Origin of the sequence: Variovorax beijingensis, assembly GCF_007828835.1 — a bacterium.
Classification (GTDB): Bacteria; Pseudomonadota; Gammaproteobacteria; order Burkholderiales; family Burkholderiaceae_C; genus Variovorax; species Variovorax beijingensis_A.
The window spans coordinates 167,787-223,091 of the sequence record NZ_VIVL01000007.1 but is presented as its reverse complement, the minus strand read 5'-3'; the positions used below and the strand labels follow the sequence as shown (position 1 = coordinate 223,091).

General features: G+C 67.7%; 54 protein-coding genes and 1 tRNA gene (2 of these 55 running past the window's edge). 30 read left to right on the top strand and 25 right to left on the bottom strand.

From position 1 onward, the window contains the following. The 8 genes from FB547_RS21005 to FB547_RS20970 all read left to right on the top strand — a co-directional run. On the top strand, positions 1–2,698 hold the 3' portion of the coding sequence (locus FB547_RS21005; RefSeq protein ID WP_145745616.1) for a formate dehydrogenase subunit alpha. It extends 293 nt beyond the left edge of the window; the window shows 2,698 of its 2,991 coding nt (coding positions 294–2,991); its start codon lies beyond the left edge, outside the window; the stop codon is at positions 2,696–2,698. A 9-nt stretch (positions 2,699–2,707) separates the two neighbouring features. Continuing rightward, on the top strand, positions 2,708–3,331 hold the full coding sequence (gene fdh3B / locus FB547_RS21000; RefSeq protein ID WP_015866837.1) for a formate dehydrogenase FDH3 subunit beta: 624 nt from the start codon (positions 2,708–2,710) through the stop codon (positions 3,329–3,331). Then, positions 3,328–3,582, top strand: a complete 255-nt coding sequence (locus FB547_RS20995) for a hypothetical protein (protein WP_145745614.1) — start codon at positions 3,328–3,330, stop codon at positions 3,580–3,582. The genes fdh3B and FB547_RS20995 overlap by 4 nt, the downstream gene beginning before the upstream one ends. 11 nt (positions 3,583–3,593) lie before the next feature. Continuing rightward, positions 3,594–4,799, top strand: coding sequence for a formate dehydrogenase subunit gamma (locus tag FB547_RS20990; protein WP_145745612.1), 1,206 nt, complete (start codon positions 3,594–3,596; stop codon positions 4,797–4,799). Then, complete coding sequence (locus FB547_RS20985; RefSeq protein ID WP_145745610.1) at positions 4,796–5,209, top strand: hypothetical protein; 414 nt, start codon at positions 4,796–4,798, stop codon at positions 5,207–5,209. Before FB547_RS20990 ends, FB547_RS20985 begins: the two co-directional genes overlap by 4 nt. Continuing rightward, entirely contained in the window at positions 5,206–6,078 is an 873-nt protein-coding gene (locus tag FB547_RS20980; RefSeq protein WP_145745608.1) for a formate dehydrogenase accessory sulfurtransferase FdhD, read from the top strand. Before FB547_RS20985 ends, FB547_RS20980 begins: the two co-directional genes overlap by 4 nt. A 70-nt stretch (positions 6,079–6,148) precedes the next feature. After that, positions 6,149–8,665, top strand: a complete 2,517-nt coding sequence (locus tag FB547_RS20975; RefSeq protein ID WP_145745606.1) for an ABC transporter permease — start codon at positions 6,149–6,151, stop codon at positions 8,663–8,665. Positions 8,666–8,754: 89 nt separating this feature from the next. Next, on the top strand, positions 8,755–10,236 hold the full coding sequence (locus tag FB547_RS20970) for an AAA family ATPase (RefSeq protein WP_145745604.1): 1,482 nt from the start codon (positions 8,755–8,757) through the stop codon (positions 10,234–10,236). Here FB547_RS20970 and FB547_RS20965 read toward each other — a convergent pair. Continuing rightward, positions 10,208–11,104: a LysR family transcriptional regulator gene (locus FB547_RS20965; RefSeq protein ID WP_145745602.1), complete on the bottom strand. Its 897-nt coding sequence runs from the start codon at positions 11,102–11,104 to the stop codon at positions 10,208–10,210. The two genes, FB547_RS20970 and FB547_RS20965, sit on opposite strands and share 29 nt — an antisense overlap. Before the next feature lie 109 nt (positions 11,105–11,213). Here FB547_RS20965 and FB547_RS20960 point away from each other — a divergent pair, with 109 nt between their 5' ends. Both FB547_RS20960 and FB547_RS20955 read left to right on the top strand, forming a co-directional pair. After that, a complete protein-coding gene (locus tag FB547_RS20960; protein ID WP_145745600.1) occupies positions 11,214–12,734 on the top strand; it encodes an MFS transporter in 1,521 nt (506 codons plus the stop codon). Between the two features lie 65 nt (positions 12,735–12,799). Continuing rightward, complete coding sequence (locus FB547_RS20955) at positions 12,800–13,024, top strand: SlyX family protein (protein ID WP_145745598.1); 225 nt, start codon at positions 12,800–12,802, stop codon at positions 13,022–13,024. A gap of 315 nt (positions 13,025–13,339) precedes the next feature. Here FB547_RS20955 and trhA read toward each other — a convergent pair whose 3' ends face one another. From trhA to cyoA, 8 genes are read right to left on the bottom strand one after another with little or no spacing between them, the layout of a single operon-like run. Next, positions 13,340–14,002 (bottom strand): PAQR family membrane homeostasis protein TrhA, encoded by a 663-nt coding sequence (gene trhA, locus FB547_RS20950; RefSeq protein ID WP_145745596.1) that lies wholly within the window; start codon positions 14,000–14,002, stop codon positions 13,340–13,342. A gap of 1 nt (position 14,003) precedes the next feature. Further along, positions 14,004–14,552: a response regulator transcription factor gene (locus FB547_RS20945; RefSeq protein ID WP_145745595.1), complete on the bottom strand. Its 549-nt coding sequence runs from the start codon at positions 14,550–14,552 to the stop codon at positions 14,004–14,006. Beyond that, positions 14,549–15,949, bottom strand: coding sequence for an ATP-binding protein (locus FB547_RS20940; protein WP_145745593.1), 1,401 nt, complete (start codon positions 15,947–15,949; stop codon positions 14,549–14,551). The genes FB547_RS20945 and FB547_RS20940 overlap by 4 nt, the downstream gene beginning before the upstream one ends. Next, positions 15,933–16,790, bottom strand: a complete 858-nt coding sequence (locus tag FB547_RS20935) for an SURF1 family protein (protein WP_145745591.1) — start codon at positions 16,788–16,790, stop codon at positions 15,933–15,935. Before FB547_RS20935 ends, FB547_RS20940 begins: the two co-directional genes overlap by 17 nt. After that, a complete protein-coding gene (gene cyoD, locus FB547_RS20930; protein ID WP_145745590.1) occupies positions 16,787–17,200 on the bottom strand; it encodes a cytochrome o ubiquinol oxidase subunit IV in 414 nt (137 codons plus the stop codon). The genes FB547_RS20935 and cyoD overlap by 4 nt, the downstream gene beginning before the upstream one ends. Then, on the bottom strand, positions 17,197–17,862 hold the full coding sequence (cyoC, locus tag FB547_RS20925; RefSeq protein ID WP_145745588.1) for a cytochrome o ubiquinol oxidase subunit III: 666 nt from the start codon (positions 17,860–17,862) through the stop codon (positions 17,197–17,199). The genes cyoD and cyoC overlap by 4 nt, the downstream gene beginning before the upstream one ends. After that, entirely contained in the window at positions 17,855–19,867 is a 2,013-nt protein-coding gene (gene cyoB / locus FB547_RS20920) for a cytochrome o ubiquinol oxidase subunit I (RefSeq protein WP_145745586.1), read from the bottom strand. Before cyoB ends, cyoC begins: the two co-directional genes overlap by 8 nt. Further along, on the bottom strand, positions 19,864–20,892 hold the full coding sequence (gene cyoA / locus FB547_RS20915) for a ubiquinol oxidase subunit II (RefSeq protein WP_145745584.1): 1,029 nt from the start codon (positions 20,890–20,892) through the stop codon (positions 19,864–19,866). Before cyoA ends, cyoB begins: the two co-directional genes overlap by 4 nt. Positions 20,893–21,067: 175 nt before the next feature. Between cyoA and FB547_RS20910 the strand changes: the two genes are divergently transcribed. Together FB547_RS20910 and FB547_RS20905 are read left to right on the top strand one after the other, a co-directional pair. Then, on the top strand, positions 21,068–22,408 hold the full coding sequence (locus FB547_RS20910) for an MFS transporter (RefSeq protein WP_145745582.1): 1,341 nt from the start codon (positions 21,068–21,070) through the stop codon (positions 22,406–22,408). A gap of 83 nt (positions 22,409–22,491) precedes the next feature. Further along, positions 22,492–23,181 carry an HAD family hydrolase gene (locus FB547_RS20905; protein ID WP_145745580.1) on the top strand — a complete coding sequence of 230 codons (690 nt, stop codon included), beginning with the start codon at positions 22,492–22,494 and terminating at the stop codon, positions 23,179–23,181. A gap of 6 nt (positions 23,182–23,187) precedes the next feature. Here FB547_RS20905 and FB547_RS20900 read toward each other — a convergent pair whose 3' ends face one another. The 5 genes from FB547_RS20900 to FB547_RS20880 all read right to left on the bottom strand — a co-directional run bounded on the left by FB547_RS20900 (position 23,188) and on the right by FB547_RS20880 (position 27,298). Further along, entirely contained in the window at positions 23,188–24,192 is a 1,005-nt protein-coding gene (locus tag FB547_RS20900; RefSeq protein ID WP_261380346.1) for an isopenicillin N synthase family dioxygenase, read from the bottom strand. A 16-nt stretch (positions 24,193–24,208) separates the two neighbouring features. Then, positions 24,209–24,952 carry an amino acid ABC transporter ATP-binding protein gene (locus FB547_RS20895; RefSeq protein ID WP_145745576.1) on the bottom strand — a complete coding sequence of 248 codons (744 nt, stop codon included), beginning with the start codon at positions 24,950–24,952 and terminating at the stop codon, positions 24,209–24,211. Continuing rightward, complete coding sequence (locus FB547_RS20890) at positions 24,949–25,671, bottom strand: amino acid ABC transporter permease (protein ID WP_145745574.1); 723 nt, start codon at positions 25,669–25,671, stop codon at positions 24,949–24,951. Before FB547_RS20890 ends, FB547_RS20895 begins: the two co-directional genes overlap by 4 nt. A gap of 13 nt (positions 25,672–25,684) precedes the next feature. Beyond that, positions 25,685–26,380: an amino acid ABC transporter permease gene (locus FB547_RS20885; protein WP_145745572.1), complete on the bottom strand. Its 696-nt coding sequence runs from the start codon at positions 26,378–26,380 to the stop codon at positions 25,685–25,687. Between the two features lie 90 nt (positions 26,381–26,470). Next, positions 26,471–27,298, bottom strand: a complete 828-nt coding sequence (locus FB547_RS20880; protein ID WP_145745570.1) for an ABC transporter substrate-binding protein — start codon at positions 27,296–27,298, stop codon at positions 26,471–26,473. 186 nt (positions 27,299–27,484) lie between these two features. On the opposite strand from FB547_RS20880, the gene fabV reads away from it, so the two are divergent. The 3 genes from fabV to FB547_RS20865 are packed head-to-tail and all read left to right on the top strand — an operon-like array spanning position 27,485 to position 30,387. Beyond that, on the top strand, positions 27,485–28,681 hold the full coding sequence (gene fabV / locus FB547_RS20875) for an enoyl-ACP reductase FabV (protein WP_145745568.1): 1,197 nt from the start codon (positions 27,485–27,487) through the stop codon (positions 28,679–28,681). Positions 28,682–28,707: 26 nt separating this feature from the next. After that, on the top strand, positions 28,708–29,130 hold the full coding sequence (locus tag FB547_RS20870) for a group II truncated hemoglobin (RefSeq protein WP_145745565.1): 423 nt from the start codon (positions 28,708–28,710) through the stop codon (positions 29,128–29,130). Positions 29,131–29,163: 33 nt separating this feature from the next. Next, positions 29,164–30,387 carry an NAD(P)/FAD-dependent oxidoreductase gene (locus FB547_RS20865; protein WP_145745563.1) on the top strand — a complete coding sequence of 408 codons (1,224 nt, stop codon included), beginning with the start codon at positions 29,164–29,166 and terminating at the stop codon, positions 30,385–30,387. Between the two features lie 13 nt (positions 30,388–30,400). Here the strand turns inward: FB547_RS20865 and FB547_RS20860 are convergent, their stop codons facing one another. Together FB547_RS20860 and radC are read right to left on the bottom strand one after the other, a co-directional pair. Next, positions 30,401–31,057 (bottom strand): Smr/MutS family protein, encoded by a 657-nt coding sequence (locus tag FB547_RS20860; RefSeq protein WP_145745561.1) that lies wholly within the window; start codon positions 31,055–31,057, stop codon positions 30,401–30,403. Then, on the bottom strand, positions 31,057–31,734 hold the full coding sequence (radC, locus tag FB547_RS20855; RefSeq protein ID WP_145745559.1) for a RadC family protein: 678 nt from the start codon (positions 31,732–31,734) through the stop codon (positions 31,057–31,059). Before radC ends, FB547_RS20860 begins: the two co-directional genes overlap by 1 nt. 109 nt (positions 31,735–31,843) lie before the next feature. Between radC and FB547_RS20850 the strand changes: the two genes are divergently transcribed. Genes FB547_RS20850 through FB547_RS20840 form a run of 3 tightly spaced genes read left to right on the top strand, consistent with a single transcriptional unit; the run spans position 31,844 to position 34,246 of the window. Then, positions 31,844–32,287: a peptidylprolyl isomerase gene (locus FB547_RS20850; RefSeq protein ID WP_145745557.1), complete on the top strand. Its 444-nt coding sequence runs from the start codon at positions 31,844–31,846 to the stop codon at positions 32,285–32,287. Positions 32,288–32,318: 31 nt separating this feature from the next. After that, positions 32,319–33,287, top strand: coding sequence for a 4-hydroxy-3-methylbut-2-enyl diphosphate reductase (gene ispH / locus FB547_RS20845; protein ID WP_145745555.1), 969 nt, complete (start codon positions 32,319–32,321; stop codon positions 33,285–33,287). After that, positions 33,284–34,246 (top strand): threonine/serine dehydratase, encoded by a 963-nt coding sequence (locus tag FB547_RS20840; RefSeq protein ID WP_145745553.1) that lies wholly within the window; start codon positions 33,284–33,286, stop codon positions 34,244–34,246. Before ispH ends, FB547_RS20840 begins: the two co-directional genes overlap by 4 nt. Before the next feature lie 106 nt (positions 34,247–34,352). Here the strand turns inward: FB547_RS20840 and FB547_RS20835 are convergent, their stop codons facing one another. Then, positions 34,353–34,754 (bottom strand): VOC family protein, encoded by a 402-nt coding sequence (locus FB547_RS20835; RefSeq protein WP_145745552.1) that lies wholly within the window; start codon positions 34,752–34,754, stop codon positions 34,353–34,355. A 61-nt stretch (positions 34,755–34,815) separates the two neighbouring features. On the opposite strand from FB547_RS20835, the gene serS reads away from it, so the two are divergent. The 3 genes from serS to FB547_RS20820 all read left to right on the top strand — a co-directional run bounded on the left by serS (position 34,816) and on the right by FB547_RS20820 (position 37,945). After that, entirely contained in the window at positions 34,816–36,147 is a 1,332-nt protein-coding gene (gene serS / locus FB547_RS20830) for a serine--tRNA ligase (protein WP_145745549.1), read from the top strand. Between the two features lie 58 nt (positions 36,148–36,205). Beyond that, positions 36,206–36,295, top strand: a tRNA-Ser gene (locus tag FB547_RS20825). Positions 36,296–36,529: 234 nt separating this feature from the next. After that, on the top strand, positions 36,530–37,945 hold the full coding sequence (locus FB547_RS20820) for a sensor histidine kinase (RefSeq protein WP_145745547.1): 1,416 nt from the start codon (positions 36,530–36,532) through the stop codon (positions 37,943–37,945). 173 nt (positions 37,946–38,118) lie between these two features. Here FB547_RS20820 and FB547_RS20815 read toward each other — a convergent pair whose 3' ends face one another. From FB547_RS20815 to FB547_RS20785, 7 genes are all read right to left on the bottom strand, one after another. After that, complete coding sequence (locus tag FB547_RS20815) at positions 38,119–38,721, bottom strand: LuxR C-terminal-related transcriptional regulator (RefSeq protein ID WP_145745545.1); 603 nt, start codon at positions 38,719–38,721, stop codon at positions 38,119–38,121. Between the two features lie 73 nt (positions 38,722–38,794). Next, complete coding sequence (locus FB547_RS20810) at positions 38,795–40,126, bottom strand: tryptophan--tRNA ligase (protein ID WP_145745543.1); 1,332 nt, start codon at positions 40,124–40,126, stop codon at positions 38,795–38,797. Positions 40,127–40,138: 12 nt separating this feature from the next. Beyond that, the gene (locus FB547_RS20805; protein ID WP_145745542.1) at positions 40,139–40,810 is read right to left on the bottom strand and encodes a site-2 protease family protein; all 672 of its coding nucleotides are present in this window, start codon (positions 40,808–40,810) and stop codon (positions 40,139–40,141) included. Positions 40,811–40,853: 43 nt separating this feature from the next. Continuing rightward, complete coding sequence (locus tag FB547_RS20800; protein WP_145745539.1) at positions 40,854–41,489, bottom strand: L-threonylcarbamoyladenylate synthase; 636 nt, start codon at positions 41,487–41,489, stop codon at positions 40,854–40,856. 15 nt (positions 41,490–41,504) lie between these two features. After that, positions 41,505–42,482 (bottom strand): DMT family transporter, encoded by a 978-nt coding sequence (locus FB547_RS20795; protein WP_145745537.1) that lies wholly within the window; start codon positions 42,480–42,482, stop codon positions 41,505–41,507. Next, positions 42,479–43,336, bottom strand: coding sequence for a 3',5'-nucleoside bisphosphate phosphatase (locus FB547_RS20790; protein WP_145745535.1), 858 nt, complete (start codon positions 43,334–43,336; stop codon positions 42,479–42,481). The genes FB547_RS20795 and FB547_RS20790 overlap by 4 nt, the downstream gene beginning before the upstream one ends. A gap of 97 nt (positions 43,337–43,433) precedes the next feature. Beyond that, positions 43,434–44,471 (bottom strand): transporter, encoded by a 1,038-nt coding sequence (locus FB547_RS20785; protein WP_145745533.1) that lies wholly within the window; start codon positions 44,469–44,471, stop codon positions 43,434–43,436. 152 nt (positions 44,472–44,623) lie between these two features. Here FB547_RS20785 and ppk2 point away from each other — a divergent pair, with 152 nt between their 5' ends. Both ppk2 and FB547_RS20775 read left to right on the top strand, forming a co-directional pair. Then, positions 44,624–45,541: a polyphosphate kinase 2 gene (gene ppk2, locus FB547_RS20780; RefSeq protein WP_370878890.1), complete on the top strand. Its 918-nt coding sequence runs from the start codon at positions 44,624–44,626 to the stop codon at positions 45,539–45,541. Between the two features lie 45 nt (positions 45,542–45,586). After that, positions 45,587–46,654, top strand: a complete 1,068-nt coding sequence (locus FB547_RS20775) for an alpha/beta hydrolase family esterase (protein ID WP_145745529.1) — start codon at positions 45,587–45,589, stop codon at positions 46,652–46,654. Here the strand turns inward: FB547_RS20775 and FB547_RS20770 are convergent. Beyond that, complete coding sequence (locus FB547_RS20770; RefSeq protein ID WP_145745527.1) at positions 46,651–47,577, bottom strand: AraC family transcriptional regulator; 927 nt, start codon at positions 47,575–47,577, stop codon at positions 46,651–46,653. The two genes, FB547_RS20775 and FB547_RS20770, sit on opposite strands and share 4 nt — an antisense overlap. Before the next feature lie 126 nt (positions 47,578–47,703). Between FB547_RS20770 and FB547_RS20765 the strand changes: the two genes are divergently transcribed. The 7 genes from FB547_RS20765 to urtE all read left to right on the top strand — a co-directional run. Further along, entirely contained in the window at positions 47,704–48,090 is a 387-nt protein-coding gene (locus FB547_RS20765; protein ID WP_145745525.1) for a hypothetical protein, read from the top strand. A gap of 64 nt (positions 48,091–48,154) precedes the next feature. Further along, a complete protein-coding gene (locus tag FB547_RS20760; RefSeq protein WP_145745522.1) occupies positions 48,155–49,615 on the top strand; it encodes an MFS transporter in 1,461 nt (486 codons plus the stop codon). Between the two features lie 147 nt (positions 49,616–49,762). Then, complete coding sequence (urtA, locus tag FB547_RS20755; protein ID WP_145745520.1) at positions 49,763–51,031, top strand: urea ABC transporter substrate-binding protein; 1,269 nt, start codon at positions 49,763–49,765, stop codon at positions 51,029–51,031. Positions 51,032–51,213: 182 nt separating this feature from the next. Continuing rightward, a complete protein-coding gene (urtB, locus tag FB547_RS20750; RefSeq protein WP_145745518.1) occupies positions 51,214–52,761 on the top strand; it encodes an urea ABC transporter permease subunit UrtB in 1,548 nt (515 codons plus the stop codon). Further along, positions 52,758–53,981 (top strand): urea ABC transporter permease subunit UrtC, encoded by a 1,224-nt coding sequence (gene urtC, locus FB547_RS20745; protein ID WP_145745516.1) that lies wholly within the window; start codon positions 52,758–52,760, stop codon positions 53,979–53,981. The genes urtB and urtC overlap by 4 nt, the downstream gene beginning before the upstream one ends. Before the next feature lie 118 nt (positions 53,982–54,099). After that, positions 54,100–54,978 (top strand): urea ABC transporter ATP-binding protein UrtD, encoded by an 879-nt coding sequence (gene urtD / locus FB547_RS20740; RefSeq protein ID WP_145745513.1) that lies wholly within the window; start codon positions 54,100–54,102, stop codon positions 54,976–54,978. Positions 54,979–55,242: 264 nt separating this feature from the next. After that, positions 55,243–55,305: the start of an urea ABC transporter ATP-binding subunit UrtE gene (urtE, locus tag FB547_RS20730; protein ID WP_021008684.1), read on the top strand. Its footprint extends 630 nt past the window's final position; 63 of the gene's 693 nt are visible here — the first part of the coding sequence; the start codon lies at positions 55,243–55,245; its stop codon lies off the right edge, out of view.

The window sequence follows — 55,305 nt, the reverse complement described above, 5'->3', positions numbered from 1 at the left end:
CGCCTCCGATGCGGTGGTCGAGAACGGCGTCTGGGTGCGCCAGGAGCCGGTGTTCGATTCGCCGATCAACCTTGGTGCGCATTGCGCCAAGGGTGCCGCACTGCGCGAGCACGGCCATGGCGAATACCGGCTGCGCTATCCGATGAAGCTGGTCAACGGCAAGTACGAACGCATCAGCTGGGACACCGCGCTCGACGAGATCACCGCCAAGCTGAAGGAACTGCGCCAGGCCAGCGGACCCGATTCGGTCTATTGGATCGGTTCGTCCAAGCACAGCAACGAGCAGTCCTACCTGCTGCGCAAGTTCGTGAGCTTCTGGGGCAGCAACAACTGCGACCACCAGGCGCGCATCTGCCACTCGACCACGGTCGCGGGCGTCGCGAACACATGGGGCTACGGCGCCATGACCAATTCGTACAACGACATGCGCGGCGCCAAGGTGGCGATGTACATCGGCTCCAACGCCGCCGAGGCGCATCCGGTCAGCATGCTGCACATGCTCCATGCCAAGGAGCATGGCTGCAAGATGATCGTGGTCGATCCGCGCTTCACGCGCACCGCGGCCAAGGCCGACGAGTACGTGCGCATCCGCTCGGGCTCCGACATCGCCTTCCTGTTCGGCATCCTGCACCACATCTTCAAGAACGGCTGGGAAGACAAGCAGTACATCAACGACCGCGTCTTCGGCATGGACAAGGTGCGCGAGGAAGTGCTGGCCAAGTGGACGCCCGACAAGGTCGAGGAGGCCTGCGGCGTGAAGGAGGCCCAGGTGCTCAAGGTGGCGACCTGGCTCAACGAGAACCGTCCCGGCACCGTCGTGTGGTGCATGGGCCAGACGCAGCACACCATCGGCAACGCGATCGTGCGGGCCTCGTGCATCCTGCAGCTTGCGCTCGGCAACGTGGGCAAGTCGGGCGGCGGCACCAACATCTTCCGCGGCCACGACAACGTGCAGGGCGCCACCGACGTGGGCCCGAACCCCGATTCGCTGCCCGGCTACTACGGCCTGGTCGAAGGCTCGTGGAAGCACTTTGCCGCCACCTGGGGCGTCGACTACGAATGGATCAAGGGCCGCTTCGCATCGCCCGCGATGATGAGCAAGCCCGGCATCACCGTGTCGCGCTGGATCGACGGCGTGCTCGAGAAGAACGAGCTGATCGACCAGGACTCGAACCTGCGCGGCGTGTTCTATTGGGGCCATGCGCCCAACTCGCAGACGCGCGGCCTCGAGATGAAGCGCGCCATGGACAAGCTCGACCTGCTGGTGGTGGTCGACCCCTATCCTTCGGCCACCGCGGCCATGGCGGCGATGCCCGGCAACCCCGACGACCTCAACAAGAACCGCGCCGTCTACCTGCTGCCCGCATGCACGCAGTTCGAGACCAGCGGCTCGGTCACCGCATCGAACCGTTCGATCCAGTGGCGCGAGAAGGTGATCGAGCCACTGTGGGAAAGCCGCAGCGACCACATGATCATGCAGCAGTTCGCCGACCGCCTGGGCTTCGGCAAGGAACTGAGCAAGAACTTCAAGATGCAGAAGGTCAAGGGCATGGACGAGCCCGTGCCCGACGACATCCTGCGCGAGATCAACAAGACCTGCTGGGCCGTGGGCTACACCGGCCAGAGCCCGGAGCGGCTGCAGGCGCACATGCGCAACATGGGCGCCTTCGACGTGCGCACGCTCAAGGTGAAGGCCGGCGTGAAGGACAAGGTCAACGGCTACGACCTCACGGGCGACTACTTCGGCCTGCCGTGGCCTTGCTACGGTACGCCCGAGCTCAAGCACCCGGGCTCGCCCAACCTCTACGACACCTCCAAGCACGTGATGGAGGGCGGCGGCAATTTCCGCGCGAACTTCGGCGTGGAGCGCGACGGCAAGAACCTGCTGGCCGAGGACGGCTCGCACTCGCTGGGCGCCGACATCACCACCGGCTACCCCGAACTCGACCACGTGCTGCTCAAGAAGCTGGGCTGGTGGGACGAGCTCACCGAGGCCGAGAAGCCGAAGGCCGAAGGCAAGAACTGGAAGACCGACAGCTCGGGCGGCATGATCCGCGTGTTCATGAAGAACCACGGCTGCCATCCCTTCGGCAATGCCAAGGCGCGCGCGGTGGTCTGGAACTTTCCCGACGCGATCCCGCAGCACCGCGAGCCGCTCTACGGCAACCGGCCCGACCTCATGGCCAAGTACCCGACGCACGACGACAAGATGGCGTTCTGGCGCCTGCCCACGCTCTACAAGAGCGTGCAGCAGAAGAACATCGCCGACAAGGTGGCCGAGAAGTTCCCGTACGTGATGACATCGGGCCGCCTCGTCGAATACGAGGGCGGCGGCGAGGAAACCCGCTCGAATCCCTGGCTCGCCGAGCTGCAGCAGGAGATGTTCATCGAGATCAATCCCAAGGTCGCGGCCGAGAAGGGCATCCGCAACGGCGAGCGCGCCTGGGTGCACACGCCCACCGGCGCCAAGCTCAACGTGCAGGCCCTGGTGACCGAGCGCGTGGGCCCGGACACGGTCTTCATGCCGTTCCACTTCTCGGGCCATTGGCAGGGCGCCGACATGCTCGGCTACTACCCCGCAGGTGCCGCCCCCGTGGTGCGCGGCGAGGCCATCAACACCGGCACGACCTACGGTTACGACAGCGTGACCATGATGCAAGAGACCAAGACCACGGTCTGCAACGTGGAAAAGGCATAAGGTAAAGCAATGGCACGAATGAAATTTGTCTGTGACGCCGAGCGTTGCATCGAGTGCAACGGCTGCGTCACGGCCTGCAAGAACGAGAACGAGGTGCCCTGGGGCGTGAACCGCCGCCGCGTGGTCACGCTCAACGACGGGGTGCCGGGCGAGAAGTCGATCTCGGTGGCCTGCATGCACTGCTCCGACGCGCCCTGCATGGCCGTGTGCCCGGTGCAGTGCTTCTACCGTACCGAAGAAGGCGTGGTGCTGCACGACAAGGACGTCTGCATCGGCTGCGGCTACTGTTCGTACGCCTGCCCGTTCGGCGCGCCGCAGTTCCCGTCGCAGGGAACCTTCGGCGTGCGCGGCAAGATGGACAAGTGCACCTTCTGCGCCGGCGGCCCCGAGGCCAACGGCTCCGAAGCCGAGTTCGAGAAGTACGGCCGCAACCGGCTCGCCGAAGGCAAGCTTCCGGCCTGCGCCGAGATGTGCTCGACGAAGGCGCTTCTGGCCGGCGACGGCGACGTGGTGGCCGACATCTTCCGCACCCGCGTGGTCCAGCGCGGCAAGGGCGCCGAAGTCTGGGGCTGGGGCACCGCCTACGGCTCGCAGCAGGCCGGTACCCCGCCGGCCGGCGGAGTGCGCAAATGAAGCGGCCGGGCCTCGTCTTCGCGGGCGCTGCGCTGGCCGCAAGCTGCCTCGCGGCCTGTGGCGAGAAGCCGCAGACCAACGCACAGGGCGTCAAGCACGACGCCGTACCCTGGAGCGGCACGGGTACCCAGGAGAACGCCGGCACGGTGTTCACAGCGCCCGGCTGGAAGGTCGGCGACAAGACCGCCTGGCAGCAGCAGCTCAAGACCCGCGCGCAGAACGGGCAGAACGAATACAACAAAGAGAACTGAACGGAGAGCCCATGAAGCAAGCGCTGACCGCTCTCGTTCTTCTTGCCGCGCTGGGCACGGCCTTCGCGCAGGCGCAGCCGCCGGCCGCCCCTGGAACGACGTCCGCACCCGCCGCGCCGGAACCCGCCGCGGGTGGCATCCGCGGCCAGAACATCTTCGAGGTCAAGCCCGAAGCCAGCGCCGACCCCAACTACGCGAACCAGACCAATGGCGAGCGCATGAAGGTGCAGCCCGGCAACAACGCGCCGATGTGGCGCCAGGTGGGGCAGGGCGTGACCGGCTACAGCAGCCTGCCGAAAAGCCAGGCGCCCGAGGCCGGCAACCTGATCCAGCCTTTCGTGCAGTACCCCGGTTCGCGCCTCACCAATGCCGGTGAAGCCTGGCGCCAGGTGCGCAACGACTGGATCATTCCCTACGGTGCGGCGCTGCTGTTCGTCGTGCTGCTGGCACTGGCCATCTTCTATTTCACGCGCGGCCCCATTCGACTGCACGGCCAGGAGACCGGCCGCAAGATCGAGCGCTTCACCCCGTTCGAGCGCGCCACGCACTGGTCGAACGCCATCGCGTTCGTCACGCTCGCGCTCTCCGGCATCGTGATGGCCTTCGGCAAGTTCTTCCTGATGCCGTGGATGGGTGCCACGCTCTTCGGCTGGATTGCCTACGCGCTCAAGAACGTCCATAACTTCGTCGGGCCGCTGTTCGTGGTGACGACGGTGTTCATGGTCTTCACCTTCATCCGCGACAACCTGCCGCGCGCCAGCGACCTCCAATGGCTCGCGCGCTTCGGCGGCCTGTTCGGCGGCAAGGAAGTGCCGTCGCACCGCTTCAACGCGGGCGAGAAGCTGGTCTTCTGGGGCGGCGTGCTGTTCCTCGGCCTCTTCGTCATCGGCTCGGGGCTTTTCCTGGACAAGCTGCTGCCGGGCTTCGTCTACACGCGCGGCGAGATGCAGGTGGCGCACATGGTCCACGGCATCGCAACCCTGTTGATGATCGCGATGATCATGGGCCACATCTACATCGGCACGCTCGGCATGACAGGCGCCTACAAGGCCATGCGCACCGGCTATGTCGACGAGACCTGGGCCAGGGAACACCACGAACTCTGGTACGACGACATCGCCGCGGGCAAGATCCCGGCGCAGCGCACGCCGTCGGCCGGCTCGGCCGCAGCACCGGCCGCGCGGCCCGTGAGACCCGTTGAAGGAACACCCTCATGAAGCTGCCGTTGAATTTCCCTTGCGCGTCGCTGCTGGTGCTCGCGCTGGCCGCGCCCGTTGCATGGGCCAAGCTGCCGCCGCCGCCCGCCACCCCCGAGGCCAAGGCCAAGGCCGCCGAAGCCGCCGCCAAGACCGCCTGGAGCGGCAAGGTCGATGCCTTCAAGCTCTGCCAGGCGCAGGACCGCGTCGCGGCCAAGTACCGCGCGAGCGCCGCCGCGGCCGGCAAGCCGGTGCCCGCGGCGCCTGCCACGCCGCCCTGCGCCGACCCCGGCCCCTTCGCCTTCACGCCGCCGGCGGAAGCCAAGCCCATCGAGGCCTCGGGCGCGCATTCGCCGGCCACCACGGCTGCATCGCCGCCGAGCACCGCGCAGCCTGCCGCCACCACCAATCCCACGCCGAAGGCGCAGTGACGACGCCGTTGTCGTTGCCGCTCCCGCGTCTCACCCAGGCCCGCGCCGCGCTGACGCGCGAGGTCGAGGTCGTCGACGAGCATGGCGCGCGCGGCACCGTCTCCATTCCCGCCGAGCGCGACCTCACGGTGTACGTGGACCGGCGCGAACTCGTCACGCTGATGACGCTCGGCGCCCAGCCCGAACTGCTGGTGCTGGGCTATCTGCTGAACCAGCGCCTGATCGAAGCGGCCAGCGACGTCGAATCGGTCACGGTCGACTGGGAGGTCGGCGCCGCCGCCGTCAGGACGCACGCGGGCATCGACCGCATCGAGGAGCGCACCGCCAAGAAGGTGGTGACCACCGGCTGCGGCCAGGGCAGCGTGTTCGGCGACCTGATGGCCGACATCGACAAGCTCCAGCTGCCGCCCACGCGCATGACGCAGGCACAGCTCTATGCGCTGGTCAATGCGATCCGGCTCCAGGAGAGCACCTACAAGTCGGCCGGTTCGGTGCACGGCTGCGCGCTGTTCACGCTGGAGCCCGGCGGCACCGAGGCCACGATGCACTGCTTCGTGGAAGACGTGGGCCGCCACAACGCCATCGACACCATCGCGGGCTGGTGCGCCATGCAGCCGCCGGGCGCGCTGGCCGGCGACCGCGTCTTCTACACCACCGGCCGGCTCACGAGCGAGATGGTGATCAAGTCGGCGCAGATGGGCGTGCCCATCGTGGTCTCGCGCAGCGGCATCACGCAGATGGGCCACGAGGTGGCCACGCGCGTGGGCCTGTGCGCCATCGGCCGCGCGACCAACCGGCACTTCGTCTGCTACGCGGGCGTCGACCGGCTGGTGCTGCAGCCGGAACTCGCGCGCCGCAGTCCGGCCTGAGGCCTTCACCCTACTCGCGGTAAGCCCCTGAAAGGCCCCGGCCGCACGCACGTCGGCTATCGTCTCGCCCATGAATGCCTCCTTCCGCCTTGGCTGGCGCACCTTGTGGCGCGACCTGCGCGCCGGCGAACTGCGCCTCTTGATCGTTGCCGTCGTGCTGGCCGTGGCCGCGCTCACGGCGGTCGGCTTCTTTGCCGACCGGCTGAAGGGGGGCCTGCAGCGCGATGCGCGGCAGCTGCTCGGCGGCGACGCGGTGGTCGTGAGCGACAACCCCACGCCTGCGACCTTCATCGCGCAGGCCCGCGCATTCGGGCTCGAGGGCTCCGGCACCTACGGCTTCCCGACCATGGCGCGAGCCGACGACGCCCAGGGCGGCGCGAGCAAGCTGGTGGCCCTGAAGGCCGTGACCGCGGGCTATCCGCTGCGCGGCAACCTGCAGACCGCAAGCGCCCCCGATGCGCCCGGCAGCATCACGCGCGACATTCCGCCGGCGGGCGAGGTCTGGGTCGATGCCTCGCTGCTCGATTCGCTCGCGCTCAAGGTGGGGGACGCGCTTCTTCTTGGCGACAGCAGCTTGCGCATCGGCCGCGTGATCACGCTGGAGCCCGACCGCGGAGCGGGCTTCATGAGCTTTGCGCCGCGCGTGATGATCAACCAGGCCGACGTGCCGCGCACCGGCCTCGTGCAGCCTGCGAGCCGCGTCGGCTACCGCTATGCCGTGGCGGGCGAGAACGCGGCCGTCAAGCGCTTTTCCGACTGGGCCGAGGCCACCATCAAGAAGGGCGAGCTGCGCGGCGTGCGGCTCGACTCCTTCGAAGGCGGCCGCCCCGAGATGCGCCAGACGCTGGACCGCGCCGAGAAATTCCTGAGCCTGGTCGCGCTGCTCGCGGCGCTGCTGTCGGCCGTGGCGGTGGCGCTGGCCGCGCGCGGCTTCGCGGCCAGCCACCTGGACGACTGCGCCATGCTGCGCGTGCTGGGCCAGAGCCAGCGCACCATCGCGCTGGCCTATTCGTTCGAGTTTGCCGTCGTCGGCATCGTGGCCAGCAGCCTCGGCGTGGCGATCGGCTTTGGCGTGCACTACGTGTTCGTGGTGCTGCTCGCGGGGCTGGTGGAAGCGGCGCTGCCCGCGGCCACCTTGTGGCCTGTGGCCTTCGGCCTGGGCATGGGGCTCACGCTGCTGTTCGCCTTTGGCCTGCCGCCGGTGCTGCAGCTGGCCAGGGTGCCGCCGCTGCGCGTGATCCGGCGCGACGTCGGCGGGCTCAAGCCCGCGTCGCTCGCGGTGCTGGGCATTGGCGTGGCCGGCTTTGCGGCCCTGCTGATCGCGGCCAGCAGCGACCTGAAGCTGGGCCTGATCGCCGTCGGCGGCTTCGCGGGCGCGGTGGCCGTGTTCGCACTGCTGAGCTGGCTCGCGGTGAAGGTGCTGCGCCGCAGCGTCAATGAGACCACCGCGCCGCGCTGGCTGGTGCTGGCCACGCGCCAGATCTCCGCGCGGCCGGCCTACGCGGTGGTGCAGGTCAGCGCGCTGGCCGTGGGCCTGCTTGCGCTGGTGCTGCTGGTGCTGCTGCGCACCGACCTGGTCGCGAGCTGGCGCAAGGCCACGCCGCCCGATGCGCCGAACCGCTTCGTGATCAACGTCATGCCCGACCAGAGCACGGCGTTCCAGAAGTCGCTGCGCGATGCCGGCGTGAAGAAGTTCGACTGGTACCCGATGATCCGCGGCCGCCTGGTGGCCGTCAACGACAAGCCGGTGTCGCCCGACGACTACCTGGAAGACCGCGCCAAGCGCCTGGTGGACCGCGAGTTCAACCTCAGCAACAGCGTGGAGGCGCCGCCGCACAACAGCATCGTGGCCGGCGCATGGAAGCCCGATGCGCCCGGCGAAGTGAGCGTCGAGGAAGGCCTGGCCGAGACGCTCGGCCTCAAGCTCGGCGACGTGCTGCGCTTCGACATCGGCGGCATGCAGAACGATGCGCGCATCACCTCGCTGCGCAAGGTCGACTGGGGCTCGATGCATGCGAACTTCTTCGTGATGTACACCGTGGCCGCGCTGCCCGACGTGCCCGTGACCTACATGGGCGCCTTCCGCGCGCCCGAGACCCGCGGCTTCGACAACGCGCTGGTGCGCAGCTACCCCAACGTGACCAACGTCGACATGAGCGCCACCATCAACCAGGTGCAGCGCGTGCTCGACCAGGTGATCCGTGCGGTCGAGTTCCTGTTCGGCTTCACGCTTGCGGCGGGGCTGGTGGTGCTGTTCGCTGCGGTCACGGCCACGCGCGAGGAGCGCGCGCGCGAGTTCGCCGTGATGCGCGCGGTGGGCGCGCGGGCCAGCCTGCTGCGCCAGGTGCAGCGCGCCGAGCTGGCGGGCGTGGGCCTGCTGGCGGGCTTCCTCGCGAGCATCGTGGCGTCGGCCATCGGCTGGGGCCTGGCGCGCTATGTGTTCGACTTCACCTGGACGGCGTCGCCCATCGTGCCGATCGCGGGCGCGCTCGCGGGCGCCGTGCTCGCGCTGGCGGCGGGCTGGTGGGGCCTGCGCGACGTGCTGCGCAGGCCCGTGGTCGACACGCTGCGGCGCGCGGCGGAATAGATTTTTCTTTCCGCGAGGGGCGGGCGGGGCCGGGGAATGCAATACATTCCCCGGCCCTGCATTCATTCATACGAAGAGAACCCCCTTCCATGCGCTTGGCGTCATTCCAGATCACCAACTTTCGCTCGATCAACGACAGCGGCTCCATCGACACCTCGCAGATCACGGCGATCCTCGGCCGAAATGACAGCGGCAAGTCGAACCTGCTGCGCGCGCTGCACAGCCTGAACCCGGCCGAAGGCCTGGCCGAACTCAGCCCGATCAAGGACTTTCCGCGGCATCGCCGCCTCGAGGAATGCCAGGGCGACACGCCGGTCGTTGCGACGCGCTGGGCCCTCGAAGACAGCGAACGAGCCGAACTGGCGCAGATGCTTCCGCGCGCGGCCAACGTGCGCCACGTCACCGCGGGCCGGGGCTACGGCACGGCGCGCTGGAGCGGCCTCGAAGGACTCGGCGACCTCTCGCTCGACGTGTCCGACATCAAGGGCAAGGTGCGCAAGATCGTGCCCGCGGTGAAGGCCGCGGCCGAGAAGCTCGCCGAGGAGGTGCGCGCGACGCTGGAGCAGGCGGCCGACGCCTTCGACGCCGCGATGATCCTGAGCCCCGACTACATCCGATGGTCTGCAGGTGCGGTGGCGGCACTGCAATCGCTGCGCAAGGCACTGGCTGCCGCAGGCGCCGAACTCAGCGACAAGCAGGAGCAGATGCTCGCCGAGCTCGAGGACGTGGCCCGCGCCATCGCCAACGACACGCCGGCGCTCGCGAAGGCGAAGCAGTGGGTGCTCGACAAGCTGCCCCGGTTCATCTACGTGGACGAGTACCCGGCGCTGCCCGGCCGGCAGAACATTGCCGAGCACCTCGCACGCAAGGGCTGGGGGCAGGCCGCGCCCGCGCAGCGCAGCTTCGAGAGGCTCTGCAAGGCCGCGGGGCTCGATCCGCAGCAGCTGCAGGATCTGCTGGAGAAGAACGACCACGCCACGCGCAACCAGCTCGCCAACCGCGCCGGCTCCGTCGTCACCGCCGAGATCCGCCGGCTCTGGAAGGACCGTGAGCTCAAGGTGCGCTTCAATCTGGACGGGCCGTACATGGACACGCTGGTGTCCGACCCGAGCCGCGCCTACGACGTGGAAGTGAACCTCGACGAGCGCAGCCGCGGCTTCCAGTGGTTCTTCTCGTTCTACGTCACCTTCTTCGCGGACACGAAGGGTGCCGGCGATGTCATGCTGCTGCTGGACGAGCCCGGCCTGCACCTGCATGCGCGCTCGCAGGCCGACCTGCTCGCGCACTTCGAGCAGGATTTCGGCAACCAGATCATCTACACCACGCACTCGCCCTTCATGGTGCCCGTGCACCGGCCCGACGCGGTGCGCACGGCCAGCACGAGCGAAGCCGCGGGCACCACCGTGAGCAACAAGGCCGAGGGCGACGCGCGCACGCTCTATCCGCTGCAGGCGGCGCTTGCGCTGAGCCGGCTGGCGGGCGAGGCCGCGAAGCCGCAGCCAAAGGAGAGCACGGCGCGCGTCGAGGTGCCATCGCGCGAGGTCAGCGAGCCGGCGGCAAGTCTTCCCTGAACATGTGCTCGCTCGCGAAGTCCACGAAGGCCCGCACCTTCGGCGATAACTGCCGGCTCGATGGCCACAGCGCCGAGAACTGCCCCTGGCGCACCAGGTGCGTTTCGAGCACGCGCCGCAGTTCGCCGCGGCAGAGCGAATCGCGCGCGAGAAAGTCGGGCATGTAGGCCACGCCGAGGCCGGCCACCGCCGCGCCGAGCATGGCTTCCATGTTGTTGTACAAGAGGCCGGGCGGCAGCTGTGCGGGCAGGCCCGGCAGGTCCCAGTCCTCGATCCTGCCGCCGGTCACGAACTTGTAGCGCAGGCAGCTGTGCTGCGCGAGATCGGCCGGCACCTGCGGCACGCCGTGGCGCGCCAGGTAGTCCGGAGATGCGACGAGCACGAAGCAGAACGGACCGAGCCGGCGCGCCACGAGTTGCGAATCGTCCAGCTCGCCGCTGCGGATCGCCACGTCCACGCCTTCGGCGATCACGTCGACCAGCCGGTCGTTGAAGTCGAGATCGAGTTCGATCTCCGGATAGCGCGCCTTGAAGGCCGGCAGCATCGGCAGGAGGAAGCGGTAGCCGATGGTCGGCAGGCTCACGCGCAGGCGGCCGCGCGGGGCCGCCGCGGCGTCCTGCATCATCGCGCGCGCATCGTCGAGTTCGTCGAGGATGCGGCGGCAACGCTCGTGGAACATCGCGCCTTCTTCGGTCAGCCGCACATGCCGCGTGGTGCGGTGGAAAAGCCGCAGGCCGAGCTGCTGTTCGAGCCGCGCAACGTTCTTGCCCACGGCCGAGGCCGAGATGCCCAGCAGCCGGCCGGCCTTGGCAAAGCTCAGCAGGTCGGCCGCCCGCACGAAGGATTCGAGTCCGCTGAAACTGTCCATGGATTGGCAACCCTAGGTTGGGAGTGTGAGGATCAAAGGCGCCATTCTCATTCCATTGATTCCTTTCTATCTTCTGTGCCTTCGTTCTCCCTTTGCGTGAAAGCCTTCGATGTCTTCGTCTTTCCACAAGAACTGGCTGCTGGCCGCCGTCTGCCTCGCGGCGCTGGGCATGCCGCTGAGCTTCACAGGCCCGGCGGTGGTGCTGCCCGCGATCCGCGATGTGCTGGGCGGCAGCCCGGTGCAGCTCAACTGGGTGACCAACGCCTTCATGCTGAGCTTCGGCGCCACGCTGATGGCGGCGGGCGCGCTGGCCGACGCCTATGGGCGCAAGCGCGTCTTCCTGCTGGGGCTGGCGGTGGTTGCGCTCAGCAGTTCGCTGCTGACGCTCGCGCCCGGCATCGCTGTTTTCGATCTTGCACGTGCGTTGCAGGGGCTGGGGTCGGCCGCGGCCTTCGCGGCGGGCACGGCGGCACTGGCGCAGGTGTTCGACGGTGCGGCGCGCACGCGGGCGTTCAGCCTGATTGGCACTTCGTTCGGCGTGGGGCTGTCGTGTGGCGCCATCCTCTCGGGCTGGCTCGCCGAATCCTTCGGCTGGCGCTCGGTGATGCTGAGCCCCGGCGCGATCAGCCTCATCGCGCTGGGCATCGCGGCGCCGGGCATGCACGAGTCGCGCAATCCGGACGCGATGGGGCTGGACATGCCGGGCACGGTCACGTTCACCGGTGCGCTGAGCCTGCTGACGCTCGGCGTGCTGCAGGCGCCCGACAGCGGCTGGGGCAGCCCGTGGGTGATCGCCGCGCTGGCAGGCGCCGTGCTGATGGGCGCGGCCTTCATTGCCATCGAGCGGCGCGTGGCGCATCCGATGCTCGACCTGTCGCTGTTGCGCTTTCCGCGCTTCGTGGGCGTGCAGTTGCTGGCCGCAGCGCCGGCCTATGGCTTCGTGGTGCTGCTGGTGCTGCTGCCGATCCGCTTCATCGGGCTGGAGGGGCGCAGCGCGCTGGAGGCGGGCAGCTTCATGTTTGCGCTCTCGGGGCCGATCCTCGTGGTGCCGACGCTCGCGGCCTCGCTCGCGCACCGGTTCCCGGCGGGCGCGATCTCGGCCGCGGGCCTGCTGGTGTGCGCGGCGGGGCTGTTCTGGCTCAGCCGCTGCGCGCCGGGCACGCCGCTGCACGCCATCGTGTGGCCGCTGCTGCTGATCGGCGCGGGCATCGGACTGCCCTGGGGCCTGATGGACGGGCTCGCGGTGAGCGTGGTGCCGCGCGAACGCGCGGGCATGGCGTCGGGCATCTTCAACACCGTGCGGGTGGCGGGCGAGGGCATTGCACTCGCGCTGGTGGGCGCCGGGCTCACGGCACTGGTCGCATGGCAGCTCGGCCGCCTGCCGGCGCATCCCGCCGCGACATCGCAGGCGGCACAGCGGATGACGACGGGCGACTGGTCGCAGGCCCTCGCGCTGTTGCCGGGCGTGGACCGCGCGGCGCTGTTGCAGGCCTACGGCGCGGCTTTCGGCATGCTGCTGTGCGTGCTGGCCGGTGTCACGGTGCTGACGGCGATGGTGGTGTTCGCGTTCCTGCGGGGCGAGACGCACGCCGGGGCTGGGGCGGTGGCTTTGGAGTCCTCGGCCTGTTGAACGGCGGGTTAGGCGCGAAGCGCGGCGTCACAAAAAAACGGTGGATCTTCCTGTCCAATAGCGGCATGGACTATCCACCGAACGAACTCGCAGAGCGCCTGACCGAACTCGAGATCAAGTCGAGCTATGCCGAAGACCTCTTGGAGCAGCTCAACATGACGATCTACCGCCAACAGCAGCAGATCGACAGCCTGATCCTGCAGGTCGCGCAGCTCAAGCAGCAGAGCCAGAATGCGGGGCAGGACGGGGCAGCGCGCAACTTGCGCGACGAGCTGCCGCCGCATTACTGAGCGCCTTGTTTCGGGGGGCGCTCACGCCGATGGGGTACCTTGCTCCGCGAATGTCCCCCGGGGCTGCGCCCCTCCTCCTTTATTTCGCTGCGCAAGGCATCCCATCGGCGTGAGCGTTATACGGAGCGGTCGTTGATCAGCGATGCACAACGAGCGTGCCCTCGTGCACAGGGCATCGGGTGCTCCCCGCAGCGAAATCAAGGAGGAGGCCGCAGGCCGGGGGACATTCGCGGAGGGGAGTACCCGGTGGCCTGTGCACGCGCCCTGAACAACAGCGCCACGAACAAGAGCGTCGTTCAGCTCACCCCAACAAGATCAACCGTGCGAATGCCAGAGCACCGCAAAGAAGTGGCAGGTGCTGCCCGCCAGCACGAACAGGTGCCACACCGAATGGGCAAAGCGCACCTTGTTGTCGAACAGGAAGACCACCGCACCTGCGGTGTAGAACAGCCCACCGGCCACGAGCCATCCCAGGCCCGCCGGCGACATGCGCTCGTACAGCGGCACCGCCGCCATCAGCGCCATCCAGCCCATCGCCACGTAGAGCCCGGTCGACCACAGCGGATGCTGCAGCCGGTTGAACAGCTTGGCGCCCACGCCCAGCGCCGCCGCGGCGCAGATGCAGCCGAACAGCGTCCAGCCCCAGGGCCCGCGCAGCACGCCGAAGAGAAAGGGCATGTAGCTGCCCGCGATGAACAGATAGATGGCCGCGTGGTCGAGCCGGTTGAACCAGGCCTTGGCCCGGCCCATCGGCAGTGCGTGGTACAGCGTGGAGATCAAATACAGCACGATCGCCGTGCCGGCAAAGAGCGAGGCGCCGACGATGCTCGCGGCCTGGCCCTTCTGGGCAGCGCTGTAGACCAGGATCGGCAGCGAGGCAATGGCCAGCAGCAGGCCAAGGCCGTGGCTCAATGCATTGAAGATTTCTTCGAGCGTGGTCTGGGCGCGGACCGCAGAGATCGGTTTGCTGGAAGTCATGCTATTTCACCTGCTGCTTGCCAAGCTTGCGCGCCAGCGTGCGCCGGTGCATGCCGAGCCGCCGCGCGGTTTCGGAAATGTTGAAGCCGGTCTCGGCCAGCGTCTCGTGGATGCGCTCCCATTCGAGCGTCTTGATCGAGGTCGAGCGGTTGGTCAGCTCCACCTCCGTGGTGCCGGTGGCGCGGCCGAAGGCGGCCTCGATGTCGTCGGTGTTCGACGGCTTGGCCAGGTAGTGGCAGGCGCCGAGCTTGATGGCCTCGACGGCCGTGGCAATGCTGGCAAAGCCCGTGAGCACCACGATCAGCATCTTCGGGTTGTGCCGGTGCAGCATCTGCACGCAGGCCAGGCCCGAGGCCTCGCCGTTGAGCTTCAGGTCGACCACCGCATAGCCGGGCGAACGGGCCTGCAGCAGCGTCTCGACCTCCTCGGCATTGGTGGCGTGCGCGACCGCATAGCCGCGGCGCTCGAACGACTTGCCGAGCGTGCGCGCGAAGGCCGCGTCGTCCTCGACGATCAGCAGCTGGCGTTCGGCTTCGGTGGTTTCCGTCATGGCCTTGCGTTTCGATCGATGATGGTGTCGGCGGCGCCGATGGCCTGGGTCTCTTCTTCCTCGTCTTCCTCTTCGAGCACGACCGCCGCAAGCGGCAGCGTGATGACCACGATGGCGCCGCCCTCGGGCCGGTTGTGCACCGCGACGCGGCCGCCCAGGGTGCGCGCCACGTTCACCACCAGGAACAGCCCGAGCCCGCCGCCCGGGCGGCCCTTGCTCGACTGGTAGGGTTTGCCGAACTCCTTCAGGATGGCCGGCAGGAAGCCCGGGCCGGCATCGGTGACCGTGAGGGTCAGCGCGTCGGCGTCGTGCGCCACCTCGAAGCGCAGCCAGTGCGGCGAGGCTTCCAGCGCATTGTCGAGCACGTTGCAGATCATCTGCTTGAGCGCCGAGTCGGAGACCATGGGCAGGTCCTGGCCAAAGCGGTTCTCGTAGTCGAATTCCTCGACCGGACGCGTGCTGCGCCATTCCTCGACCAGTTCGTCGAGGAAGGTGCGGACGGTGGTTTCTTCCGACGATTCGCCGCGCGCTTCGCCGGCCGACAGCAGAATGCCGCTCACGATGCTCTTGCAGCGCTGGATCTGCAGTTCCATCTCGGCCACCTCGGTCAGCAGTTCGGGGTCGGAACTGAAATGCGGCAGCCGGCGCCAGTCGCCCAGGATCACGGCCAGCGTGGCAAGCGGCGTGCCCAGTTCGTGCGCGGCGCCCGAGGCCAGCAGGCCCATACGCACGATGTGCTCCTCTTCCGATGCGCGCTGGCGCAGGTCGGCCAGCCGCGCGTCGCGTGCACGCAGGTTGCGGCTGATGCGCGTGATGAACACCACCAGCAGCGCCGCGTTGAGCGCAAAGCAGACCAGCATGCCCTGCACGTAGGGACTCCAGAGCCCGCGGTCGTGGTCCAGCGGCAGCGCGAGCGGGCGCGAGAACAGCGCCAGCCCCGCAAAGCAGAGGCAGGTGACGACCACGATGGTCCAGGTCGACCAGGCCTTCAGAAGCACCGCCCCCAGGATGACCTGCAGCAGGTACAGGAAGACGAAGGGGTTGGTGGCGCCGCCGCTCAGGTAGAGCTGTGCGGTGAGCGTGGCCACGTCGACCAGCAGCGCGAGGAAGAGCTCCCCGTTGGTCACGCGGCGCGGGCTGCGCGAGCGCAGCAGGCTCACGCCGTTGAAGAGTGCGAGGCAGGTCAGCACCTGCAGCATGTGCTCCAGCGGCAGCCGGATGCCGAAGCCGTAGTGCACGACCAGGATGGTGGCGACCTGCCCCACCACCGCGAACCAGCGCAGCTCGATCAGCTGCTGCATGTTCTTGTGGCCGGTGGCGTTGTCCAGGCTTGCCACGCCCGCGCGCGGCGGATGCAATTCGCCCGCGACTGCGACGGCTTCAGTCGCGGCGGGCATCGGGGCGGGCGGTGGCGTCGGCATGGGCCGTATTTTCGCCTGTGCCGCCATCGGCCCCGCCGGCGCGCCTGCGCCCCTCGCGCCAGCCGAACCAGGCTGCGCCCAGGACCATCAGCGCAAGGCCGTACCAAGTGATCGCGTAGACGAGGTGGCTGTTCGGAAAGGCGATGACCGTGAGGCCTGCGGCCGGCCAGGCGGGGGCCGCGCCGGGCGGGGAGGGCGCGGCCTCGGCATCGACGAAGTACGGTGCCGCGTCGTGGAGGCCGCGCGCCGCGGCAATGGCCTGCACGTCGCGCGAGAACCAGCGATCGGCGGCCGGCTCGTTCCTGCGCAGGAAGCCGCCTTTGGGCTCGCTGATGCGCAGGAGGCCGGTCACGGTGGTTTCGCCCTGGGGTTCGTTGGCCGCGCGGGCGGTGCGCTCGCGCGCCTCGGGCGGCACGAAGCCGCGGTTGACCAGCACGATGCTGCCGTCGGCGGCCTGCAGCGGCGTCAGCACCCAGAAGCCGGCGCCGAGCCGGGTGCTGGCCTGCACCAGGGTTTCCTTGCCGTGGAGGAAGCGGCCGGCGATGCGCACGCGGCGGTATTCGTCGTCGGCCGCGTTGACCTGCGGCCAGCGCTCGCGTCCGGGCGCTTCGGAGGCCGGGGCATGCACGCGCTGCTCGACGCGGGCAATGAGATCGAGCTTCCAGGCCCTGCGCTCGACCTGCCAGGTGCCGAGCGCGAAGAAGCCCGCAAAGGCCAGGGCCGCGCAGACCGCCAGAGCCACCCGGGCCGCCGCGCCGCGCGGGCGGCCGGCCGGTGTGGCGTCGTGGGTGCTGGGCTCTGGCGGCGGGGGCGTCAAGGCATGTTCTTCATGTCGTGCACCGACATGGGCATCATGTTGGCGTTCATGTGGTACATGACCCAGAGCGATCCGGCCAGCGTGATGACGACGAGCACGATCGTGAAGATCAGCGCCAGCATGTTCCAGCCGCTCTCGGACTTGGCGTCCATGTGCAGGAAGTAGATCATGTGGACCACGATCTGCACCGCGGCAAAGCCCAGGATCACGAGCGAGGTGGTGCCCGGCTTGCCGAGCACGTTGCCCATGACGAGCCAGAACGGAATCGCGGTCAGGATCACGGCCAGCGCGAAGCCGGTCATGTAGCCCTTGAAGGTGCTGTGGCTGACGGGGCCGTCGTCGTGATGGTCGTCGTGCGCATCGTGTGCGCCATGGCCGTGCGCTGCGGTTTCGGTGTGGGCGGTGCTCATGCCATCGATCCCATCAGATAAACAAAGGTGAAGACGCCGATCCACACCACGTCCAGGAAGTGCCAGAACATCGACAGGCACATCAGGCGGCGGCGGTTCGCGGCGCTGAAGCCGTGCTTGGGCAGCTGGATCATCAGCACGATGAGCCAGACGATGCCGAAGGTCACGTGCAGCCCGTGGGTGCCCACCAGCGCGAAGAACGACGACAGGAAGGCGCTGCGCTGCGGGCCCGCGCCTTCGTGGATCAGGTGCGCGAATTCGTAGAGCTCCAGGCCGATGAAGCCCGCGCCCAGCAGGCCCGTGATGGCCAGCCAGGCCAGCGTGCCGCCCATGCGCTTTTTCTGCATTTCGAGCACGGCGAAGCCATAGGTGATGGACGACAGCAGCAGCAGCGAGGTGTTGACCGCCACCAGCGGCAGGTCGAACAGATCGGCGCCCGAAGGGCCGGCCGCGTAGCTTCGGCCCAGCACGCCATACACCGCGAACAGGCAGGCGAAGACGAGGCAGTCGCTCATCAGGTAGAGCCAGAAGCCGAGCAGCGTGCCGTTTTCCGGGTGGTGGTCGTTGCCGACGTGGAACAGCTCGAACACGGGCGGCTTGCCCGTGGCGTCGCTGTGGGCGTGGCCGGCCGCGGGGGAGTGGAGGGCGGTGGTATCAGACATGGGCTGCTGCCAGGAGGCGGGTGCGTTCGTCCTCGGTGCGAACGACCTCTTCCGCGGGGATGTGGTAGTCGCGCTTGTAGTTGAAGGTGTGGATGATCACGGCCGCCAGCATGGCGAAGAAAGCCACGCCCGCCACCAGCCACATCTGCCAGATCAGCGCGAAGCCGCAGGTTCCGGCCAGCGCCGCGATGATGAAGCCGGCGGCCGTGTTCTTGGGCATGTGGATGGGCGTGAAGCCGTCGACCGGGCGGGTGTAGCCGCGGCGCTTCATGTCGGTCCAGGCGTCGTTGTCGTGGATGCGCGGCGTGAACGCGAAGTTGTAGGCCGGCGGGGGCGACGAGGTCGACCATTCGAGCGTGCGGCCGTTCCACGGGTCGCCCGTGGTGTCGCGCAGCGAATCGCGGCGGATGTAGCTCACCACCAGCTGGATCAGGAACGAGGCGATGCCCAGCGCGATCAGCACCGCGCCGAAGGCCGCCACCTGGAACCAGATCTGCAGCGACATGTCCTGGAAGTGGCTCATGCGGCGCGTGACGCCCATCAGGCCAAGCACATACAGCGGCATGAACGCGAACCAGAAGCCCACGATCCAGAACCAGAACGAGCACTTGCCCCAGAACGGATCGAGCTTGTAGCCGAAGGCCTTCGGGAACCAGTAGGTGATGCCCGCCAGCATGCCGAACAGCACGCCGCCGATGATCACGTTGTGGAAGTGGGCGATCAGGAACAGGCTGTTGTGCAGCACGAAGTCGGCCGGGGGCACCGCGAGCAGCACGCCCGTCATGCCGCCGATCACGAAGGTGATCATGAAGCCGATGGTCCACATCATGGGCAGCTCGAAGCGGATGCGGCCGCGGTACATGGTGAAGAGCCAGTTGAAGATCTTCGCGCCCGTGGGGATCGAGATGATCATCGTCGTGATGCCGAAGAACGAGTTCACGCTGGCGCCCGAGCCCATGGTGAAGAAGTGGTGCAGCCACACGAGGTACGACAGGATCGTGATCACCACCGTGGCGTAGACCATCGAGGCGTAGCCGAACAGGCGCTTGCCGCTGAAGGTGGAGACCACTTCCGAGAAGATGCCGAAGGCCGGCAGGATCAGGATGTAGACCTCGGGGTGGCCCCAGATCCAGATCAGGTTCACGTACATCATGGCGTTGCCGCCGAGGTCGTTCGTGAAGAAGTTGGTGCCGACGTAGCGGTCGAGCGACAGCAGCGCGAGCACGGCCGTGAGCACCGGGAAGGCGGCCACGATCAGCACGTTGGTGCACAGGGCCGTCCAGGTGAACACCGGCATCTTCATCATCGTCATGCCGGGCGCGCGCATCTTCACGATGGTGGCCAGCAGGTTGACGCCGGACAACAGGGTGCCGACCCCCGCGATCTGCAATGACCAGATGTAGTAGTCCACCCCCACGTCGGGGCTGAAGAGAATGCCCGACAGCGGCGGGTAGGCGAGCCAGCCGGTCTTGGCGAATTCGCCGACGAACAGCGACGCCATCACGAGGCCGGCGCCGAAGGTGGTCATCCAGAAGCTGAAGTTGTTCAGGAACGGGAAGGCCACGTCGCGTGCGCCGATCTGCAGCGGCACCACGAAGTTCATGAGGCCCGTGACCAGCGGCATCGCCACGAAGAAGATCATGATCACGCCGTGGGCGGTGAAGATCTGGTCGTAGTGGTGCGGCGGCAGGAAGCCGGCGTTGTCGCCGAAGGCGATGGCCTGCTGGGCCCGCATCATGATGGCGTCGGAGAAGCCGCGCAGCAGCATCACCAGGCCGAGGATGATGTACATGATGCCGATCTTCTTGTGGTCGATGCTGGTGATCCAGTCGCGCCACAGCACGCCCCAGACCTTGTAGTAGGTGATGGCGCCCAGCAGTGCGAGGCCGCCGAGGGCGACCGCGATGAAGGTGGCGAGCAGGATCGGCTCGTGGAAGGGAATCGCCTCCCAGGTGAGGCGGCCGAAGATGAGCTTCGTCAGGTCAAGGTTCTCGAACATCGTCATTCTTCGGTGGTGCACATCGCCGTGACGTACTTGCGCGTGGGCGAATTGGTGAGGGTGTCAGCCTGCCAGGCCTTCTTGGTGGCAATGTTGAACGCGCCGGGCTTGCCCAGCCCGCCGTCCGCATCGATGGCCATCATTTCCTTCATGCACATCTTGTTGCGGTCGACGCAGAGGTTGAGGATGGCGTCGTACAGGTCGGGCGCCACCGCGGCGTAGTGCCGCACCGGCTCGCGCTCGCTCGGCGCTTCGAGCTTCTTGTACTGCTCGCGCGTGAGTTCGCCGTCCTTGCCGGCCTTGACCTTCTGCACCCACTGGTCGAAGCCGGTGTTGCTCAGGCCGTGGAACTTGAAGCGCATGCCCGAGAAGCCCGCGCCGCTGTAGTTGGCCGAGAAGCCCTCGAACTCGCCGGGCTTGTTGATGACCGCATGCAGCTTGGTCTCCATGCCCGGCATGGCATAGATCTGGCCGGCCAGCGCGGGAATGAAGAAGGAGTTCATCACCGAGGAGGCGGTGATCTTGAAGGTGATCGGCCGGTCGACCGGCGCGGCCATTTCATTCACCGTGGCAAAGCCCTGCTCGGGGTAGATGAAGAGCCATTTCCAGTCGAGCGCCACCACTTCGACCACCAGCGGCTTGGCCTCGGCGGGAACCGGGCGCTCGGCGTCGAGCCGGCTGAGCGGCCGGTACGGGTCGAGCGTGTGGGTGCTGATCCAGGTGATGGCACCCAGCGCGATGATGATCAGCAGCGGCGCGGCCCAGATCGCGAGCTCGAGCTGGGTGGAATGGTCCCAGTCGGGGCTGTAGTCGGCCTCCTTGTTCGACTGGCGATAGCGCCAGGCAAAGAAGAGGGTCAGCGCGATCACCGGAATGATGATGATCAGCATCAGCACGGTGGAGACGACGATCAGGCGTCCCTGCTGGTTGGCGATGTCGCCGGAAGGGTTCATGAGCACCGTGTTGCAGCCTGCCAGCAAGGCAAGCGGAAGCAACAGGGGCCATCGGCGAAGAGATTTGAGGGTGGGCATGCCGAAAGAAAGAAGTGCGTGGGCTGCGCAAAGACTCCACAATCTACGACCAAAGGCCTTCGCCGCCTATTGGACGTTTTGTCCTATGGCGGGAATCCTCATTCGGTGAGACGCTTGGACCCTGTTCAATGGTCTACCTTGGTCACTGCCGGTGACACCCGAATTAAAAAACGCAATGACGACGACGTCCAGCATCAGTCCGCAAGGCGCACAGCCTGTGCCGAACACGTCCGGAAACGACGCCCGGCAGGGCGACGAACATTCCCACATCGCACCCGGCGAGATCGCCGTGGGCGTGATCATCGGCCGGGCGTCGGAATATTTCGACTTCTTCGTCTACGGCATTGCCTCGGTGCTGGTGTTCCCGGCGGTGTTCTTCCCGTTCGAGGCGCGCCTCGAGGGAACCCTCTACGCCTTCGTGGTTTTTTCCTTCGCATTCCTTGCGCGGCCGTTCGGAACCGTCATTTCGATGGCCATCCAGCGGCGCTTCGGGCGGGAAGCCAAGCTGACCATCGCGCTGTTCGTGCTGGGCACCTCCACCGCGGGCATCGCCTTCCTGCCGGGCTACGCGAGCCTCGGGTTCACGTCGATCGTGCTGCTGTCGGTGTTCCGCTTCGCCCAGGGCCTTGCGCTCGGCGGCTCGTGGGACGGCCTGCCGTCGCTGCTGGCGCTCAATGCGCCGGAGAACCGCCGCGGCTGGTACGCCATGCTGGGCCAGCTGGGCGCGCCGCTCGGCTTTTTCGTGGCGAGCGCGCTGTTCGCCTACCTCTACGCCAACCTGCCGCTCAAGGACTTCCTCGACTGGGGCTGGCGCTACACCTTCTACGTGGCCTTCGCGATCAACGTGGTGGCGCTGTTCGCGCGCCTGCGGCTGGTGGCCACCGAAGAGTATTCCCGCCTGCTCGAAGAGCGCGAACTGCAGCCCACCAGCGTGGTCGAGCTGACCCGCTCGCAGGGCGCCAACCTGCTGATCGGCGCGTTCGCGGCGCTGGCCAGCTACGCGCTGTTCCACCTGATCACCGTGTTCCCGCTGTCGTGGATCACGCTGTACTCCGACCAGTCGATCACCGAGTTCCTGGTGGTGCAGATGGTCGGCGCGGTGTTCTGCGCCGGCGGCATCGTGGCCTCGGGCCTGGTCGCCGACCGCGTGGGACGGCGTTTCACGCTGGGCGGGCTGGCCGCGATGATCGCGGTGTTCAGCGGCTTTGCGCCCACGCTGCTCGACGGCGGCCGCCTCGGGCAGGACATCTTCATCCTGCTGGGCTTCGTGCTGCTGGGCCTGTCGTACGGCCAGGCGGCCGGCGCCGTGACCTCGAACTTCGAGCCCAAGTACCGCTACACCGGCGCCGCGCTCACGGCCGACCTGGCCTGGCTCATCGGCGCCGCCTTCGCGCCGCTGGTGGCGCTGGGGCTGTCGGCGAATTTCGGGCTGGCCTACGTGAGCGTCTATCTGCTGTCCGGTGCCGTCGGCACGCTGGCGGCGCTGGGGCTCAACAGGGCGCTGGTGCGCGACTGAGCGGCGGATCGCGGCCGTTTTCTACAGAAAGGGGCCGCCGGCCCCTTTTTTTGCTTTCCGCCGCGCGGGCTTAGGATCACTCCATGTTCACCGCCGCCATTTTCGACATGGACGGGCTGCTCATCGATTCGGAACGGCCCATCATGGCCGCCTGGATCGAAGCGGCCCGCACGCTCGACATCGAGCTTTCGCACGCCCAGTACCTGCAATGCGTGGGGCTGGCCATGGCCGAGTCGAAGCAGATCCTCGCGGCGCTGCTCGGCGGCGCGGCCGCCTACCAGCATGCGGCGACGCAAGTGACCGCCGCGCTGCAGCTGCAGCGCGCCGAGGGCGACGCCCGGCCGCTCTTTCCCATCAAGCCCGGCGCGGCCGAGTTGCTCGCTGCCTTGCGCGGGCGCGGCACACGCTGCGCGGTCGCCTCGTCGTCCGCGCGCGGCCAGATCGCGGCCTGCCTCGGCAGCCTCGACGTGCTCCATCACTTCGAGGCCTTCGCGGGCGGCGACGAGGTGGCGCGCGCCAAGCCCGACCCGGCGCTCTACCTGCTCGCGGCCGAGCGCCTGGGCGTGGACCCGGCGCACTGCGTGGCCTTCGAGGACAGCGAGAACGGTGCCAAGGCCGCGCTGGCGGCGGGCCTTCGGGTCGTGATCGTGCCGGACCTCAAGCACCCGCCCGCTGCGATCGTCGAGCGGGCATTCCATGTGCTCGACTCGCTGCACGAGGCCATCGCACACGTGCCGCGCTGGTTTCCCATGCCTCTGGAGAAGCTCGCGTAGCCGGGGTCAGAGCACCTCGTCGCGCAGCTGCGGAAACACCTTCGACACCTTGGCGAGCAGGTAGTCGCCATAGCGGCCGTTGAAGGCGTGCACGTTGGCGCGGTCCCAGCGCTCGGCGCTGTCGTCGCGCGCCTCGGCACCTGCAAGGCCTTCGATGCGCTGCACGCGCGCCTCGAAGTTCGGATCGAAGAACAGCGGAAACGAGAGCCGGTCGCGGCCCGAGGTGTTGCGCTTCACGCGGTGCGGCGTCGACCTGTAGAGCCCGCCGGTCATGCGGTCGAGCATGTCGCCGATGTTGCAGACGAAGGAGCCCGGAATCGGCGGCGCATCGATCCAGCCGCCGGGCGTGTGCACGGCGAGGCCGCCCACGTCGTCCTGGTGCAGGATCGTGAGCAGGCCGTAGTCGGTGTGCTCGCCAACGCCCCACTGCACGTCGAGGCCCTCGGGCACGGGCTGCGAAGGGTAGTTGAAGAGGCGGAACAGGATCAGCGGGTCGGCCGTGTAGCGCTCGGCGAAGTACGCCGCCGGCAGGCCCAGGCTCAGCGCGATGCCCTCCATCAGCCGGTGGCCCAGTTGCGCGACGGCCGCCATGTAGGCGAGGATGGTTTCGCGCAAACCCGGCACGTCGGGGAACAGGTTGGGCCCGTGCACCGGTGTCTTCGCCTGTACCAGCGGATGCGAATCGGGCAGCTCGGTGCCGAGGTAGAGGCCTTCCTTCCAGTCGGGCCGGCCCGAGGTCAGCTCGCCGCCGAGCGGGAAGTAGCCGCGCCATGCGCGCCCGCCCAGGGCCATGCGCCACTGCATCTTGGTTTCTTCGGGCAGCGCGAAGAACCGGTGGCTCAGCTCCTCGAGCCGCTGCACCAGCGCCGCATCGACACCGTGGCCCGTGGCATAGAAGAAGCCATGCGCGCGGCAGGCGGCGCCGATCTGCGCGGCCACGCCTTCGCGGCCAGCAGCGCCGGCCACGAGCGGGGCGACGTCGATCACGGGAAGCGTCTGTGTGTCGGTCATGGGCGTGAAAAGCATCTCATGCGCCGCGCGCGAAGGGCGAGCGGATGTCCGAAAGAAACTGCTGCGCGCGCGGGTGCTGCGGCCGGTTGAAGAAGTCGTCGGGTGTCGCGCGTTCGAGCACCTTGCCCTCGTCCATGAAGAGCACGCGGTCGGCCACCTCGCGCGCAAAGCCCATCTCGTGCGTCACGCAGACCATGGTCATGCCGTCGCGCGTGAGATCGCGCATCACGAGCAGCACCTCGCCCACCATCTCGGGGTCGAGCGCGCTGGTGGGTTCGTCGAACAGCATCAGCGGCGGCTGCATGGCGAGGGCGCGCGCGATGGCCACGCGCTGCTGCTGGCCGCCCGAGAGCTCGCTCGGCCATGCGTTCGCCTTGCCGGCCAGGCCCACGCGCTGCAGCAGGGCCATGGCGCGCTCGTTGGCCTCCTTGCGCGACAGTCCGCGCAGCTGCATCGGCGCCATCGTGCAGTTCTGCAGCACCGTGAGATGCGGAAACAGGTTGAACTGCTGGAACACGAAGCCGATGCGCGAGCGGAAGGCATTCACGTCGGTGCCCGGCGCATGGATGTCCTGGCCGTCGATGAGGATGCGGCCCGACTGGATCGGCTCCAGCCGGTTGAAGGTGCGGATCAGCGTCGACTTGCCCGAGCCCGAAGGTCCGCACACCACGACCACTTCGCCCTTGCGGATGGTCTCGCTGATGTCGACCAGGGCGTGGTAGTTGCCGTACCACTTGTTGACGTCTTGCAGTTCGATCATGCGGATACCTTGGGAGCCGAGACGGAGCTGGCGGTGGCCATGCCGCGCCGCGCGAGCCGGCCTTCGAGCCAGTAGGCGAAGCGCGAGAGGCCGAAGCACAGGATGAAATAGGTCAGGCCCAGGATCAGGTAGATCTGCGCGGGCTTGGTGAACACCTGCGTGTTGATCTGCGTGGCGATGAACGAGACCTCGGCCAGCCCGATGATGTAGCCCAGCGAGGTCTCCTTGATGGTCGAGACGAACTGGTTCACCAGCGAAGGCAGCATGCTGCGCAAAGCCTGCGGCAGCACCACCAGGCGCATCGCGCGGCCGTAGTCCAGGCCCAGCGCACGGGCGGTCTCCATCTGGCCGCGCGGCAGGCCCTGGATGCCGGCGCGCACGATCTCGGCCAGGTAGGCCGCATCGAACACCACGAGCGCGATCAGCATGGTGGTGAACTGGTTGGTTTTCACGCCCGTGACGCTGGGCAGGAAGAAGTAGGCCCAGAAGATCACCATCAACAGCGGCAGGCCGCGCACCACGAACACCAGCGCCGTGACCGGCCATCGCACGCAGCGCCACGGGCTCACGCGCGCCAGGCCGAGCACGATGCCCAATGGCAGCGCGAGCACCAGGCCGCAGGAGGCGAGCAGCAGCGTGAGCACCAGCCCGCCGAGCGGCCCGTTCGGGTACTGCCCGATGAGGAAGTAGACCCAGTAGTCGTGGATGATTTCCAGCATCTGGTCGATGGCCCTAGATGGTTCTTACCGGAAAGCGGTGGTGGTACCAGGTGGCCAACCCCGTGATCGCGAGTGATACGGTCAGGTACGCCGCGCTCGCGAACGCGAACGACTCGAAGCTGCGGAAGGTCGCGCTCTCGACCTGCCCGGCCTGGTACATCAGCTCGGCCACGCCGATCACGGTGGCAATCGAGGTGTTCTTCCAGAGGCTCAGCGTCTGCGAGATCAGCGGCGGCACTGTCACGCGCAGCGCCTGTGGCAGCACCACGCGGCGCATGGTGCCCAGGAAGCCGAAGCCCAGCGCGCGTCCCGCCTCGAACTGCACCGCGGGTATCGCGCGGATGCCGCTGCGGATGTCCTCGGCCATGAAGGCGGCCGTGTAGAGCGACAGCGCGACGATGGCGCTGTAGGCCTCGATGTGTCCCGCATAGAGCCACTGCTTGATGCCCTCGGGCAGCAGCTCGGGCGCGCCGAAGTACCAGAAGAGCATGTGCGCGAGCAGCGGGATGTTGCGGATGCTCTCCACGTACGCAAAGCCGAGCCAGCGCAGCGGCGCGAGCGGCGAAAGGCGCAAGAGCGCCACCACCAGCGCGATCGGCAGCGCCAGCACGAGCGAGGCCGCGAGCAGCTGCAGCGACAGCCACAGGCCCGCGACCAGCATGTCGTGGTACATGCCGGTCAAGAGCAGCGAATAGTCGAACAGGGGCATGGGGGGCGACAGTATCACCGCCGTGGACTGTTCAGAAGCTGCGAGCCCCCATCCCGGCCTTCCCCCGGAAGGGGAAGGAGAAATGCCATGTCAGTCGATCTTGTCGCTTTCCAGCTTGAAGTCGCGCGTCTGGAAGCCCGAGGCGGTGTTCGGCCCGTACCACTTGATGAAGATCTTCTGCGCTTCGCCCGACTTCTCGAGTTCGCGCAGCGTCTCGTCCACCACGGCCTTGAGTGCGCTCTCGCCCTTCTTGATGCCGATGGCCAGCGCCTCGGTGCTCAGGTTCTGCTTGAGCACCACGTATTGGGCCTTCTGCGGACCGAGCTTGGCGTAGCTGCGCAGCAGCGCGGCCTCGTCGTCCACGTAGCCCACGCCCTTGCCCTGCTGCAGCGCCTGGAAGGCCTGCTGGCTGGTGTCGAAGGTCACGACCTCGGCGGTGGGCACGGCCTTGCGGATGTTGGGTTCCTGCGTGCCGCCGCGGATGGTCAGCACCTTCTTGCCGGCAAGCTGCGGCACCTCGGTGATGCCGCTGTCCTTCTTCACGATGGCCTTCTGGCCGGTGACGAAGGTGGTCAGCGAGAAGTCGATCTGCGCCTCGCGCTCCTTGTTGTGCGTGAGGCCGGCCGCCACCAGGTCGACGTGGCCCTGCTGCAGCTCGGGAATGCGCGCGGCCACGGCAATCTGCTTGAGCACCGGCTTCACGCCGATCTTCTTGGCGATGGCGTTTACCAGGTCGACTTCGTAGCCGACGATCTGCCGCGTCTTCGGATCGATGAAGGTCGCGGGCTCGTCGGTGCCGAGCACGCCGACCACGAGTTCACCCTTCTTCTTGATGTCTGCGAGCTGGTCCGCATGGGCAGCGATGCCCGTCAGCAGGGTGGAGGCGGCGAGGGCCGCGGCAAGCAGGGTGTGGCGCATGGTTGTTCTCACTCCGGATGAAAAGACGAAAGGCTGGACCCTATCAACAAAACCCGCGATTATTAAATCCTCAATCGACATATGCATATGGCCTTGCCGGATCGGCCCTGGCACGGCCTGGGTTAAATTCGCGGCGCGAAATCCTGCCCCCCAGCCCCCGCGGCACCCATCTTCAGCGAGCTTTTCATGATCATCAAACCGCGCGTGCGTGGCTTCATCTGCGTCACGACCCATCCTGCGGGCTGCGAGGCCAACGTCAGGCAGCAGATCGGCTACGTCGAGGCCAAGGGAAGGATCGCGGGCGGGCCGAAGCGGGTGCTGGTCATCGGCGCCTCGACCGGCTACGGCCTGGCCGCGCGCATCACGGCGGCCTTCGGCTGCGGCGCCGGCACGCTCGGCGTCTTCTTCGAGCGGCCCGGCAGCGAGAGCAAGCCCGGCTCGCCCGGCTGGTACAACTCGGCCGCCTTCCACCGCGCAGCCGCGCAAGAGGGCCTCTACGCCAGGAGCATCAACGGCGACGGCTTCTCGGACGACGTGAAGCAGAAGGCCATCGATGCGATCCGCGAAGACCTGGGCCAGGTCGACCTCGTCGTCTACAGCCTGGCCGCGCCGCGGCGCACCCATCCGAAGACCGGCGAAGTCTTTAATTCGACGCTCAAGCCCGTCGGCAAGGCCGTGAGCCTGCGCGGCCTCGACACCGACAACGAAGCCGTCAAGGACACCGTGCTCGAGCCCGCCACGCAGAAAGAGATCGACGACACCGTGGCCGTGATGGGCGGCGAAGACTGGCAGATGTGGATCGACGCACTGCAGGCCGCGGGCGTGCTGGCCGATGGCGCGAAGACCACGGCCTTCACCTACCTGGGCGAGCGGATCACGCACGACATCTACTGGAACGGCTCCATCGGCGCCGCCAAGAAGGACCTCGACCAGAAGGTGCTCGGCATCCGCGCCGGGCTGGCCGCCAAGGGCGGCGATGCGCGTGTCTCGGTGCTGAAGGCGGTCGTCACGCAGGCGAGCTCGGCGATTCCGGTGATGCCGCTGTACCTGTCGCTGCTGTTCAAGGTGATGAAGGCCGAGGGCACGCACGAGGGCTGCATCGAGCAGGTCCACGGGCTTTTTGCCGACAGCCTCTACGGCAGCGCGCCGCACCTCGACGGGGAGGGCCGGCTGCGCGCGGACTACAAGGAACTGTCCCCGCAAGTGCAGGCGCGCGTGATGGCGCTCTGGCCGCAGGTCACGAGCGAGAACGTCCACGAGCTCACCGATCTCGCGGGCTACAAGGCGGAGTTCCTGCGCCTTTTCGGCTTCGGCATCGAAGGCGTGGACTACGAGGCCGACGTGAATCCCGACGTGGGAATTCCGAACCTCGTGCAGGCCTGACAGGCGCACAGAGGGATACTCCCGGCATGCAGATTCACGAAAAGCCTCCCGCCGACACTCCCTTCGAATGGATCGGCGGCGAACCCAGGGTGCAGGCGCTGGTCGATCGCTTCTACGACCTGATGGAGCTCGAGCCGGCCTATGCGCAGCTGCGCGCGGTGCACGGCACCAGCCTCGACAACGCGCGCCAGCGCCTGTTCTGGTTCCTGTGCGGCTGGCTCGGCGGACCGCAGCACTACACCGACCGCTTCGGCCATCCGATGCTGCGCGCACGGCATCTGCCGCAAAGCATCGGCGGCCACAGTATCGGCATCAAGGAGCGCGACCAGTGGCTGGCCTGCATGGACCAGGCCATGGGCGAGACCGGCGTGCCCGAGGGGTTGCGCGCGCGGCTGCGCGATTCGTTCTTCCAGACCGCAGACTGGATGCGCAATCGTGGCGAGCCATAGAACAAACAACGATTCCGAAAGCGACTCTTTTCAATGAATCCCATCGTCATCATCGGCGGCGGCCACGCCGCGGCCCAGCTTTGCGCGGGCCTGGCCGAAGCCGGGCAGGGCGCACGCGTGCACCTGGTCTGCGAGGAGGCCTGCGAGCCGTACCACCGGCCGCCGCTGTCGAAGGCCTTTCTCAAGAGCGCCGAGGAAACCACGCAGCCGCACAAGGCCGCCGGCTGGTACCGCGAAGCGGGCATCACGCTGCACCTGGGCGATGCGGCCGTGGCCATCGACCGCGAGGCGCACACCGTCACCCTGCGTTCGGGCGCGGTCCTGCCGTGGGAGCGGCTGGTGCTGGCCACCGGCACGCGCGCGCGCCAGATGCCCGACCTGAAACCGGGGCTCGAGAACGTCGCGAGCCTGCGCGCCGCCGACGAAGCGCATCGCCTGCGTTCGCGCCTGGCCGCTGCGCAGCAGGTCACGGTGCTGGGCGGCGGCTTCATCGGCCTCGAGGTGGCGGCCACGGCCAAGGCGCTCGGCAAGGGCGTGCAGGTGATCGAGAGCGCGCCGCGGCTGCTGGGCCGTGCCGTGTCGCCGGAACTCTCGGCCCACGTGCTCGCGACGCATCGCGCGGCGGGCATCGACATCGTGCTCGGCGCACGCACCGGTGCCTTCGAGGTCGAGGGCGAGCGGCTGCTGTCGATCCAGGTCAACGGCGTGAAGCAGCCGGTGGACCTGCTGCTGCTGGGCATTGGCGCCGTGCCAGAGACCGCATTGGCGCAGGCCGCGGGCATCGAATGCGCCGACGGCATCGTGGTCGACGGCCACATGCAGACCAGCGCGGCCGATGTGCTCGCGGTGGGCGATTGCACGCGCTTTCCCGATCGCCGCGCGGGCCGCGCGCTGCGGCTCGAATCGGTGCAGAACGCGAACGACCAGGCGCGCACGGCCGTGGCCACGCTGACCGGCGCGCCGCGCCCGCACGACGTGGTGCCGTGGTTCTGGTCCGACCAGGGCAGCATGCGCCTGCAGATGGTCGGCCTGATGCCGGCCGAGGGCACGCCGGGCCTCACCAGCGTGCGCCGCGCCGGCCCCAAGCCCGATGCGTTCTCGCTGTTCCACTATGTCGACGGGCAGCTGGCGTGCGTCGAATCGGTCAACGCGCCGGTCGATCACATGATGAGCCGCAAGCTGCTCGAAGCGGGGCGCAGCCCCGATGCGGCGGCGGTGGCGGATGCCTCGGTTCCGCTGAAGAACCACCTGACCTAGCGGCCTGCCGCAGTCAGCGCCGAGCCGGTGCCAGCAGAACCACCAGCGCGCCGGCCCCGCCTTCGGCCGGCTTGGCTTGCACGAAGGCGATCACCTCGTTCTTCTGGATCAGCCAGCGCTGCGTCTTGGTCTTGAGCACGGGCTGCTTGCCGGGCGAGCCCAGGCCCTTGCCGTGCACCACGCGCACGCAGCGCAGCCCCTGCTTGTAGGCGTTGCGGATGAAGCCGCCGAGTGCCTCGCGCGCCTCGTCGCTGCGCAGGCCGTGCAGGTCGACCTGCGCCTGGATGCTCCAATCGCCCTTGCGCAGACGCGCCGTCACATCGGTGCCGATGCCGGGGCGGCGAAAGCTCATGGCGTCGTCGACGTCGAGCAGGGTCGTCACGTCGAACTCGTCGGAAAGCGACTCGCGCAATACGCGCTGCTCGTCGAGCTGGTGCTGCACCGGAATGGGCGCCGGCGGCTCGGGCGCAAGCGGCACCACGGCCTTGCGGCGCAGCGGCTCGGTCGCACCGATGGCGCGCGCGAACAGGTCCTTTTCGGCGGCGCGCTTGCGCTCGGCCGCGGCCTTGGCGGCTGCGGCCGCCGCTTCACGCTCGCGGGTCTCGGCCAGCGTACGCTGCACCTTTTTCAGGTCGGCCAGGTTCTTGATGGGCGGGGTGCGGGAGGCCATCAGAGCAGCCCTTTCTCGGCCATCGAATAGCTCTGGCCGGCGCTGACGATCACATGGTCGAGCACGCGCACGTCGATCAGCGAGAGCGCGGCCCTGAGCGTCTGGGTGAGCGACTCGTCGGCGCGCGAGGGCTCGATGCTGCCGCTGGGATGGTTGTGCGACAGCACCACGGCCGCGGCCTGGTGGTGCAGCGCACGCGTGACCACTTCGCGCGGGTAGACGCTGGTCTGGGTGAGCGTTCCGCGGAACAGCTCCTCGAGCACGATCAGCCGGTGCTGCGCATCGAGAAACAGCACCGCGAACACCTCGTAGGGTCGCGATCCGATGTGCAGCTGCAGGTACTGCTTGACCGTGCCGGGCGAGTCGAACACCGTACGCTCCTTCAGGCGCTCGGCCATGGCGCGGCGCGCCAGTTCGAGCACCGCGATGAGCTCGGCGCGCTTGGCGTCGCCGCCCATGCCCTTGATCACCTTCAGGTCCTCGGCGCCGGTCTGCAGCAGGCCCGAAAGGCCGCCGAAGTGGTCGAGCAGCTCCTGCGCGAGCTGGAGCACGTTCTTTCCCGCCACGCCGGTGCGCAGCAGCAGCGCCAGCAGCTCGGCGTCGGCCAGCGCGGCGGCGCCCCGCGCGATGAGCTTTTCGCGCGGGCGGGCGTGGGCGGGGAGATCCTTGAATGCCATCGAAAACCTGGGTGAAACCTTGAAAGAGCGGGCGGAAGCCCCGGCTCCTTAAAATGCAGTCCAGTTTATCGGGACACCCACCTTGTCTTTGCCTACCTCCGCTGCACCCATGTCCCACGTTGTGACTTCCGGCTCGTTCCTGACCCTGCATTACCGGCTGGCCGGTCCGGCGGGCGACATCATCAACACTTTCGCCGACAAGCCCGCGACCCTGTCGCTGGGTACCGGCGAGCTCTCGCCCGCCATGGAGCAGCGGCTCATGGGCCTGGAAGAGGGCACACACGCCATCTTCGAGCTGCCCGCCGGAGAGGCCTTCGGCGAGCGCAATCCCGAGATGCAGCAATGGGTGGCCCGCAAGCTGCTCGCGCAGATGGGCGATCCCGACGAGCAATACGCGGTCGGCGACGTGGTGCAGTTCCCCACGCCCGACGGCGCGGGCAGCTACGCGGGCGCGGTGGTCGAATCGAACGAGACCGCGGTGCGCTTCGACTTCAACCATCCGCTGGCCGGACAGCCCGTGACCTTCGAGGTCCGGCTGATCGGCGTTCTATGAGCGGTCCGGCGGCAAGCGCAGGATGCCTGGCATGAACACGAACATCGAGGAAGTCATCCTTGCCGAGCCGCGCGGCTTCTGCGCCGGCGTGGACCGCGCGATCGAGATCGTCGAGCGCGCCCTTGCCAAGTTCGGCGCACCGATCTACGTGCGCCACGAGATCGTGCACAACACCTACGTGGTGAACGAGCTCAAGGCCAAGGGCGCGATCTTCATCGAGGACCTGGCCGACGTGCCGCCCGGCGCCACGCTGGTGTTCAGCGCGCACGGCGTAAGCAAGGCGGTGCAGCAGGAGGCGCGCGACCGCGGCTTCGACGTCTTCGACGCCACCTGCCCGCTGGTGACCAAGGTGCATGTCGAGGTCGCCAAGCTCGCCAAGGAGGGCTACGAGTTCATCATGATCGGCCACAAGGGGCACCCCGAGGTCGAAGGCACCATGGGCCAGCTCGCGAGCGGCATCCACCTGGTGGAAGACGTGGAAGACGTGGCGAAGGTGGCGCCCGCGCAGACCGAGAAGCTCGCCGTGGTCACGCAGACCACGCTCAGCGTGGACGACGCGGCCGAGATCGCGGCGGCGGTGCGCACCCGCTTTCCGAAGGTGCGCGAGCCCAAGCAGCAGGACATCTGCTATGCCACGCAGAACCGCCAGGACGCGGTCAAGATCCTGAGCCCGCAGGTCGACCTGGTGATCGTGGTCGGCAGCCCCACCAGCTCCAACAGCAACCGGCTGCGCGAACTGGCGCAGCGCCTGGGCACCGAAAGCTACATGGTCGATTCGGCCGACGAACTCAAGCCCGAGTGGTTCGAGGGCAAGGGCCGGGTCGGCCTCACGGCCGGCGCCTCCGCCCCCGAAGTGCTGGTGCGTGAGGTGATCGAGCGCGTGAGGGCGCTCGGCGCGGTGTCGGTCCGCAAGATGGACGGTATCGAGGAAACCATCAAGTTTCCGCTCCCCAAGGGCCTCAAGCTCGACGACATTCCCCCTCCTGGACACATCTCTTGAACAACGAAAACACCCACTGGCGCTCTGAAACGGAGAGCGCCTCCCGCAGGCTGCGCGAACGCGCCGGCGGCTTCCTGCGCCAGACCCCGCTCTGGAAGCTGCCGTCCGCGGCCTTCGGCCTGGCGGTGCCGGGCGTGGAGGTGTGGCTCAAGCTCGAGCACATGCAGGTGAGCGGCAGCTTCAAGGCCCGCGGCATGATGAACCGCCTGCTGGCCAACGACATTCCCGGAAGCGGCGTGATCGTGGCCTCGGGCGGCAACGCGGGCATTGCCACCGCGGCGGCGGCCAAGGCGCTGGGCGTGCGCTGCCAGGTGTTCCTGCCCGGCGTCTCGCCCGAAGCCAAGCGCGCCCGCCTGAGGGCGCTCGGCGCCGAGGTGGTCGTGGTCGGCGAGCTCTATCCCGACGCGCTGGCAGCCTGCCTCGCGCGCCAGAAGGAATCCGGCGCCTTGCTCACGCACGCCTACGACCAGCCCGAAGTCGTGGCCGGCGCGGGCACCCTCGGCCAGGAGATCGAGGCGCAGGGCGGCCTGCCCGATTCCGTGCTCGTGAGCGTGGGCGGCGGCGGCCTCATCGGCGGCCTGGCCGGCTGGTTCGAAAAGCGCGCCCGCGTGGTGGCGCTCGAGCCCGAAAAGGCGCCCACGCTGTACCGCGCCCGCCAGGCCGGCGAGCCGGTCGATGTCGAGGTGGGCGGCATTGCCGCCGATTCGCTCGGCGCGCGCCGCATCGGCGCCATTTCCTGGGACATCACCCGGCAATACGTGCAGGACGCGCTGCTGCTATCCGACGAATCCATCCGCGCCGCACAGCAGTGGCTGTGGAAGGAAATGAAGCTCGCCGTCGAGCCGGCCGCCGCGCTGCCGCTGGCGGCGCTGCAGACCGGCGCCTATGTGCCGCGCGAAGGCGAGAAGGTCTGCCTGATCGTCTGCGGCGCGAACGTCGATCCGGCCACCGTGGCCTGAGGGCGGGGCGGCCGCCGCCGGGCCGCCCCAAGGCGAGCCGCGCCTCCCCCTCGGGGGGTGGCGAATTACACGCAGCGCAGCGAAGTGAAAAGCCGGGGGGCTCTATTCATTTCTCGCAATTGACCATCCACGGCACGCCGAACTTGTCCTTCAGCATGCCGAAGCCCGCGGCCCAGAACTGCGGGCCGAACGGCATCGTGACCTCGCCGCCTTCGGCCAGTGCGTCGAAGAGCTTCTTTCCCTCGTCCACGCTGTTGCCCTGAACCGATAGCGAAAAGCCCTTGTGCCCCTCGAAGGGCATGCCGGGCGGCATGTCGGAAGCCATCAGCTGGTGGCCGCGGGCTTCCAGCGTGGCGTGCATGATCTTGTCCTTGTAGGCGGCCGGCGTTTCGGCCCCCATCGGGCTTTCGCCAAAGCTCATGCTGAAGACAACCTTGCCGCCCAGCGCCTTGGCATAGAAGGCCAGCGCCTCGGCCGCGTTGCCGTTGAATGTCAGATAGGCTTGCATCGCTCATTCCCTTCGGTTGAAGTTGCGGGAGGGCGATGCTACGCCCACCTAAAATCCCCCCATGCTTGACATCACTCTGCTCCGCAAAGACCTGGCCTCCGCTGTGGCCGGCCTCGAAAAACGCAAGAAGAACCAGCCGTACCTCGACGTGTCGGCGTTCACCGCGCTCGAGGCCGAGCGCAAGACGCTGCAAACCCGCACCGAGGAAATCCAGGCCCGGCGCAACACGCTGAACAAGCAGATCGGCCCGCTCAAGGCCAAGGGCGAATCGGTCGATGCGCTGATGGCCGAAGTCAATGCGCTCAAGGCCGAGCAGGAGTCGCAGTCCAGGCGCCTCGAGGAGATCCAGCCCGAGTTGCAGGCGCTGCTGCTGGCCGTGCCCAACCTGCCGCACGCCAGCGTGCCGGTCGGCGAAGACGAGACCGGCAATGTCGAGATGCGCCGCTGGAGCCCGCAGGGCGGCGCCGGGGCGGGCGCCACGCCGCTGCCCTTTGCCGCCAGGGACCACGTCGACCTGGGCGCGCCGCTGGGGCTCGACTTCGAGATGGGCGCCAAGCTCGCGGGCTCGCGCTTCACCGTCATGAAGGGGCCGATCGCCCGGCTGCACCGCGCGCTCGCGCAGTTCATGCTCGACATCCAGACCGAGAAGCACGGCTATGCCGAGTGCTACGTGCCCTACATCGTCAACGCGGCCACGCTCAGCGGCACCGGCCAGCTGCCCAAGTTCGAAGGCGACCTGTTCGCCGCCAAGAAGGGCGGCCAGGAGGGCGAGCCCGCGCCCGACCATTCAGCGCTCTACCTCATCCCCACCAGCGAAGTGCCGCTCACCAACTTCGTGCGCGACGAGGTGGTGGCCGAGGCGCAATTGCCGATCAAGCTCACGGCCCACACGCCGTGCTTCCGCTCCGAAGCCGGCAGCGCGGGCCGTGACACGCGCGGCATGATCCGCCAGCACCAGTTCGACAAGGTCGAGATGGTGCAGATCGTCCACCCCGAGAAGAGCTACGACGCGCTCGAACAGATGACCGGCCACGCCGAAGCCGTGCTGCAGGCGCTGGAACTGCCGTACCGGGTGGTGCTGCTGTGCACCGGCGACATGGGCTTTGGCGCCACCAAGACCTACGACCTGGAGGTGTGGCTGCCCGCGCAGAACACCTACCGCGAGATCAGCTCGGTCTCGAACTGCGAGGCCTTCCAGGCGCGCCGCCTGCAGGCCCGTTTCAAGAACGCGCAGGGCAAGAACGAACTCGTCCACACGCTCAACGGCTCGGGCCTGGCGGTGGGCCGCACATTGGTCGCGGTGCTGGAAAACCACCAGAACGAGGACGGCTCGATCAACGTGCCCGCGGCGCTGCGGCCTTACCTCGGCGGACTGGAACTGTTGCGCGGCTGAACGGGCGGGCTTCAAAAACCCGGTTTAGGTCTGCTATAATCGCAGGCTCGACAGCACCGGAGAGGTGGCAGAGTGGTCGAATGTACCTGACTCGAAATCAGGCGTACTAGCGATAGTACCGAGGGTTCGAATCCCTCCCTCTCCTCCAAGAATGGCCCCGCAAAGGGGCTATTTTTTTTGCCCGTTCCACGGCCCGGTCATCCGCGCCGGCGAAACCGGAGCCTTTCGTTCGCATGGCTTTCGCGTTTTTCGCGGCCGTTGCGCATGGCGCCCAGTCAAGCTTCGAAGCAGCTGTATCGGCCCGTTAAGATCGCCACCACCCCAGGCTCCCGCATGCCGGGATTTTTCCTTGTAGTCGAATGAACAAGAGGCTCCGCGCCACATGGCCAATCCGTCGATCGCGAGCGTGACACCGGTCCCGGCTTCGGCCGACGAAGCTGAATCCTGGGTGCGCGGCGAGCTGATCCGCAGCCTCATGCGCTCCGCGCGCGGGTCGTACATTGTCTCGGCGGCGCTCATGCCGGCGATGGTCGGCCTGAACTGGAGCTACGTGCCGCGGTGGGAACTGCTGACCTGGCTCGCCGCGGGCCTCATTGCCACGGCCTGCCGTGCCTGGGGCGCCAGGGTCTATGCCGTGCGCTACGCCGGCAGGAGCGCGGCGGCGCAGCAGCAGTTCACCGAACGCTATGGCTTCATCTGGAGCACCAGCGCGGTCGTCTGGGGCCTGTCGATCCTGCTGTTCTTCGAGCGCACGCCGCAGGTCAACCAGTTCATGAGCTGGCTCATCGTGGCCGGCGTCGGCACCTTTCCGCTCAACGGGCTGGCGCTGCATCCGCCGCTGCTCAAGCGCTACGTCAACACGCTGTTCACCACGATGCTGGGGGCTGTTCTGATCCGGCTCGTGAGCATCAACCTCGTGGAGCCGCATTTCCAGTACGGCTTCCTGATGCCGATCCTGCCGATCCTGCACTGGTTCTTGCTGCTGCGCGCCGGGCGCCACATTCACGAGACGGCGCGCAACAGCCTGGAGCTGCTGTTCCACAACCACATCCTGATCAAGTCGCTCACGCAGCAGCGGCAGGCCGCGGTGGCGGCCGTGGCCATGAAGAACCGCTTTCTCGCGAGCGCCGCGCACGACATGCGCCAGCCGGTGCTGGCGTTGTCTCTCTATGCCGACTGGCTGCGCAACGAACCCGAACTGGTGCTGGAGCTCGCCCCTAAGATCGTTCGTGCCACGCACGCGGTGAACGCGCTGTTCGATTCGATGTTCGACCTGGCGCGCATCGATTCGGGCCAGGTGCGGCTGCACATCGAGCGCGTGGACGTGGCCGAGCTGCTGCACGACCTCGAACTGCAATACCGCCCGGTGGCCGAGAGCCGGGGGCTCGATTTCCGCGTGCACGTGACCGAGGGCAGCTTCCTGACCGACCCGATCCGGGTGCGCCGCATGCTCGGCAACCTGCTGGCCAACGCGATCAAGTACACCACCGACGGCGGCGTGCTGCTGGCCTCGCGGCAATCGCGCGACGGCCTGCGTGTGGAGGTGTGGGACACCGGTATCGGCATTGCGCCCGAGCACCTGCGCGACGTGTTCCTGGAGTTCTACAAGGTGGCCGACCATGCCGGCACCTCCGACGGCTTCGGCCTGGGCCTGGCCATCGTCGCCCGGCTCTCGCACGTGCTGGGCCACCCCGTCAGCGTGCGCTCCCGCCTGGGCAGCGGCAGCGTGTTCCGCGTCGCCCTGCACGACGCCGACGAAGCCGTGGCCCAAGCCCGCGTCAGCGCCTCCGGCGGCTAGGGCAAGGCCGCCCAAGCAACAAAAAACCGCGCCAGAGCGCGGTTTTCAGCAGCCAACAACCCGCGCATGCCCCTTCCAGAAACACCGTGGAACCGGCTTGGCCGGGCCACTGGTGTTGCCCCCGGTAGGGGGAGGGAGAAGCGACACGAAGTGCGCGAAGCCTGGGGGCGAGCTCAGTTTCCGGAAAGCAGCCCATTGGTCCGCGCGTAGTGCAGCGCCTGCGTGCGGCTCTTCACGCCCAGGCGGCGGAACAGGCGCCACAGGTGCACCTTCACGGTGTGCTCGCTGATCTCGAGGTCGGTGGCGATGTCGCGGTTGCTCATGCCCTTGTCGAGCATCGCGATCAGCTGCGTCTGGCGCTTCGACAGCTTGCTGTTGCTGGCCAGCGCCGGCTCGTCCGCCTCTTCCGAGCCCGCCATCAGCAGGCCGCGCAGTGCGGCGGCCAGTTCGGCCGAGCTGGCCGACTTCTCGATGTACGTGTCGGCGCCGGCTTCGATGCAGGCGTCTTCCATGTCTCCGGCCGGTGCCGCCGAATAGACGGCGATCGGCACGTTGGGATAGACCTGCTTGACAGCGACCACGCCCGAGACGCCATTGGTGTCGGGCAGCTTCAGGTCAAGGCAGAAAAGCGTGGGCTCGCCGCGCTGCTGGACCGCACTCGCGAGCTTGTCGAGGCGCTCGAGCTCGACGATGTTTTCGGCGGGCCGCAGACGCCGCAGCACCATCACGATCGCGTCGCGCATCAGGGGGTGGTCGTCGATGACATAAATGCTCATGTTTTCTTCCTTAGTGATCGCACGGTCTTAACTCTCGTCAATCCTCGGCGGGTGGCCGATGGATATCGTCGGATCAACTTCCGTTGGTAGAGGTTGTTGTCTCCGCCAGTGCTTCCAGCGCCTCGTTCGCGGCGCGCAATTCTTCCGGGCCGGCCGGCTCGAGCTGCTCGGCGAGCGCGGCCAGTGCCGCGCCGCGCTGCTGCTGCAAGGCGGCGATGGCGCGGCCGGCTTCCTGCGGCGAGGCGAATCCGCGGCTCTGCAGCAGGGTGGCGCCGTGGGCGTCGAGCAGCTTGAAATAGAACAGGCCGTCGCGCTCGCGGTACTGCTTGAAACTCGGCCTGGCGACCTTGGCCGCCTTGCGTGCACCGCCCTTGTCGCGGCCTGCCGCAAGGTTGCGCAGCCCCACCGCGTGGCGCAGCTCGGCCATGAAAGGGCGCGAGAGCTTGCGGGCCTTTTCGGCGCCGATGAGCAAGATTCGCTCGATCTCCGCCGGGTCGTTCATCAGCGCTTCGTAGCGTTCGCGCAGCGGCGCCACTTCGAGGTCGATGCGCTCGAACAGCATCTGCTTGGCATCGCCCCAGCCGATGCCGTCGGCGTACGCCTTGCGCAGCGCCTCGGTTTCTTCGGCGCTGGCAAAGGCCTGGTAGATCTGGAACAGCGCCGAACCTTCGGTGTCCTTGGGTTCGCCGGGCGCGCGCGAGTCGGTCACGATGCTGGCGATCTGCTTTTGCAGCTGCGCGCGCGGCGCGAACATGGCAATGGTGTTGCCGTAGCTCTTGCTCATCTTGCGGCCATCGAGGCCGGGCAGGGTGGCCACGGCATTGTCGATCTCGGCTTCGGGCAGCGTGAAGTGCTCGCCGTACTGGTGGTTGAAGCGCTGCGCCATGTCGCGCGCCATTTCGATGTGCTGCACCTGGTCGCGCCCCACGGGCACCTTGTGGGCGTTGAACATCAGGATGTCGGCGCCCATCAGCACCGGGTACATGAAGAGGCCGGCCGTGACGTCGGCGTCGGGGTCTTCGCCCTTGGCGATGTTCTTGTCGAGCTGCGCCTTGTAGGCATGGGCGCGGTTGAGCACGCCCTTGCCGGTCACGCAGGTGAGGAACCAGGTCAGCTCGGGAATCTCGACGATGTCCGACTGGCGGTAGAAGGTGACGCGTTCCGGGTCGAGCCCGCAGGCCAGCCAGCTCGCGGCGATCTCGAGCGTGGAGCGCTGGATCAGCGCCGGCTCCTGCACCTTGATGAGCGCGTGGTAGTCGGCCAGGAAGAAGAAGCTCTCGACGCCCGGCGCGACGCTCTGGCGCACTGAATGGCGGATCGAGCCGACGTAGTTGCCGAGGTGCGGCGTGCCCGACGGCGTGATGCCGGTCAGCACGCGCAGGGGAGCGGAAGGAGACGTAGCCATGGGAGGAGGAACTTAACGCAGCAAAGCCGTGAGCGGTGAGATGAGCAGGTTGATGGCCGCGTAGCCGACGTCCATCAGCGGACGCAGCCAGAAGGTGCTGACGATGCCCGCGAGCACCAGGCCCATCACGATGAAGAAACCGAAGGGCTCGATGCGTGCCAGGAAATTCTGCGCCGGCCCGTTGGGCAGCAGGCCTGCAAGAACGCGGCCGCCGTCGAGCGGAGGCAGCGGAAAGAGATTGAAGGCCCACATCACCAGGTTGACCAGCACGCCGCCCTGCGCCATCTTGATGAAAAAGGTTTCATCGATGCCGGCCGCAACGAGTGCCACGAGCACCAGCGCCCAGATGATGGCTTGCACGAAATTGGACGCAGGCCCTGCCAGAGCCACCCAGATCATGTCGCGCTTCGGATGGCGCAGCCGCCCGAAGTTCACCGGCACCGGCTTGGCATAGCCGAACAGGAAGGCCCCGGAGGTTGCGAAGTACAGCATCAGCGGCATCAGGATGGTCCCGATGGGATCGATGTGCTTGATCGGGTTGAGCGTGACGCGGCCCATCGCCTCGGCGGTGTTGTCGCCGAAATGGCGCGCCACATAGCCATGCGCCGCCTCGTGCACCGTGATCGCGAAGACCACGGGCAAAGCGTAAATAAGTACGGTCTGTATCAGGTTGGAAATATCCACTGCGCGATTGTGTCAGACGGAGTGAAGGCTGCGGTGCCGCTTGTCAGAGGCCAAGCACCGCCAGCGCGCCGCGGCCCTGCCGCACCACCACCGGATCGTCGCCCGAGCCCATGGGCGTGAGGTCCACCACGGTGGTCGGTTGCGAGGGGCAGGCGCCGGCGTCGATGACGGCGCCGATCTGCTTTTCGAAACGCTCGCGGATGGTCTGCGCGTCGTTCAGCGCCTCGGTCTCGCCGGGCGCGATCAGGGTCGTGGCCAGCAGCGGTGCGCCGTGCAGCATCAGCAATTCGAGCAGCACCTTGTGGTCGGGCACGCGCAGGCCGATGGTCTTGCGCTGCGGATGGCTCACGCGCCGCGGCACCTCCTTGGTGGCTTCGAGCAGGAAGGTGTAGGGCCCAGGCGTGGCGGCCTTCAGCAGCCGGTACTGCTTGTTGTCGACGCGCGCGTAGTTGGCCAGCTCGCTCAGGTCGCGGCAGATGAGCGTGAGATGGTGCTTCTCGTCGACCTGGCGGATGCGGCGCAGCTGGTCGACCGCGTCCTTGTCGTCGAGGTGGCAGGCCAGCGCGTAGCTCGAATCGGTGGGCACGGCCACGATCTCTCCGCGCTGCAAAAGCGCGGCGGCCTGCTTGAGAAGCCGCTGCTGCGGGTTCTCGGGGTGGACTTCGAAATACTGGGCCATGAAAAAGACTCCTGATCAGGATTCGGCCGGCTCGATCGGCACGCGGCGCTCGCGCACCGTGAGCCAGGCGCCGGCCGCACCGCAGACTGCGATCATCGACATGCCGATGAGCGAGAAGCGGTCCGGCACGTGGGAAAAGACCAGCCAGCCGCCGAGCATCGCAAAGGCGATCTGCGCATAGAGATACGGCGTAAGCGTGGATGCGGGTGCGCGCTGGTAGGCCAGGATGAGGATGAAGTGTCCCACCGTGCCCATGAACCCCATGAGGCACAGCAGCGCCCACCAGTGCCACGAGGGCAGGGCCGTCCATACGAAGGGCAACGCCAGCGAGGCGATCAGCGCGCCCACCCAGCCGGTATAGAAATGCATCGTGAGCGGATTCTCGGTCTGCGCCAGCTTGCTCGTGAGCACCTGGAACCATGCGTTGGTCAGCACCAGCCCGATCGGCAGCAGCACGGCCCAGCTGAATGCATCGCCGCCCGGGCGCAGGATGACCAGCGTGCCGGCGAAGCCGCCGGCCACCAGCACCCAGCGCAGCGCGGAGACCTGCTCCTTGAGCGTGGTGGCCGCAAGCAGGGTGATGACGAGCGGGGCGATGAGCACGATGGAGGTGAACTCGGCCAGCGGCATGTAGCGCAGGCTCAGGAAGGCCAGCGTGCTCGACACCAGCAGCAGCGCGCCGCGCAGCAACTGGTAGCGCGGGTGCTGCGTGCGCAGCAGGGCCGTGCCGTGCCGCGGCAGCAGCACCGCGGTGGTGGCCACGGCCTGGAAGGCATAGCGGAACCACACGCCCATCAGAATGGGCACGGCGGCGGTGGAGGTCTTGGTGGCGGTATCGAGCGTGGCAAAGCAGGCCACCGCCACCAGCACCATGCCGATGCCCGCGAGGATGCGCTCCGATTCGAGATCGCGCGTCTGCCGCGCCGCGGCGCGGGCGTTCGCCAGTGCCGCCGTTGCCGCGCTGCCGCTGCCGGACCCGGGGCTCTCGCTCACTGCTGGATGCGGTGGCTGAGCAGTTCCCACACCGGCGTGAGCGCACCGGGCAACGGTGGCAGCTTGCCGAGATCGCAATGGCTTTCGTCGGGGCTGTGGAAATCGCTGCCGCGCGAGGCGGCGAAATCGAACTCGAGCGCCTTGTCGGCGTACTCGACGTATTCGGCTGTCGTATGGCTGCCGGTGACGACTTCGATCGCCTGCCCGCCATGCGCCTTGAACTCGAGGAACAGCGCGTATTCCTCGTTCGCGGTGAACTTGTAGCGCCCCGGATGCGCGATGACGGCCATGCCCTTGGCGGCCGTGATCCAGTGCACCGCATCCTTCAGCGAAGCCCAGCGGTGCGGCACATAGCCGGGCTTGCCTTCGGTCAGGTACTTGCGGAACACCTCGGGCGTGTCGCGGCAGTGGCCCTGCTCGACCAGGAAGCGCGCGAAGTGGGTGCGCGAGATCAGCTCGGGATTGCCGACGAACTTGAGCGCGCCGTCGTAGGCGCCGTGGATGCCGACCTTGGCCAGCCCCTCGGACATTTCCTGCGCGCGCTTGCCGCGGCCGCCGCGCGTGTCGTAGAGGCCCTGCGTCATCGCGGCGTCGTCGGGGTCGAAGCCCAGGCCGACGATGTGCACGGTCTCGTTGGCGAAGGTCACCGAGATCTCGGTGCCGGTGAGATAGCGGATGCCGTGGGCACGCGCCGCGGCGGCCGCGCGGTGCTGGCCGCCGACCTCGTCGTGGTCGGTGAGCGCCCAGAGCTCGACCCCGTTGGCGGCGGCGCGCGCGGCCAGTTCTTCGGGCGTCAAGGTGCCGTCGGAAACCACGGAATGGCAGTGCAGATCGGCATTGAGAATGGAGGACACATTGGCATTCTATTGGGTCTGGAACATCGATGCGGGCGCATGGATGCTATTGTGGTTGCTATTAAATAAATAGCATTACTGCGGCGGACGACGCGGCTCAGCGCTTCTTGCGAAAAGCCGCCCAGGCGGCCACCGCGGTGAAGCTCGCGACGATCGCCACCACGATCCAGAACCCGTGCTTGTGCTCGGCCAGCGGAATGCCACCCACGTTCATGCCGAACAGGCCCGCCAGGATGTTGATCGGCAGCGCGAGCACGGTCACCACCGTCAGCACGAACAGGCTGCGGTTGTTGTCCTCGTTCACGTTGGCCGCGATTTCTTCCTGCAGCAGCTTGATGCGCTCCTGCAGCGCCTGCATGTCGCGCAGCACCACCGAGAACTCCTCCGTCGAGCCGCGCAGCTCCTGCGCGTCGGGCTCCGACATCCAGGCCGGCGGCCTCTGCAGCAGGCGGAAGAGCGCGGCGGGTTCGGGCGCCAGCAGGCGCTGCAGCCGTACCAGCAGCCGGCGCAGCACGCCGAGCCGCGCGCGCTTGTGGTCGAGCCGGCCGGCCAGCAGCTCGTCCTCGATGCGGTCGATGCGCGAAGTGACGCCGCGCACGATCTTCACCAGCACGTCGGCCTGCGCGCGCAGCAGGTGCTCGAGCAGTTCGGTGCTCGAGCGCGGCGCATCGCCGGCCTTGACCGCCGTGCGCAGCGCATCTACCGAGCGCAGCGGCTTGGTGCGCGCCGTGACCACCAGCCGCGGCCCCACGCTGATCCAGAGAGTGGAGATGTCCGAGGGCTCGAAGCTGAACTCGAAGTGCACGTCGTTGATGACCGCGATCAGCGAATCGTCGGCGCGCTCGATGCGCGTGGAGGGCAGGCCCTCGTGCAGCGTTTCGTAGAAGGTGTCGGAGAGCTTCGCGTGCCGCACGAGCCAGCGCTCGGCCTGCGCATGGCTCAGGTTGAAGTGCAGCCACGCGTAGGCATTGCTTGCGATTCCGTTGCCGCCCTGCTCACCGAGCCATGCCGCAGCCTGCACCGAGCCGATCGCCCGTACGGGCTCCGACGCATCGGCGTCGAACAGGTAGCCGCAGATCAGTCCGGCTTCGTCGCCGCCATATGAATTGGCGGCCAGGTCATGGAGTGCCGGCAAGGTGCGTTGAATCAGGAAGGACGGAAGGTGTGCCCCGGATGGTGTCCGCCGCATGTGACAACTTCGTGTCGGTGGCCCGCGGAGCGTCACGCAATGGTCATATGCGGCGGGCAGCATGCCCCGTTCCACTCCACACCGCCCTTTTCCCCATGATGCTGACGAGCGCACTTCCAGACCACGAAGACCTGATGCAACGCATCGCCCGCGACTTGATCGACAGCTACGACGAGGAGCTCGAACTGGAGATCGAGGACCGCAACATCGACGGCCTCGACCCCGCCGCGCGCATGGGCGACAAGGCCGCGCGCCAGGCCTACTTCAAGGAACTGTTCCGGCTGCAGGGCGAGCTCGTGAAGCTGCAGGACTGGGTGCAGCACAGCAAGCAGAAGGTGGTCATTCTTTTCGAAGGCCGCGACGCGGCGGGCAAGGGCGGTGTCATCAAGCGCATCACGCAGCGCCTGAATCCGCGCGTGGCCCGCGTGGCCGCGCTGCCGGCGCCCAACGACCGCGAACGCACGCAGTGGTATTTCCAGCGCTACGCCGCGCACCTGCCGGCGGCCGGCGAGATGGTGCTGTTCGACCGCAGCTGGTACAACCGCGCCGGCGTGGAGCGCGTGATGGGCTTTTGCTCAGACGACGAATACGAGGAGTTCTTCCGCACCGTGCCGGAGTTCGAGAAGATGCTGGTGCGCTCGGGCATCAAGCTCATCAAGTACTGGTTCTCCATCACCGACGACGAGCAGCACATGCGCTTCTTGGGCCGCATCCACGATCCGCTCAAGCAATGGAAGCTGAGCCCCATGGACCTCGAGAGCCGCCGCCGCTGGGAGGAATACACCAAGGCGAAGGAGATCATGCTGGAGCGCACCCACATTCCCGAAGCGCCGTGGTGGGTGGTGCAGGCGGTCGACAAGAAGAAGGCGCGGCTGAACTGCATCAGCCACCTGCTGGGCCAGCTGCCCTACCAGGAAGTGCCGCATCCGCCGGTGGAACTGCCCGCGCGCGAGCGCCATGCGGACTACCTGCGCCAGCCGGTGCCGGCCAGCATGATCGTGCCGGAGATCTACTAGGGCCGCCTGTTTGGACGGCCGGCGCTTTGCCCTCACACTGTGCCCATGGCCCGTCGTTCCACCGCTTCCCTGTTCGCCCGCGCATACGAGCGCAACCTGAAGGCACTCACGAAGATCACGCTCGGCAACAGCAAGCGCGTGGCCGGCCAGGTGCAGCGCGCAGCGGCCAAGCGGCTCAAGCCGCCGCCGGGCAAGGGCGACTGGCTCGGCGGCATGGCACTGGGCCCCGGCGGTGCGCGCGGCTACCACCTGTTCCGTCCGGCCGACCTGAAGCTGCAGCCCGGCGAGAAGCTGCCGCTCATGGTCATGCTGCACGGCTGCGGCCAGACCGGGCGCGACTTCGCGGCCAGCACGCGCATGAACGCGCTCGCGGTGCGCCAGCGATTCCTGGTGCTCTACCTGGAGCAGGACAGGCTGGCCCATCCCCAAGGCTGCTGGAACTGGTACGAGCGGCGTTCGGGCAAGGCCGACGCCGAAGCCGCCACCTTGATGGCGGCCATCGACCAGGCCTGCATGCTCTATCCGGTGGACCGCGAGCGCATTGCGCTGGCCGGCCTGTCGGCGGGGGCCAGCATGGCGGCGCTGCTTGCCACGCGCTATCCGCAGCGCTTTCGCGCCGTGGCCATGCATTCGGGCGTGGCGCCGGGCGCGGCGAAATCCTCGGCCACGGCCCTGGGCGCAATGCGCGGGCAGCACACGCCGCCGATGCCGACCACCGCGGTCGGCAAGGCCATGGGCGCGGCCGCCGTGTTCGCGACCCTGCCGCCGATGCTGGTGATCCATGGCGACGCCGATGCCGTGGTGGCGCCGAGCAATGCCGTCAACAGCGCGGCCGTGTGGGCCACGGCCATGGGCGCCAAGCCGGGGCTGACGCGCACGCTGCAGCGCGGCAAGCGGCATGCCATGCGGGTGACCGAGTTTCGGCGCAAGGGCCGCACGCTGGTCGTGCTGTGCGAGATCGCGGGACTCGGGCATGCATGGAGCGGCGGCGCCGCCGCGAAGCTTTTCAGCGATCCGGGCGGGCCCGATGCCACGCGCATGGTGTGGGCCTTTGCGGCGGCGCAGTTCAAGCGCGCGGCCAGCATCAAGACAGGCCTTCCTGCGGGCGCCTAGGCGGCAACGCTCTCGCGCGCCGCCGCACGCCATGCGCCGGGGGCCATGCCCATCCGGCGCTTGAAGGCCTTGCTGAACGCGGCTTCTGATTCATAGCCCACCGCGCCTGCGATCGCGCCGACGGCCGCATGGCCCTGGCCGAGCATGTTGCCGGCCTTGAACATGCGCCAGTGCGTCAGGTATTCGAGCGGCGCCTGGCCGACCTTTTCGCGAAAGCGCTGCGCAAATGCCGAGCGCGACAGGCTGGCCGCCGAGGCCAGCGTCTCCACCGTCCAGTCGCGCGCCATGTCCTTGTGCATGGCGCGCAGCGCAGGGCCGATGCGCGCGTCGGCCAGTCCGCCGAGCCAGCCCGTCTGCGCCTGCCCTTGCGCCGCGGCGTGCGCGCGCACCGCCTGCACGAACACGATGTCGGCCAGCCGGCTCACGAGCAGGCCCGAGCCCAGGCCCGGCTCGCCGGTTTCCATCGCAAGCAGCTGCAGGGTGCCTTGCAGCGCGATGGCGCGCGCCTGCTCCATCTTGACGTGCAGCAGCACGGGCAGCAGATCGAGCAGCGGCCGGGCCGCGCGCTGGTCGAAATGGAACCAGCCGCAGATCACCGATGCGGCGGTGCCGGTGCCGCCCAGATCGACCACGCCGCCGATGCGGTCGCGCACCACCGACGCGCAGCTGACCGTGGGCGTGTCCGGATGGTCGCGCAGCACATAGGGCGTGCCGTGCGCGAGCACATAGCAGTCGCCTGCGGCCAGGGCCACGGGCTGCGCCACGCCCGGCACTTCGAGCAGGCAGCTTCCGCGCACCACCAGGCCGAAGCGGGCGCTCTCTCCGCCAGCCAGGCTCACGCCCCAGGGCGCGCGCGCCTCGAGCCGCGCATAGAGCGCGCTGCGTACGCGCATGGCGGCGAACACGTCATCGAGCGGATCCAACGGAGCTCCTGTGGCGGTGGACGAATGGACAAGATTATCGGCTTCGCAGGCATTCACTGTCCACTCCTGGGGCTGGAAACTGCAGCCTCGCTCTTCCACTTCGCCAAGCCAGCAAGGATTCCGATCATGACCACCGACATCTCTTTTGCCGAACTCGCCGATCGCTACGTCGCGGCCTGGAACGAAACCGATGCCGCAGCGCGCCGCGCCGCCATCGCCCGGCTGTGGGTGCCCGAAGGCGAGCACTACGTGCGCACGCTGCAGGTGAAGGGCTACGAGGCACTGGAGCAGCGCGTCACCGGCTCGCACGAAAAAAACGTGCGCGATGGCGGCTTCCGCTTCGTGGCCGCGGGCGATGCGCAGTTCCTGCATGGCGCGGTGATGTTCCATTGGCACATGGTTCCGGCCGCCGGCGGGCCCATTGCCGCGCTCGGCCTGGAGTTTCTCCTGCTCGCCGAGGACGGCCGCATCGCCGTGGACTACCAGTTCATCCTGCCGACGCCCACTGCCTGAAGCCCGGCGATGACCTCCGAGGTCATTGCCGCGGCGCCGCTCCCTCCCAACACTCGAACCCATCATGTCGCAGTCATCCAACATCGCTGCCCCGGCAGCATCGTTTTCCTCCGCCGCAAGCCGCGGCGCCGGCACCCTCGGCCTCTGGGTCATGCTCAGCGGCACCTTCCTGGTGGTGCTCGACTTCTTCATCGTCAACGTGGCACTGCCTTCGATGCAGCGCGAGCTGCGCGCCTCCGCGGGCACCCTGCAGATGGTGGTGGCCGGCTACGGCCTGGCCACGGCCGCGGGCCTGATCACCGGCGGGCGGCTCGGCGACCTGTTCGGCCGGCGCCGCATGTTCATGCTGGGCCTGCTGCTGTTCACGCTGGCGTCGGCCGCCTGCGGCCTCGCGCCCAACGCCGAGCTGCTGGTGGCGGCCCGCGTGCTGCAGGGCCTGGCCGGTGCACTGCTGCAGCCGCAGGTGCTGGCGATGATCGGCCTGGCCTACACCGGTGAAAGCCGCGCGCGCGCCTTTGCGGCCTACGGGCTCACGCTGGGCCTCGGGGCCACGCTCGGGCAGCTGGTGGGCGGGTTGCTGATCCATGCCGATCCGGGCGGACTCGGCTGGCGCAGCTGCTTCCTCATCAACGTTCCGATCGGCCTGCTGGCGCTGGTGCTCGCACCGCGCGCCATTCCGCCGCTTGCCAACGGCGGCAACAGCCGGCTCGACCTGGCCGGCATGCTGCTGGTGGCGGCCGGCTCCGTGGCCGTGGTGCTGCCGCTGGTCGAAGGCCGCGAGCAGGGCTGGCCGCTGTGGAGCTGGATGTGCCTGGCCGCCTCGCTGCCCCTGCTCGCTGCGTTCGCTTTCCAGCAGCGTCGGCTGGCCGCGAACGGCGGTGCGCCACTGGTGGCGCCCGTGCTGCTGGCGAACCGGCGCTTCGTCATGGGCCTTTTCACCACGCTGGCCTTCTATGTCGGCAATGCCTCGCTCTACTTCGTGCTGGCGCTGTACCTGCAGCAAGGCCTGGTGCTCGACCCGCTGAGTTCGGGCCTCGTCTTCACGTCGCTGGCGGTCGGCTTCTTTGCAACCTCGATGGCCGGCGCGCGCCTGGCACGCCGCTTCGGCGGCCAGCCGCCGATCGCGCTCGGCGCTTTGGTGCTGGCCGTGGGCCATGCATTGCAGTTCGTCAATGTGGCGGGGTGGGCCGGACACGCGCACGTGGTCGCATGGATGGTGCCGCTGCTGCTGGTGCAGGGCGCAGGGCTCGGCATGGTGATGGCGCCACTGGTGTCCACCGTGCTGGCCGGCCTGCCGCCGCAGCATGCCGGCGTGGCGTCGGGCGTGCTGTCGATGGTGCAGCAGGCGAGCAATGCGCTGGGCGTGGCGCTGATCGGCATCCTGTTCTACGGGCGGCTGGGCGGTGCGCCGGATGCTGCGGGCTATGCGAGCGCGTTCGGCGTGGCGCTGGTGTACCTGATGGCGTCGGCCCTGCTGGTGGCGGTGCTGCAGCGGCGGGGCAGCCGGCCGCAGCCGAAGGCGTGAAAGCGCGGCGGCCACCATTGCCGCCTTGAGTACCTCCGTGTACGCCACCCGGCGTATTTCTCGCGGGCGGGCGAATCCGCAGACTCCCCTCCATCGTCCGGCCCGTACCGGCGACCAGGTTTCAACCACCCCGGAGCAGGAGTCCACATGCAACGTCGTTTCACACTCAAGGCGCTCACCGCCGCCGTCGCCCTGGCCAGCATTTCCGCTGCGCCGGCCTTTGCCGCCGACACCATCAAGGTCGGCGTGCTGCACTCGCTGTCGGGCACGATGGCCATCTCGGAAACCGTGTTGAAAGACACGGTGCTGATGGCCATCGACGACATCAACAAGAAGGGCGGCGTGCTGGGCAAGCAGCTCGAGCCCGTGGTGGTCGACCCGGCTTCCAACTGGCCGCTGTTCGCTGAAAAGACCAAGCAGCTGCTGGGCCAGGACAAGGTTTCGGTGATCTTCGGCTGCTGGACCTCGGTGTCGCGCAAGTCGGTGCTGCCGGTGGTCGAGGAAATGAACGGCCTCCTGTTCTACCCCGTGCAGTACGAAGGCGAAGAGCTCTCGAAGAACGTGTTCTACACCGGCGCCGCGCCCAACCAGCAAGCCATTCCGGCCGTCGACTACCTGATGAGCAAGGAAGGCGGCGGTGCCAAGCGCTGGGTGCTGCTGGGCACCGACTACGTCTACCCCCGCACCACCAACAAGATCCTGCGCGCCTACCTCAAGAGCAAGGGCGTGAAGGACACCGACATCGACGAGAAGTACACGCCCTTCGGCCACAGCGACTACCAGACCATCGTGGCGGACATCAAGAAGTTCTCCTCGGGCGGCAAGACGGCGGTGGTCTCGACCATCAACGGCGACTCGAACGTGCCCTTCTACAAGGAACTCGGCAACGCCGGCCTCAAGGCCAAGGACGTGCCGGTGGTGGCCTTCTCGGTCGGCGAGGAAGAACTGCGCGGTGTCGACACCAAGCCGCTGGTGGGCCACCTGGCCGCGTGGAACTACTTCATGTCGATCAAGAACCCGACCAACACGGCGTTCATCAAGCAGTGGAGCGAGTACGCCAAGGCCAAGAACATCGCCGGCCACAAGGACAAGCCACTCACCAACGACCCGATGGAAGCCACCTGGATCGGCATCCACATGTGGAAGCAGGCGGTCGAGAAGGCCAAGTCGACCGACACCGACAAGGTGATCGCCGCCATGGCCGGCCAGACCTTCACGGCCCCCTCGGGCATCGTCTCGAAGATGGACGAGAAGAACCACCACCTGCACAAGAGCGTGTTCATCGGCGAGATCAAGGCCGACGGCCAGTTCAGCGTGGTGTGGAAGACGCCGGGCCCGGTCAAGGCCAAGCCGTGGAGCCCGTACATCGAAGGCAACGACAAGAAGCCGGATCAGCCGGCTGGCAAGTCGCTGTAAGCGTATTTCTCCCTCCCCTTTCGGGGGAGGGCAGGGGTGGGGCTGACGGCGGTCGCCACGGGCACTGTGCCTGGACAAGCGCCGCGTGCCCCCACCCCGACCCTCCCCCGGAAGGGGAGGGAGCCAATTCAACTTCCGGTTTCATGATGCTTCGACGATCCCTTCACTGCGCACTCGCCGCCATGCTGCTCATGGCATCGGCCGTCCACGCGCTGACCGCCGACGAAGCCCGCGCCATCGCCTCGGGCGAATCCGAAGCGCGCATCACCGCGCTCAACAAGGCCGTGCTCACGGCCGACGACAAGACCGCCGCCTTCATCCAGGCCATGTCCGAGGACGCGGTCAAGTACACCGAAGACAAGGTCTTCGTGATCAAGGACGACAAGGGCTACGACCCCGTGACCGGCGCCGAGCTGCAGGTGCCCGACACGGCCGAGGACGTGGTCAACAACAACCTCATGCGCGGCGCGCTCGATGCCGCGCAGGCCGCGCTCAAGCTCACGAGCAAGGACGACGCGGTGCGCGCCGAAGCCGCGCAGGCGCTCTTCAAGGAGCCCGACGAATCGCGCATTCCGATGGTCGAGAAGGCGCTGGCCGCCGAGACCAATCTCGGCATCAAGGCGCAGCTGCAGCTGGTGCGCGCCGCCAGCATGCTCACCAGCGCCGACAAGGCCCGGCGCCTTGCCGCGGCCAGGGAACTCGGCGCCAACACGAGCCCCGACACCAAGCTGCTGCTCAACCAGCGCCTGGCCGACGAGACCGAGGCCGACGTCAAGGCCGCCATCGTCGCCTCCATTGCCAGCATCGATGGTGCGCTGGTCTGGGGCGACCGCATCAACGCGGTGTTCAGCGGCATCAGCCTGGGCTCGGTGCTGCTGCTGGCCGCGCTGGGCCTGGCCATCACCTACGGGCTGATGGGCGTCATCAACATGGCGCACGGCGAGCTGATGATGATCGGCGCCTACGCCACCTACGTGATGCAGGGCATCTTCCAGCGCTACATGCCCGAGGCGGCCTTCGGCTGGTACCTGGTCGCCGCGATTCCCGTGTCCTTCCTCGCATCGGCGCTCGTGGGCGCGGTGCTCGAACGCGGCGTGATCCGCTTCCTCTACGGCCGGCCGCTCGAGACGCTGCTGGCCACCTGGGGCATCAGCCTGATGCTGCAGCAGCTCGTGCGCTCGCTGTTCGGTGCGCAGAACGTCGGCGTCGAGAACCCCGGCTGGATGAGCGGCGGCTTCACCATGCTGAGCAACGTCACGCTGCCGTGGAACCGCATCTGCATCATCATCTTTGCCGTGCTGGTGCTGCTCGCGATGGGCTGGCTGATCGGCCGCACGCGGCTGGGCCTGTTCGTGCGTGGCGTCACGCAGAACCGTCCGATCGCCTCCTGCATGGGCGTGAACACCGCGCGCATCGACACCTACGCCTTCGCGCTCGGCTCCGGCATCGCGGGCCTTGCGGGCTGCGCGCTGAGCCAGATCGGCAACGTCGGCCCGGACCTCGGCCAGAGCTACATCGTCGACAGCTTCATGGTGGTCGTGATGGGCGGCGTGGGCCAGCTCGCGGGCACCGTGTACGCGGCGCTCGGGCTGGGCATTCTCAACAAGTTCATCGAAGGCTGGGCGGGCGCGGTGCTCGCGAAGATCGCAGTGCTCGTTTTCATCATCATCTTCATTCAAAAGAGACCTCAAGGCATCTTCGCGATGAAGGGCCGGAGCGCAGAAGCATGAGCAAGGTTGTGTTGCCAACCAAAGGTCCGCTGCTGAGCGGCAAGGGCTGGACGGCCTTCTTCGTCGCGCTGATCGTGGTCTGCGCCGTGGCGCCGGTGCTCAACATGTGGGTGCCCGCCGGCAGCCCGCTGCACATGAGCGACTATGCGGTGGCGCTGGTCGGCAAGATCATGTGCTACGCGATCTGCGCGCTGGCCATGGACCTGATCTGGGGCTACACCGGCATCCTCTCGCTGGGCCACGGCCTGTTCTTTGCGCTCGGCGGCTACATGATGGGCATGTACCTCATGCGCCAGATCGGCCGCGACGGCAACTACAAGAGCGACCTGCCGGACTTCATGGTGTTCCTCGACTGGAAGACACTGCCCTGGCACTGGACCTTCAGCGACAGCTTCATCGCCACGCTGATATTGATCGTCGTGGTGCCGGGCCTGATCGCCTTCGTGTTCGGCTTCTTCGCCTTCCGATCGCGCATCAAGGGCGTGTACTTCTCGATCATCACGCAGGCCATGACCTTTGCCGCGATGCTGCTGTTCTTCCGCAACGAGACCGGCTTCGGTGGCAACAACGGTTTTACCGACTTCAAGCGCATCCTGGGCATTCCGATCGCCACGCAGGAAATGCGCATGACGCTCTTCGCGCTCACCGGCCTCACGCTGCTGGGCTTCTTCCTGTTCGCGAAGTGGCTCATCGCCAGCAAGTTCGGCCGCGTGCTGCAGGCCATCCGCGACGCGGAGACGCGCGTGATGTTCTCGGGCTACAACCCGCTGCCCTACAAGCTCACGATCTGGGTGATCTCGGCCGTGATGTGCGGCGTGGCCGGTGCGCTGTACGTGCCGCAGGTCGGCATCATCAATCCCGGCGAGATGAGCGCGGCCAACTCCATCGAGATTGCGATCTGGGCCGCGGTGGGCGGACGCGCCACGCTGATCGGGCCGATCATCGGCGCCTTCATCGTCAACGGCGCGAAGAGCTGGCTCACGGTGGCCTACCCCGAGTACTGGCTGTACTTCCTGGGCGCGTTGTTCATTGCTGTCACGCTGTTCCTGCCGAACGGCATCGTGGGCCTGGTGCGCAAGTGGCTGTCGAGGGAGAAGGTGCCGGCCGGCGTGAGCGCCGGCCGCGAAGAGGCGCAACGCGCCATGGCCGCCGCCCAAGGCGTGGAGCCGGAGGCGCTGCACGCGCCGCTGGTGGCCGAAGTGAAGGGAGCGCGCGCATGAGCCGCCGCCCGGCCGCTCCAAAGGGGGCTCGCACCGCAGTGCGGAGCACGGAGGTTACCCAATGCCGCCGGGCCACTCCCAAGGCGAATACCGCAGCGCGAAGCGCGGAGGTTTCTGAATGACTCCCGACCTGATGGAAGCCGGCGCCGAGCGCGCCGCCCGCGCCAAGGGCGTGCACTACGCGGGCGGCAGCACCGAATCCGGCGGGCGTTCCGCGGACTTCGGCCGCATTGCAACGCCGGGCGAAGTGGACGTGACGCACGGCCGCATCCTCTACCTGGAGGACGTGAGCGTGAGCTTCGACGGCTTCAAGGCCATCAACAAGCTGTCGCTCGACATTGCGCCGGGCGAGCTGCGCTGCATCATCGGCCCGAACGGCGCAGGCAAGACGACGATGATGGACATCATCACCGGCAAGACGCGGCCCGACGAGGGCACGGTGTTCTTCGGCAGCACCATCGACCTGCTGCGCCATCGCGAGGCCGACATCGCCCAGCTGGGCATCGGGCGCAAGTTCCAGAAGCCGACGGTGTTCGAGCATCTCACGGTGTTCGAGAACCTCGAGCTCGCGCTCAAGACCAACAAGGGTGTGCGCGCCTCGATGCTGTTCAGGCTCGACTCGGCGCAGAGCGACCGGCTGGCCGAAGTGCTGCAGACCATTCACCTGGCCGACAGCGTGTCGCGCCTGGCCGGCAACCTGAGCCATGGCCAGAAGCAGTGGCTGGAGATCGGCATGCTGCTGATGCAGGACCCGAAGCTGCTGCTGCTCGACGAGCCCGTGGCCGGCATGACCGACGAGGAAACGGCGCGCACCGCCGAGCTGTTTCTCACGCTCAAGGGCAAGCACTCGCTGATGGTGGTGGAGCACGACATGAGCTTCATCCGCACCATTTCCGAGATCGTCACCGTGCTGTGCGACGGCTCCGTGCTGGCGCAGGGCACGCTGGACGAAGTGCAGGCCGATGAGCGCGTGATCGAGGTTTATCTTGGGCGTTGAGGCCATTGCCGTGGCCAGGACCGACGGCATCAACGTCACAGCCAGCGCCCGGCATGCGGCGCGGTGCGGGCGGCCCCTCTGTGCCGCCGAGGAGCGCAGTGTTTCGCGGATCAGGGCTCGCAGCTGTTTGAGCGAAGCGAGTTCTGCGAGACCCCGCGAAACGCGAGCACCGCAGGGGAGCCCGAAGGGCCGGCACAGTGGGGCCGCCCGCACCGTGCCGCGTGCCGGGCACCTCCAACAAGGACAAAGGAAGGCATCCACAAAATGCTGACAGTCAAGAACATCCACCAGTACTACGGCGGCTCCCATATCCTCAGAGACGTGAGC

What these genes read in the sequence shown, in the direction of transcription:
- fdh3B (WP_015866837.1), top strand. Translation starts at nt 2,708, where the DNA reads ATGGCACGAATGAAATTTGTCTGTGACGCCGAGCGTTGCATCGAGTGC.
- FB547_RS20995 (WP_145745614.1), top strand. Translation starts at nt 3,328, where the DNA reads ATGAAGCGGCCGGGCCTCGTCTTCGCGGGCGCTGCGCTGGCCGCAAGC.
- FB547_RS20990 (WP_145745612.1), top strand. Translation starts at nt 3,594, where the DNA reads ATGAAGCAAGCGCTGACCGCTCTCGTTCTTCTTGCCGCGCTGGGCACG.
- FB547_RS20985 (WP_145745610.1), top strand. Translation starts at nt 4,796, where the DNA reads ATGAAGCTGCCGTTGAATTTCCCTTGCGCGTCGCTGCTGGTGCTCGCG.
- FB547_RS20975 (WP_145745606.1), top strand. Translation starts at nt 6,149, where the DNA reads ATGAATGCCTCCTTCCGCCTTGGCTGGCGCACCTTGTGGCGCGACCTG.
- FB547_RS20970 (WP_145745604.1), top strand. Translation starts at nt 8,755, where the DNA reads ATGCGCTTGGCGTCATTCCAGATCACCAACTTTCGCTCGATCAACGAC.
- FB547_RS20965 (WP_145745602.1), bottom strand. Translation starts at nt 11,104, where the DNA reads ATGGACAGTTTCAGCGGACTCGAATCCTTCGTGCGGGCGGCCGACCTG.
- FB547_RS20960 (WP_145745600.1), top strand. Translation starts at nt 11,214, where the DNA reads ATGTCTTCGTCTTTCCACAAGAACTGGCTGCTGGCCGCCGTCTGCCTC.
- FB547_RS20955 (WP_145745598.1), top strand. Translation starts at nt 12,800, where the DNA reads ATGGACTATCCACCGAACGAACTCGCAGAGCGCCTGACCGAACTCGAG.
- trhA (WP_145745596.1), bottom strand. Translation starts at nt 14,002, where the DNA reads ATGACTTCCAGCAAACCGATCTCTGCGGTCCGCGCCCAGACCACGCTC.
- FB547_RS20945 (WP_145745595.1), bottom strand. Translation starts at nt 14,552, where the DNA reads ATGACGGAAACCACCGAAGCCGAACGCCAGCTGCTGATCGTCGAGGAC.
- FB547_RS20940 (WP_145745593.1), bottom strand. Translation starts at nt 15,949, where the DNA reads ATGCCCGCCGCGACTGAAGCCGTCGCAGTCGCGGGCGAATTGCATCCG.
- cyoD (WP_145745590.1), bottom strand. Translation starts at nt 17,200, where the DNA reads ATGAGCACCGCCCACACCGAAACCGCAGCGCACGGCCATGGCGCACAC.
- cyoC (WP_145745588.1), bottom strand. Translation starts at nt 17,862, where the DNA reads ATGTCTGATACCACCGCCCTCCACTCCCCCGCGGCCGGCCACGCCCAC.
- cyoB (WP_145745586.1), bottom strand. Translation starts at nt 19,867, where the DNA reads ATGACGATGTTCGAGAACCTTGACCTGACGAAGCTCATCTTCGGCCGC.
- cyoA (WP_145745584.1), bottom strand. Translation starts at nt 20,892, where the DNA reads ATGCCCACCCTCAAATCTCTTCGCCGATGGCCCCTGTTGCTTCCGCTT.
- FB547_RS20910 (WP_145745582.1), top strand. Translation starts at nt 21,068, where the DNA reads ATGACGACGACGTCCAGCATCAGTCCGCAAGGCGCACAGCCTGTGCCG.
- FB547_RS20905 (WP_145745580.1), top strand. Translation starts at nt 22,492, where the DNA reads ATGTTCACCGCCGCCATTTTCGACATGGACGGGCTGCTCATCGATTCG.
- FB547_RS20900 (WP_261380346.1), bottom strand. Translation starts at nt 24,192, where the DNA reads ATGACCGACACACAGACGCTTCCCGTGATCGACGTCGCCCCGCTCGTG.
- FB547_RS20895 (WP_145745576.1), bottom strand. Translation starts at nt 24,952, where the DNA reads ATGATCGAACTGCAAGACGTCAACAAGTGGTACGGCAACTACCACGCC.
- FB547_RS20890 (WP_145745574.1), bottom strand. Translation starts at nt 25,671, where the DNA reads ATGCTGGAAATCATCCACGACTACTGGGTCTACTTCCTCATCGGGCAG.
- FB547_RS20885 (WP_145745572.1), bottom strand. Translation starts at nt 26,380, where the DNA reads ATGCCCCTGTTCGACTATTCGCTGCTCTTGACCGGCATGTACCACGAC.
- FB547_RS20880 (WP_145745570.1), bottom strand. Translation starts at nt 27,298, where the DNA reads ATGCGCCACACCCTGCTTGCCGCGGCCCTCGCCGCCTCCACCCTGCTG.
- fabV (WP_145745568.1), top strand. Translation starts at nt 27,485, where the DNA reads ATGATCATCAAACCGCGCGTGCGTGGCTTCATCTGCGTCACGACCCAT.
- FB547_RS20870 (WP_145745565.1), top strand. Translation starts at nt 28,708, where the DNA reads ATGCAGATTCACGAAAAGCCTCCCGCCGACACTCCCTTCGAATGGATC.
- FB547_RS20865 (WP_145745563.1), top strand. Translation starts at nt 29,164, where the DNA reads ATGAATCCCATCGTCATCATCGGCGGCGGCCACGCCGCGGCCCAGCTT.
- FB547_RS20860 (WP_145745561.1), bottom strand. Translation starts at nt 31,057, where the DNA reads ATGGCCTCCCGCACCCCGCCCATCAAGAACCTGGCCGACCTGAAAAAG.
- radC (WP_145745559.1), bottom strand. Translation starts at nt 31,734, where the DNA reads ATGGCATTCAAGGATCTCCCCGCCCACGCCCGCCCGCGCGAAAAGCTC.
- FB547_RS20850 (WP_145745557.1), top strand. Translation starts at nt 31,844, where the DNA reads ATGTCCCACGTTGTGACTTCCGGCTCGTTCCTGACCCTGCATTACCGG.
- ispH (WP_145745555.1), top strand. Translation starts at nt 32,319, where the DNA reads ATGAACACGAACATCGAGGAAGTCATCCTTGCCGAGCCGCGCGGCTTC.
- FB547_RS20835 (WP_145745552.1), bottom strand. Translation starts at nt 34,754, where the DNA reads ATGCAAGCCTATCTGACATTCAACGGCAACGCGGCCGAGGCGCTGGCC.
- serS (WP_145745549.1), top strand. Translation starts at nt 34,816, where the DNA reads ATGCTTGACATCACTCTGCTCCGCAAAGACCTGGCCTCCGCTGTGGCC.
- FB547_RS20820 (WP_145745547.1), top strand. Translation starts at nt 36,530, where the DNA reads ATGGCCAATCCGTCGATCGCGAGCGTGACACCGGTCCCGGCTTCGGCC.
- FB547_RS20815 (WP_145745545.1), bottom strand. Translation starts at nt 38,721, where the DNA reads ATGAGCATTTATGTCATCGACGACCACCCCCTGATGCGCGACGCGATC.
- FB547_RS20810 (WP_145745543.1), bottom strand. Translation starts at nt 40,126, where the DNA reads ATGGCTACGTCTCCTTCCGCTCCCCTGCGCGTGCTGACCGGCATCACG.
- FB547_RS20800 (WP_145745539.1), bottom strand. Translation starts at nt 41,489, where the DNA reads ATGGCCCAGTATTTCGAAGTCCACCCCGAGAACCCGCAGCAGCGGCTT.
- ppk2 (WP_370878890.1), top strand. Translation starts at nt 44,624, where the DNA reads ATGCTGACGAGCGCACTTCCAGACCACGAAGACCTGATGCAACGCATC.
- FB547_RS20775 (WP_145745529.1), top strand. Translation starts at nt 45,587, where the DNA reads ATGGCCCGTCGTTCCACCGCTTCCCTGTTCGCCCGCGCATACGAGCGC.
- FB547_RS20765 (WP_145745525.1), top strand. Translation starts at nt 47,704, where the DNA reads ATGACCACCGACATCTCTTTTGCCGAACTCGCCGATCGCTACGTCGCG.
- FB547_RS20760 (WP_145745522.1), top strand. Translation starts at nt 48,155, where the DNA reads ATGTCGCAGTCATCCAACATCGCTGCCCCGGCAGCATCGTTTTCCTCC.
- urtA (WP_145745520.1), top strand. Translation starts at nt 49,763, where the DNA reads ATGCAACGTCGTTTCACACTCAAGGCGCTCACCGCCGCCGTCGCCCTG.
- urtB (WP_145745518.1), top strand. Translation starts at nt 51,214, where the DNA reads ATGCTGCTCATGGCATCGGCCGTCCACGCGCTGACCGCCGACGAAGCC.
- urtC (WP_145745516.1), top strand. Translation starts at nt 52,758, where the DNA reads ATGAGCAAGGTTGTGTTGCCAACCAAAGGTCCGCTGCTGAGCGGCAAG.
- urtD (WP_145745513.1), top strand. Translation starts at nt 54,100, where the DNA reads ATGACTCCCGACCTGATGGAAGCCGGCGCCGAGCGCGCCGCCCGCGCC.